This window comes from Photobacterium sp. GB-1 (assembly GCF_003026165.1).
GTDB lineage: Bacteria > Pseudomonadota > Gammaproteobacteria > Enterobacterales > Vibrionaceae > Photobacterium.
Map to the genome: position 1 here is coordinate 1 of NZ_PYOB01000003.1, position 57,671 is coordinate 57,671.

The 57,671-nt window shown below is 38.7% G+C and carries 51 protein-coding genes and 2 pseudogenes (1 of these 53 running past the window's edge); 28 read left to right on the plus strand and 25 right to left on the minus strand.

Annotated features, from left to right (window positions below; all coding sequences use genetic code 11):
- The first annotated feature begins 470 nt into the window (after positions 1 to 470).
- Positions 471 to 968, plus strand: a complete 498-nt coding sequence (locus C9J45_RS04280) for a DUF2867 domain-containing protein (RefSeq protein ID WP_107259724.1) — start codon at positions 471 to 473, stop codon at positions 966 to 968.
- A 108-nt stretch (positions 969 to 1,076) separates the two neighbouring features.
- Positions 1,077 to 1,427: a GlpM family protein gene (locus C9J45_RS04285; RefSeq protein ID WP_107291227.1), complete on the plus strand. Its 351-nt coding sequence runs from the start codon at positions 1,077 to 1,079 to the stop codon at positions 1,425 to 1,427.
- Between the two features lie 165 nt (positions 1,428 to 1,592).
- On the opposite strand, the gene C9J45_RS04290 is transcribed toward C9J45_RS04285, so the two are convergent.
- On the minus strand, positions 1,593 to 3,692 hold the full coding sequence (locus C9J45_RS04290) for a S9 family peptidase (RefSeq protein WP_107292192.1): 2,100 nt from the start codon (positions 3,690 to 3,692) through the stop codon (positions 1,593 to 1,595).
- Positions 3,693 to 4,168: 476 nt separating this feature from the next.
- Between C9J45_RS04290 and C9J45_RS04295 the strand changes: the two genes are divergently transcribed.
- Positions 4,169 to 4,699 carry a hypothetical protein gene (locus tag C9J45_RS04295; RefSeq protein WP_107292193.1) on the plus strand — a complete coding sequence of 177 codons (531 nt, stop codon included), beginning with the start codon at positions 4,169 to 4,171 and terminating at the stop codon, positions 4,697 to 4,699.
- Positions 4,700 to 4,748: 49 nt separating this feature from the next.
- On the opposite strand, the gene C9J45_RS04300 is transcribed toward C9J45_RS04295, so the two are convergent.
- The 4 genes from C9J45_RS04300 to C9J45_RS04315 form a co-directional block, all read right to left on the minus strand.
- Entirely contained in the window at positions 4,749 to 5,366 is a 618-nt protein-coding gene (locus tag C9J45_RS04300) for a TPM domain-containing protein (RefSeq protein ID WP_107291229.1), read from the minus strand.
- 2 nt (positions 5,367 to 5,368) lie between these two features.
- Entirely contained in the window at positions 5,369 to 6,127 is a 759-nt protein-coding gene (locus C9J45_RS04305; RefSeq protein ID WP_107261631.1) for a YgcG family protein, read from the minus strand.
- Positions 6,127 to 6,726 (minus strand): LemA family protein, encoded by a 600-nt coding sequence (locus tag C9J45_RS04310; RefSeq protein WP_107261633.1) that lies wholly within the window; start codon positions 6,724 to 6,726, stop codon positions 6,127 to 6,129. The genes C9J45_RS04305 and C9J45_RS04310 overlap by 1 nt, the downstream gene beginning before the upstream one ends.
- Positions 6,727 to 7,393: 667 nt before the next feature.
- Positions 7,394 to 7,597, minus strand: coding sequence for a hypothetical protein (locus C9J45_RS04315; protein ID WP_107206832.1), 204 nt, complete (start codon positions 7,595 to 7,597; stop codon positions 7,394 to 7,396).
- 516 nt (positions 7,598 to 8,113) lie between these two features.
- On the opposite strand from C9J45_RS04315, the gene C9J45_RS04320 reads away from it, so the two are divergent.
- The 4 genes and pseudogenes from C9J45_RS04320 to C9J45_RS04335 form a co-directional block, all read left to right on the plus strand.
- Positions 8,114 to 9,340, plus strand: a complete 1,227-nt coding sequence (locus tag C9J45_RS04320; RefSeq protein ID WP_107292194.1) for a hypothetical protein — start codon at positions 8,114 to 8,116, stop codon at positions 9,338 to 9,340.
- Positions 9,324 to 9,524, plus strand: a complete 201-nt coding sequence (locus tag C9J45_RS04325) for a hypothetical protein (RefSeq protein ID WP_107291231.1) — start codon at positions 9,324 to 9,326, stop codon at positions 9,522 to 9,524. The genes C9J45_RS04320 and C9J45_RS04325 overlap by 17 nt, the downstream gene beginning before the upstream one ends.
- 5 nt (positions 9,525 to 9,529) lie before the next feature.
- Positions 9,530 to 10,111 (plus strand): JmjC domain-containing protein, encoded by a 582-nt coding sequence (locus tag C9J45_RS04330; protein WP_146144318.1) that lies wholly within the window; start codon positions 9,530 to 9,532, stop codon positions 10,109 to 10,111.
- 546 nt (positions 10,112 to 10,657) lie between these two features.
- Positions 10,658 to 10,780, plus strand: a pseudogene (locus C9J45_RS04335) (ISAs1 family transposase); the annotation flags it as partial.
- Between the two features lie 775 nt (positions 10,781 to 11,555).
- On the opposite strand, the gene C9J45_RS04340 reads toward C9J45_RS04335, so the two are convergent.
- Positions 11,556 to 12,134 (minus strand): hypothetical protein, encoded by a 579-nt coding sequence (locus tag C9J45_RS04340; protein ID WP_107292196.1) that lies wholly within the window; start codon positions 12,132 to 12,134, stop codon positions 11,556 to 11,558.
- Positions 12,135 to 12,551: 417 nt separating this feature from the next.
- On the opposite strand from C9J45_RS04340, the gene C9J45_RS04345 reads away from it, so the two are divergent.
- The 9 genes from C9J45_RS04345 (at position 12,552) to nirD (ending at position 24,587) form a co-directional block, all read left to right on the plus strand.
- A complete protein-coding gene (locus C9J45_RS04345) occupies positions 12,552 to 13,589 on the plus strand; it encodes a potassium channel family protein (protein ID WP_107287808.1) in 1,038 nt (345 codons plus the stop codon).
- A gap of 247 nt (positions 13,590 to 13,836) precedes the next feature.
- Positions 13,837 to 16,536 (plus strand): nitrate reductase, encoded by a 2,700-nt coding sequence (locus tag C9J45_RS04350; RefSeq protein ID WP_107292197.1) that lies wholly within the window; start codon positions 13,837 to 13,839, stop codon positions 16,534 to 16,536.
- 15 nt (positions 16,537 to 16,551) lie between these two features.
- The gene (gene cobA, locus C9J45_RS04355) at positions 16,552 to 17,439 is read left to right on the plus strand and encodes a uroporphyrinogen-III C-methyltransferase (RefSeq protein ID WP_107292198.1); all 888 of its coding nucleotides are present in this window, start codon (positions 16,552 to 16,554) and stop codon (positions 17,437 to 17,439) included.
- Positions 17,440 to 17,562: 123 nt separating this feature from the next.
- Positions 17,563 to 18,138 (plus strand): ANTAR domain-containing response regulator, encoded by a 576-nt coding sequence (locus C9J45_RS04360; protein ID WP_107247251.1) that lies wholly within the window; start codon positions 17,563 to 17,565, stop codon positions 18,136 to 18,138.
- 255 nt (positions 18,139 to 18,393) lie between these two features.
- Positions 18,394 to 19,854 (plus strand): CmpA/NrtA family ABC transporter substrate-binding protein, encoded by a 1,461-nt coding sequence (locus C9J45_RS04365; protein ID WP_107292199.1) that lies wholly within the window; start codon positions 18,394 to 18,396, stop codon positions 19,852 to 19,854.
- A gap of 57 nt (positions 19,855 to 19,911) precedes the next feature.
- Positions 19,912 to 20,838 carry an ABC transporter permease gene (locus C9J45_RS04370; RefSeq protein WP_107206973.1) on the plus strand — a complete coding sequence of 309 codons (927 nt, stop codon included), beginning with the start codon at positions 19,912 to 19,914 and terminating at the stop codon, positions 20,836 to 20,838.
- A 21-nt stretch (positions 20,839 to 20,859) separates the two neighbouring features.
- A complete protein-coding gene (locus C9J45_RS04375; protein ID WP_107292200.1) occupies positions 20,860 to 21,693 on the plus strand; it encodes an ABC transporter ATP-binding protein in 834 nt (277 codons plus the stop codon).
- Between the two features lie 9 nt (positions 21,694 to 21,702).
- Entirely contained in the window at positions 21,703 to 24,219 is a 2,517-nt protein-coding gene (gene nirB / locus C9J45_RS04380; protein ID WP_107292201.1) for a nitrite reductase large subunit NirB, read from the plus strand.
- Positions 24,216 to 24,587: a nitrite reductase small subunit NirD gene (nirD, locus tag C9J45_RS04385; RefSeq protein ID WP_107206842.1), complete on the plus strand. Its 372-nt coding sequence runs from the start codon at positions 24,216 to 24,218 to the stop codon at positions 24,585 to 24,587. The genes nirB and nirD overlap by 4 nt, the downstream gene beginning before the upstream one ends.
- Positions 24,588 to 24,686: 99 nt before the next feature.
- Here nirD and C9J45_RS04390 read toward each other — a convergent pair whose 3' ends face one another.
- Positions 24,687 to 24,938 carry a DUF2999 family protein gene (locus C9J45_RS04390; RefSeq protein WP_005364493.1) on the minus strand — a complete coding sequence of 84 codons (252 nt, stop codon included), beginning with the start codon at positions 24,936 to 24,938 and terminating at the stop codon, positions 24,687 to 24,689.
- A gap of 246 nt (positions 24,939 to 25,184) precedes the next feature.
- Here C9J45_RS04390 and C9J45_RS04395 point away from each other — a divergent pair, with 246 nt between their 5' ends.
- Positions 25,185 to 25,598, plus strand: a complete 414-nt coding sequence (locus tag C9J45_RS04395; RefSeq protein ID WP_107247253.1) for a septal ring lytic transglycosylase RlpA family protein — start codon at positions 25,185 to 25,187, stop codon at positions 25,596 to 25,598.
- Between the two features lie 44 nt (positions 25,599 to 25,642).
- Complete coding sequence (locus tag C9J45_RS04400) at positions 25,643 to 26,401, plus strand: hypothetical protein (protein ID WP_107206844.1); 759 nt, start codon at positions 25,643 to 25,645, stop codon at positions 26,399 to 26,401.
- Between the two features lie 60 nt (positions 26,402 to 26,461).
- Here the strand turns inward: C9J45_RS04400 and C9J45_RS04405 are convergent, their stop codons facing one another.
- From C9J45_RS04405 to C9J45_RS04415, 3 genes are all read right to left on the minus strand, one after another.
- The gene (locus C9J45_RS04405; protein ID WP_107292202.1) at positions 26,462 to 27,253 is read right to left on the minus strand and encodes a DUF2076 family protein; all 792 of its coding nucleotides are present in this window, start codon (positions 27,251 to 27,253) and stop codon (positions 26,462 to 26,464) included.
- A gap of 344 nt (positions 27,254 to 27,597) precedes the next feature.
- Positions 27,598 to 28,299, minus strand: a complete 702-nt coding sequence (locus tag C9J45_RS04410) for an HAD family phosphatase (RefSeq protein ID WP_107206846.1) — start codon at positions 28,297 to 28,299, stop codon at positions 27,598 to 27,600.
- Between the two features lie 152 nt (positions 28,300 to 28,451).
- Entirely contained in the window at positions 28,452 to 28,778 is a 327-nt protein-coding gene (locus tag C9J45_RS04415) for a hypothetical protein (protein WP_233217629.1), read from the minus strand.
- Positions 28,779 to 29,002: 224 nt separating this feature from the next.
- On the opposite strand from C9J45_RS04415, the pseudogene C9J45_RS04420 reads away from it, so the two are divergent.
- Positions 29,003 to 30,741 (plus strand): annotated as a pseudogene (locus C9J45_RS04420) (amidohydrolase).
- Positions 30,742 to 30,815: 74 nt separating this feature from the next.
- Here the strand turns inward: C9J45_RS04420 and C9J45_RS04425 are convergent.
- Positions 30,816 to 31,307: a hypothetical protein gene (locus C9J45_RS04425; protein ID WP_107206848.1), complete on the minus strand. Its 492-nt coding sequence runs from the start codon at positions 31,305 to 31,307 to the stop codon at positions 30,816 to 30,818.
- 469 nt (positions 31,308 to 31,776) lie between these two features.
- Between C9J45_RS04425 and C9J45_RS04430 the strand changes: the two genes are divergently transcribed.
- Positions 31,777 to 32,052 (plus strand): PepSY domain-containing protein, encoded by a 276-nt coding sequence (locus tag C9J45_RS04430; protein WP_107206849.1) that lies wholly within the window; start codon positions 31,777 to 31,779, stop codon positions 32,050 to 32,052.
- Positions 32,053 to 32,109: 57 nt separating this feature from the next.
- Here C9J45_RS04430 and C9J45_RS04435 read toward each other — a convergent pair whose 3' ends face one another.
- From C9J45_RS04435 to C9J45_RS04450, 4 genes are all read right to left on the minus strand, one after another.
- Positions 32,110 to 32,295, minus strand: coding sequence for a hypothetical protein (locus C9J45_RS04435; RefSeq protein WP_045147560.1), 186 nt, complete (start codon positions 32,293 to 32,295; stop codon positions 32,110 to 32,112).
- 473 nt (positions 32,296 to 32,768) lie between these two features.
- Positions 32,769 to 34,010 carry a GGDEF domain-containing protein gene (locus C9J45_RS04440; RefSeq protein ID WP_107206850.1) on the minus strand — a complete coding sequence of 414 codons (1,242 nt, stop codon included), beginning with the start codon at positions 34,008 to 34,010 and terminating at the stop codon, positions 32,769 to 32,771.
- Positions 34,011 to 34,155: 145 nt separating this feature from the next.
- Entirely contained in the window at positions 34,156 to 34,731 is a 576-nt protein-coding gene (locus C9J45_RS04445) for a DUF1415 domain-containing protein (RefSeq protein WP_107292203.1), read from the minus strand.
- Positions 34,732 to 34,805: 74 nt separating this feature from the next.
- Entirely contained in the window at positions 34,806 to 36,830 is a 2,025-nt protein-coding gene (locus C9J45_RS04450; RefSeq protein ID WP_107292204.1) for an exoribonuclease II, read from the minus strand.
- Between the two features lie 739 nt (positions 36,831 to 37,569).
- On the opposite strand from C9J45_RS04450, the gene C9J45_RS04455 reads away from it, so the two are divergent.
- Positions 37,570 to 39,465, plus strand: a complete 1,896-nt coding sequence (locus C9J45_RS04455; RefSeq protein ID WP_107292205.1) for a DEAD/DEAH box helicase — start codon at positions 37,570 to 37,572, stop codon at positions 39,463 to 39,465.
- Between the two features lie 169 nt (positions 39,466 to 39,634).
- On the opposite strand, the gene C9J45_RS04460 is transcribed toward C9J45_RS04455, so the two are convergent.
- On the minus strand, positions 39,635 to 40,612 hold the full coding sequence (locus C9J45_RS04460; protein ID WP_107206854.1) for a GlxA family transcriptional regulator: 978 nt from the start codon (positions 40,610 to 40,612) through the stop codon (positions 39,635 to 39,637).
- Positions 40,613 to 40,768: 156 nt separating this feature from the next.
- Here C9J45_RS04460 and C9J45_RS04465 point away from each other — a divergent pair, with 156 nt between their 5' ends.
- Positions 40,769 to 42,619 carry a beta-ketoacyl synthase gene (locus C9J45_RS04465; RefSeq protein WP_107292206.1) on the plus strand — a complete coding sequence of 617 codons (1,851 nt, stop codon included), beginning with the start codon at positions 40,769 to 40,771 and terminating at the stop codon, positions 42,617 to 42,619.
- Positions 42,620 to 42,694: 75 nt separating this feature from the next.
- Positions 42,695 to 43,717: an HAD family phosphatase gene (locus C9J45_RS04470; protein WP_233217630.1), complete on the plus strand. Its 1,023-nt coding sequence runs from the start codon at positions 42,695 to 42,697 to the stop codon at positions 43,715 to 43,717.
- A gap of 73 nt (positions 43,718 to 43,790) precedes the next feature.
- Here the strand turns inward: C9J45_RS04470 and C9J45_RS04475 are convergent, their stop codons facing one another.
- Positions 43,791 to 45,089: a DEAD/DEAH box helicase gene (locus C9J45_RS04475; RefSeq protein ID WP_107247257.1), complete on the minus strand. Its 1,299-nt coding sequence runs from the start codon at positions 45,087 to 45,089 to the stop codon at positions 43,791 to 43,793.
- Between the two features lie 339 nt (positions 45,090 to 45,428).
- Complete coding sequence (locus C9J45_RS04480; RefSeq protein ID WP_045127646.1) at positions 45,429 to 47,075, minus strand: ABC-ATPase domain-containing protein; 1,647 nt, start codon at positions 47,073 to 47,075, stop codon at positions 45,429 to 45,431.
- Between the two features lie 210 nt (positions 47,076 to 47,285).
- Between C9J45_RS04480 and C9J45_RS04485 the strand changes: the two genes are divergently transcribed.
- Positions 47,286 to 47,624, plus strand: a complete 339-nt coding sequence (locus C9J45_RS04485; protein ID WP_107206857.1) for a gamma-glutamylcyclotransferase family protein — start codon at positions 47,286 to 47,288, stop codon at positions 47,622 to 47,624.
- 75 nt (positions 47,625 to 47,699) lie between these two features.
- On the opposite strand, the gene C9J45_RS04490 is transcribed toward C9J45_RS04485, so the two are convergent.
- Together C9J45_RS04490 and C9J45_RS04495 are read right to left on the minus strand one after the other, a co-directional pair.
- Positions 47,700 to 48,077, minus strand: a complete 378-nt coding sequence (locus C9J45_RS04490; protein ID WP_005364537.1) for a DUF2541 family protein — start codon at positions 48,075 to 48,077, stop codon at positions 47,700 to 47,702.
- A gap of 236 nt (positions 48,078 to 48,313) precedes the next feature.
- On the minus strand, positions 48,314 to 50,242 hold the full coding sequence (locus C9J45_RS04495; RefSeq protein ID WP_107292207.1) for a S9 family peptidase: 1,929 nt from the start codon (positions 50,240 to 50,242) through the stop codon (positions 48,314 to 48,316).
- A 147-nt stretch (positions 50,243 to 50,389) separates the two neighbouring features.
- Here C9J45_RS04495 and C9J45_RS04500 point away from each other — a divergent pair, with 147 nt between their 5' ends.
- The 3 genes from C9J45_RS04500 (at position 50,390) to C9J45_RS04510 (ending at position 52,859) form a co-directional block, all read left to right on the plus strand.
- The gene (locus C9J45_RS04500; RefSeq protein WP_107206859.1) at positions 50,390 to 50,857 is read left to right on the plus strand and encodes a GNAT family N-acetyltransferase; all 468 of its coding nucleotides are present in this window, start codon (positions 50,390 to 50,392) and stop codon (positions 50,855 to 50,857) included.
- 382 nt (positions 50,858 to 51,239) lie between these two features.
- Positions 51,240 to 52,136 carry a phosphotransferase gene (locus C9J45_RS04505; protein ID WP_107206860.1) on the plus strand — a complete coding sequence of 299 codons (897 nt, stop codon included), beginning with the start codon at positions 51,240 to 51,242 and terminating at the stop codon, positions 52,134 to 52,136.
- Between the two features lie 87 nt (positions 52,137 to 52,223).
- A complete protein-coding gene (locus tag C9J45_RS04510; protein WP_233217631.1) occupies positions 52,224 to 52,859 on the plus strand; it encodes a RimK/LysX family protein in 636 nt (211 codons plus the stop codon).
- Between the two features lie 53 nt (positions 52,860 to 52,912).
- On the opposite strand, the gene C9J45_RS04515 is transcribed toward C9J45_RS04510, so the two are convergent.
- Positions 52,913 to 53,725, minus strand: coding sequence for a DUF2797 domain-containing protein (locus C9J45_RS04515; protein ID WP_107292208.1), 813 nt, complete (start codon positions 53,723 to 53,725; stop codon positions 52,913 to 52,915).
- Positions 53,726 to 53,998: 273 nt separating this feature from the next.
- Here C9J45_RS04515 and C9J45_RS04520 point away from each other — a divergent pair, with 273 nt between their 5' ends.
- Entirely contained in the window at positions 53,999 to 54,364 is a 366-nt protein-coding gene (locus C9J45_RS04520) for a DUF3703 domain-containing protein (RefSeq protein ID WP_107291244.1), read from the plus strand.
- Positions 54,365 to 54,485: 121 nt separating this feature from the next.
- On the opposite strand, the gene C9J45_RS04525 is transcribed toward C9J45_RS04520, so the two are convergent.
- The 4 genes in view from C9J45_RS04525 to C9J45_RS04540 are tightly spaced (at most 17 nt apart) and all read right to left on the minus strand, a layout consistent with a single transcriptional unit that may run on beyond the window.
- Positions 54,486 to 55,343: a metal ABC transporter permease gene (locus tag C9J45_RS04525; protein WP_107292209.1), complete on the minus strand. Its 858-nt coding sequence runs from the start codon at positions 55,341 to 55,343 to the stop codon at positions 54,486 to 54,488.
- Entirely contained in the window at positions 55,336 to 56,226 is an 891-nt protein-coding gene (locus tag C9J45_RS04530) for a metal ABC transporter permease (protein ID WP_107292210.1), read from the minus strand. Before C9J45_RS04530 ends, C9J45_RS04525 begins: the two co-directional genes overlap by 8 nt.
- Before the next feature lie 17 nt (positions 56,227 to 56,243).
- Positions 56,244 to 57,101 (minus strand): manganese/iron ABC transporter ATP-binding protein, encoded by an 858-nt coding sequence (locus C9J45_RS04535; protein WP_107261663.1) that lies wholly within the window; start codon positions 57,099 to 57,101, stop codon positions 56,244 to 56,246.
- Positions 57,101 to 57,671, minus strand: partial view of a metal ABC transporter substrate-binding protein gene (locus C9J45_RS04540; RefSeq protein WP_107292211.1) — the 3' portion only. The gene runs 341 nt beyond the window's last position; 571 of the gene's 912 nt are visible here — the last part of the coding sequence; the start codon falls outside the window, past its right edge — the gene reads right to left on this strand; the stop codon is at positions 57,101 to 57,103. The genes C9J45_RS04535 and C9J45_RS04540 overlap by 1 nt, the downstream gene beginning before the upstream one ends.

The window sequence follows — 57,671 nt, forward strand, 5'->3', positions numbered from 1 at the left end:
GATATATTATTGGTTATTACAGCCAATTACGACCACATCAATATAATGGCGGATTAACACCGAATGAATCAGAACGATTATATTGGTTAACCTCTAAAACCGTGGCTAGTATTTGTTGACCACTACAGTTTGAATTCGAAATGAGTGATGAAGAGAGAGCTATACATTCATCCTGCTTGTAATATATGTGTAGGTAAATCATGACAGCACGAAAGTGTGGAGCAGTTAATACTTCATTAAAAGGTGCAGCAATCCAATATGACTTAAGAGTATTCCCATGCTGCCAAGAAAAAACAGTTTATTTAAGTGTTAGGACGGGATAAAAGGACCAAGGTGAACAAGTGTAATTACGATGATGTAGGCTAATTGTGAATATCATTTAGGAATGTGCGCTCGCACTACTAATCTAAAGTATCTGGAAATGGAATACATTGCTAATGTAGAGATACATTCATTAGGGAGAGCTTACAATGATCAAAGAAATCACTTTTCCGAGTTCAACAGGGATCTTAGGCAATGAAAAAGGACGATATTATCGTGATTCCTTTTCGGTCAATATTAGCCAACAGCACTTAAATGCCATTGATGTGTATTATGCTATTTTTGCCCATTTACCAAAGCCTGTGATTATTGCAATGAAAATAAGAAATAAGATCATGGGTTGGCTGGGGTTTTCAGCGGGCGCAACGGAAATGTCGTTACCGAAAGAACAAATAGCCACAGGTAAGCAAGCTGGTTTTCTTGTATTTGAGTCGGTATCGGAAGCGGAGGTAGTTGCAGCAGCTTATGATAAAAATATGGATATGTGGTTATCCGTGTTGAAGCTCTCTGAAAAAGAATATGCGGTTTCAACATTGGTGAATTTAAAAACACGATCTGGACGTTTATACATGGCGTTCATTAAACCTTTTCATAAGTTGGTGGCTAAGTTCTGTATTGCTCAAGCATTGCGTGCAAAGCGTATTTAAACAGTTAATAAGGTGTAACATTTTTCTATTAACTCTTGTTTAGAATTTTAAGGTAAATTGCTGCTATCTAATAAGTGATCACTGCGATCTGATAAAGGAAGATCATCGATGGTAGCGCTATTTTTCAAGTGTTTGTTAGGGGCTTTTGCCGTTTTGCTCATTGCGTTACTTTCTAAAAGTAAGAGCTTTTATATCTCCGGTTTAGTGCCTTTATTCCCCACCTTTGCCTTAATTGCCCACTATATTATTGGCACAGAGCGCACCATGGCAGATTTGCGTATGACGGCATTATTTGGACTGTATTCGCTAATCCCTTATGCGGCATATCTCATTGCTGTTTATTACTTTAGTTATAAATATGAATTAGTTTGGACACTATCATTGGCAGCATTAGTTTGGGCTTTCTTTGCTTGTTTGTTACTGATGGGGTGGACGAAGTTTAGCCCTGCATTGAGTTAGGTGAGAGGTAGTGAGTAGGGTGAGATAGGGAATCGTGACATGAACACTCAATCTTAAGCTTATTTACATTAATGCAAAGAATATGGCGTGTTCGGTGATTATTTCACTCGCGAACACGCCATAATATTAATGCGATGATACCTATTTGCTTAGATTAGTGACTTTTCATTTAGTCATTTTTTCGTTTAAAAGGTCGATGAAGAAAGCATATTCCAATGCATCTTCGTGGAGTGCTTTAAAACGACCTGATGCACCGCCGTGACCAGCTTCCATATCGGTTTTAAACAGTAAACGATTGTTGTCTGTCTTCATCTCACGCAGTTTTGCTACCCATTTCATTGGCTCAAAATATTGCACTTGTGAATCATGTAGCCCTGTTGTCACAAGCATGTTTGGGTAGTCGTGCTGACCCACATTATCGTATGGCGAGTAACTTAACATGTACTCGTAATACTCTTTCTGATTAGGGTTGCCCCATTCGTCATATTCGTTTGTCGTTAATGGAATAGACTCATCCAGCATGGTCGTTACCACATCAACAAATGGCACTTGCGCTGCAATACCGCAATATAATTCAGGCGCTTGGTTAGCAATAGCGCCCATTAACAAACCGCCTGCAGAGCCACCAACAGCAAAGATTTTATATTTCGCACCGTAACCTTGTTCGATAAGTGCTTTTGTTACATCAATAAAATCATTGAAGGTGTTTTGCTTGGTGAGTTTCTTTCCATCTTCATACCAAGGGCGACCTAGCATTTCAGAGCCGCGAATATGCGCGATAGCATAGACAAAACCACGATCAAGCAAGCTTAAACGTGATGATGAAAAACTAGGATCAATGGTTGAACCATAAGAACCGTAACCATATTGGTAAAGCGGATTGGTGCCATCTTTTTTAAATAAATCTTTACGGTAAACCAAAGAAACAGGTACCTGTTTACCGTCACGAGCGTTGATCATTAATCGCTCTGATTGATAGTTACTTGCTTCAAAATCGCCTAGTACTTCAGCCTGTTTTAAAAGGTCGAACTCACTGTTATCAAGGTTGATATCAAAGTGAGATGCTGGCGTTGTCATACTTGAATAGTAAAGGCGGAGCTTATTGGTATTAAGTTCTTTATTGCCATAGAAGAAAGCGGTGAATGCTTCATCATTAAAGTGTAATTCACGCTCTTCATTGGTATCTAATTGACGTACAGTCACATGGGTTAAACCATTTGAACGTTGCTGATATACAAGGTAGTTATCAAATAATTCGTAATCTTCTAGCATCACACCTTCAGCAGGTGCTATTACATCTTGCCATTTTGACTTATCACCGATTTGATCGGTATCAACTTTCATTAAGCGGAAGTTAACAGCCTTATAATTGGTCAACACGTAAAATTGCTGCCCAAGTTTCGAAATACTGTACTCTAAGCCTTCTTCACGCGCTAAGAATGGTTTTGCCGTAGCGTTTGGATCGTTAGCATCGATAATAGAAACAGCACTGGTTTCAGTGCTTGAATGCCAAATATACACCAATTCGTTATCTTTACTTTTACCTATCGAGGTATAAAACGTTTGATCTTTTTCTTCAAAAATCAACACGTCTTCAGTCTGGTTTGTACCTAATTGGTGACGGAATACTTGATACCCCAATAAGGTTTGCGGATCTTTCTTGATGTAATAAAACGCTTTGTTATCGTTCTGCCACGCAATAGATCCACTGGCGCCTGTGATTTCATCAGCAAGGTATTCACCCGTAGTCAGGTTTTTTACTTTGATGGTGTAAATACGACGGCTAACAGTATCTTCACCATAAGCCAGTAAATTTTCATCTTGGCTTACACTTAGGCTTGATACATTGTAATACTCGTGATTTTTAGCCAGTTCGTTAATATCAAGCAATACGGTTTTATTCGTTCCTGCAAAATCGTCTGCTCGAACTGAAACAGGATATTCATTATCACCCGTTACTTCGCTGGAATAGAAGTAATTGCCTTGTTTTACAGGGACTGAATTATCATCTTTTACAATACGGCCTTTAATTTCTTCAAATAGCTGCTGTTGTAATGCTTCTGTATGCGCCATTACAGCATCGGTGTAAGCATTTTCAGCGTTAAGATGCGCAATGATCTCAGGATCACAGCGTTTATCATCACGCATCCAATAGTAATTATCAGTACGTGTATCATTATGGATGGTCATTTCATGTGGTACTTTCTTTGCGACTGGCGCTTTAAATGAAGACGCATGAACCACGTTTGTTGTTTTTGTATTCACAATAATGTCCTTCCAAGTATTTTCTTTTCATTGAGCATAAAAGAAAATTTAAAATAGGATACAACGATTACCATAAGGTGTTGTATTTTTGTTATTTTTTAAGACAGATTTAGGCATGAATAAACGCGATAAGAATGCATTTATAGTTTTATTATGCTCTGCTTACATCCTATATCTTGGGGTATTTCTCTATTTTTCAATCCTTAGAATTAAAATCGAAGAATTAAGATAAAAAGTAATATCGTAGCTGCTATTTTTTCTTATATGAAACAGAGATAATTGTAATTGAAGATTTTAATTATATGGAAAAAAGCTAACGCATTGGTTTTATTGTAAATTTACAAGATAAACCATGTATTTTTTGATCATATAGTCAGTTGTGGTTCATAAAAACGAAATAACGTGATTTCACTCACGAAATGAGCTTTGCTAGAGACTAATATAAGAAATATAACTAATTGATAGTATGTCTTTTTATGAAGAGCACATGGATTATAGTTTTAGGAATTGTTGTTGGTGCTATCGTGATAGGCGGACAATCTTTTTACCCGTTGCTGACCTCACAAAATATTCTTAACGAACCAAGTGGTGAAGTTAGGTTAGGTGACGTTTACGATGAACAGTTAACGACGACAGTTACGATTACAGATGCAGATAATAAGATGCCCATCTTGAGGATCATGACGGACACAGATCAGATAACAACGGATGTGAAGCAAAAGCTGAGTCAAATGGTAAAAGAAGCCAATGAAACGCTACCTGCACATGAAAAAATGCGATTAGAAACGACCTATTTTGATACGAATGTGAACATTGAGCTAACCACAGAAGTGACCTACCATTCTCAATATCAAAATAAGATGAAGGTAACCATTGACGATATTGTGTTATCTCATCCTGCTGACGAGCAATACCACTTTGCTGAAGCGACAGATATGATAAATACCTCCGCGCAGAAAATGGATATGCTTTTTCATCAACAATATTCATTTTTCCATAAAGTATAGTGATAAAAAAAGGCGCTCAGTGAGCGCCTTTGGGGTGTGGTATTTGAGATTAACTAATCACGACTAAGCAATTAGGTAACTCATTTTTATTTTCAGTTAATGGATAAGCATTAGCCAGTAACTTGCTTGATTGCTCTAAGCACTGCAGAAAGCCTTCATAGGTTTTTCCTGCGCGAACATTGGTTGTGAAATCAGCAACAATAGAGCCCCATGCTTCATCACTGATTTGTTCACTAATACCGAAGTCCGTTAATATTTCAACGTAATGTTCGGCTTCACACACAAAAATCATCACGCCTAAATGCTGTTTGGTGCGATGAATACCATTGGCGAGAAATTGCTCTCTTGCCACAAGACTAGCACGACGATGTTTCACTGCTTTTGGCACCAGACGATATTTAATCGCAGGGATCCTAAATAACAAGGTAAACGCGATAAAGCCGACTAACTGACATAATAGAACGTCGTTTAACTCTAACCAAAAAGGTAAGAAATTGAGTAGGGCGGGAATAAATAACGCAATAATTGCAGCCCATAATGTCGGTACAAAATAATAGTCGTCGGCTTTAGTCGCCACAACAGTCATTAATTCAGCATCGGTTGTTTTTTCAATTTCACCAATTGCTTGGCTGATTGTTTCTAGTTGTTCATTAGTAAATAACTTCATATTTACCATCCTCCTGATGCGCCGCCGCCACCAAAGCCACCACCGCCGCCACTAAAACCTCCACCACTGCTGCCTCCGCCAAAGCCGCCACCATTTCCGCCAGAGCGAGGGGAATTTCCCGAACCAAAACCACCACTGGTGAATACATCACCATTACGACGATAATACTGTGAACGATGACTTCTACGTCGGCTAAAGGCGATAATTTGAATCACGATGACAAAGAGTATGAATAGGTAAAGATCATAAGACGGTTTTTCTTCTTGAACCACAGGCTTATATTCACCTTTAATTGCCCCAAGGATCGCTAATACGCCATTTTCAATCCCTTTGGCAAATTGGCCTGATTTAAACTCAGGTTTTATTTCGTGGTTGATAATACTAATAGCTGTCGCATCTGGCAGTGCGCCTTCTAAGCCATAACCGACTTCAATCCGGATTTTCTTGTCGTTATAGGCAACAATTAATAGCACACCGTTGTCATGCTCTTTATTGCCAATACCCCATTTACGACCGAGTTGATACCCGTAATCGGCAATAGGGATCCCATCTGTTGATGGAATGGTAACAACAACGACTTGGTTTGAAGATTGTTTCTCTTCATTCGCAAGCAGTTGCTCTAGTTGTTTGATTTGCGAAGCATTAAGGATATGCGCATCATCCACCACACGTCCCGTGAGTTTTGGGAAGGTGGGTTGTGCAAAGCAAACTTGGCTAACTAGCAACAAGAGTCCGGTAAAATACAGGACTTTTTTAATCATTAGAATGCTACCTTAGGTGCTACATCAGCATTGGGTGTCGTCGCTGAGAAGTTTGGTTTAACCGTTAAATCGCTATACATGATCCAATGCCAGAAACGACCTGGGAAAGTACGAATTTCTGTATTAAAGGCTTTAACGCTATTAATGTAATCACGACGAGCAACGGCAATACGGTTTTCTGTGCCTTCAAGTTGCGCTTGCAGTGTAATAAATTGCTCATTAGCTTTTAAATCAGGATAACGCTCAGACACAACCATTAAACGAGATAGCGCACTGCTTAATTGTCCTTGGGCTGCTTCATACTTTTTAAATGCTTCAGGGTTATCTATTGTTTCAGGAGTAACCTGCATTGAAGAGACTTTTGCACGCGCTTCTGTAACGGCAGTTAATGTGTCTTTTTCATGGCTAGCGTAGCCTTTCACCGTTGCGACAAGGTTCGGGATCAAATCAGCGCGACGTTGGTAATTATTTTCAACTTGTGCCCAGTCTGCATTTACTTGTTCATCGAGCATGGGAATTGTATTAATACCGCAGCCGGTCAGTTGGAGCAGTAAAGCCAAGCTAAATACCCATTTCAGTATTTTTGGAAAATTAAACATTCGTATCCCTTCTGTTATGTATGATTATATTTACGTTGTTTATTGATAATTGAACAATGCAAAATAATGGAGTTTATACATGTTAAGTATAAATAAAATTAAATAATTATCATCAATATGTCATTGTTATTTTTAGTATAAAAAATCAATAAGACGCAATTATTATGGCAAAAATAAAGAGTGTATTAGGTGGTTAGCACATCTAAATGTGTAATAACTATTTTGCTTGTTACTCGCTGGCTTTTTGGTGGCTGTAAGTAAAGAAGGTGTGTTTCCTTGGTAATCTCGGTTTCTTGCGAATTGAAGTTAAAGAGGAGAGATACAGCAACATTCGTCATGCTGAAGATGTCTTTCGACATTATGAATTAGTAATTCACAATGAATTACTAATTCATCTAACTCGGAATTGCCCCAAAACGTAGAGTAGATGCTCCTCACCAAACGACGATGTTCATATTGACCAACATTTTCTAATGTTAGAAGCTTATGAGTAGCCAGCTTAGTTGAAGATCAATATTGATAGTAATAGCAAGGTTATCTACAAAATCACATACCCAAACGGCAAGATCTATATCGGGAAGAATCTGACAAACAGTATCCATTTATCCTTGGTGCCGGTTTATTGAGTACGTCTTTGAACGTGGCTTTTACACTGGCGAATTATCTACTAATCATCTTTAGTGATATCTAAGCCCAGCAGCCCGAAATAAATGGTACCTCGTAAGCTTTGATAGAGGGTGTCATTATCACTGCTCAGTGCCACTGCCTCTTGAATCACTAAACATCGATCATCATCGATTGAATGCTGACTATCGTTGAGATAGACAATATGCTCTTTACGGATTGTTCTTTTAACTTCAAATGCGGTCAATGCTCTTCATAACTTGAAGTAACTTTTCTCGTCGGTAATCAATTAACATTGTTCTTCGTATGTTAAGTACTATTGTATGTTTTTCATCCGAAATAATTATAACCTTAACCATGCTGTTCAATAATTAACCACCCCATAATGAACTTTGCAAGAGCAGAACACTCACGAATAATATAACGTAATGATATTTAGTGCTTTCTGAACACAAAGTAAGCTAATTTCATGACGTGAATCACACTGCGTTATTAAAGTCGCTGCAATTGTTGTTATAGTCTGAAGTTACATTTTGTTGCCTATAGTTTCTCTAAGATTTAATTTATTTACAGTAAATTAAATTTCAATTACATTTTTTAACAATACTGAAGATTGAATATGCAAAACAAATCAAACCAAATGAACAAAAATTATGAATAATGATGACCCGAAGGAATTCATAGGTGCTGCCTTTATTTGTAAATCAGGCATTAGAGCTAAGGCTTGCGCTGAGCACATAAACTTGAAAACAGGAACTCACGAATGTTCTTTTATAAAATGAAGAAAAATGTGTATGCCTTTTTTTTGAGTAATATGATGCTTAGGATATCAGTCGATGCGATAATATTCTCATTTCTGTGGTTTTACTTATCTGATGATACTATATTAAGTGGTATTACATACATGGCATTTAGGACTTTTGAGATATATTTAATGCCATTTAGTTCATATTTACCCGATAAATTTGGAAGAAAAACGGTATATAACTATTGTTACATTTCCGCTTTTATTTGTTGCTTACTTGCGTTAACTGCCTTGATTGTTCTTGAATCAACTTTGCAAATGATTGTATCAGTAGTTACATGTTTATTGTTAGGTGGTGTAGTGAGTATACTCCCAACAAACACAACATCTTTACTGCATGACAGGTATGGTAGTAGGTCTAAAGTTGCATTCAGGGTTGGATCTATTTTTGCGTCTTATAAAATATTTCTATCTCCGATAATAGGAATGCTAACTACTATATCTTTTGGTAGCTTAAATACGGTCATAATAAGTACTGTTCTTCTAAGTATTGCTTTTTTTATAAAAGAGTATGCATTAATAAATATACCTAATGTAAAATCACTTGACAGGGTAAAGTTTAGCGATACTTTTACGAGTTTGTTCAACTCATTATCAATAAAATACGAAAAGGTCTTTATTCCCACCTTAGCTGTGATTAATTTACTTATGACTCCATTTTTCATGGTTTCATTACCACACAATGCTGCAAATGGAATTTATCCAATTCCTGAGTTTGTTGTTTTGTTAGATATGCTTTTCGGATTAGGGGTATTCATTGCTAACAAATTTATTTCAAACAAAATTCCTGATAAGCAAGCAATTCTTATTGGGTTATTTTTATTAGCTCTTATGCTGTCGTTTGGTTCTGGAGATAACGTTTATATGGCACCTGCAATGTTGTTTTTAGGGGGGCTTGGGCTACCATTAATTGTTATAAACATAACTACTATTCGTGTAAATAACATACCGAAAGACAAAAAGTCCATGTATCTATCATCATTGACTTTTTGGAGCCTATTTTTAAATCCAATTTCAATTCTAATTATATCTTATATGTATAAGTACGATTTAACTAATAACGTTCAAAACGTTTATTTCTGTATTTCATTTTCGATTCTTGCTTATTTTTTTTACAATGCTTTTACATTTTCCACTGATGTTATAAATCAAGTTAAAGGACAAGAGAATGAAAAAAATAATTGATATCCTTTTAAACAGAAATACTGATAGTCACGGCCTACCATCTAACCCTTGTATAATAAAAGGTGGTGGTAGTGAGTTTAAAAATATAATATCTGTAAATGATATAGATGACTTTATTTCAGTTGATGGAGCAAGGCTACCGTATATAGCAATATCTAACACAAAGAAAAATATAGTCAGCTGACTGATGTGCCTTTTCAACAAAGAGAACTTGGATATTTTGACTCCTCTATTATTTTACAGGAGTTTTTAAATGGTAGCTCTATAATCATGAAGCACATTGACCGTAGGTTTCCAGCTGTTGCGGCACTTAAAAACAAAGTTATCGAGGAATTGTTTCCTTACACCGTCCAAGCCAATGCGTATTTAGCACCGAGTGACACCCAAGGTGTTCAAATACATGCAGACCCACATGCAACCCTTTTAATACAGTGTTCGGGAAAGAAGAGATGGCTTGTTTGGGGGAGGGCTTTTGACGACACTCAAGAGTCTCTATTAGAATCTTTAGATTTAGACAAGAGAGTTAATGAGATAGCTAAAGGTCAACCTATTATTGATGAATTTGTTCATGAAGGTGATATTCTTTATATTCCTAAAGGTTATGTCCATACCCCATTTACTTCTGATACACACTCATTGCACTTAACTCTAGGTATTCAGACCAACTCCGAGAGTTCTTTGGCTTATACAGGAAAAAGTATACCAAATGACAATAATGTTAGCTATTCGTGCAAAGACTATATGCTCGCGCCATATTTTTTGCCTGAATGATTCACAAGCTAACAAGATACATTTAAATTATGTTGCGCCTTGTTCATAAACTTGGCTTTAATATCACGGAATAATATTCCTTCTAGCGTCACCTATAGACATTTTTAAAAAGCCAATCAAGACAGGAGTGGTAACTCTAATGCTGTTCACTTAAGGTGAGCGGCATTGTTTTTGCTAGAGTAGCGGCTTGGTTTCTTCTTCGCTACTATTTCTCGTCTATGTGTGGCGAACCGAGAACATTGAAGTAATCGCCATACAACCAAATCAGTTCACTTGCTTAAGAGTCGAATAAAACAATAACTAAAAAGTGAGGATAATAATATTGAATACTATAGATACGCGCAGAGAACCAGAACCTAACAAAACTTGTGAAAATAAAGGCAAGAAGGAATATAGCTCCGACAGTTTATTACTATCTTGCTTATAATTAATGGATTTTGGACTTTAATAATTGAAGAGTTTACACTTCAAAATAAAACGCTACTTTACTCCGTAAATATCGGTTTGGGTATGATACTTGTTGGGCTGTTGCTTTCTCGCTTGGTGTCATTTAATCGTGCTGCTTTGAACACGATAAAGCTAGATGAGAGTGACAAAGATAGCTTAGCTGCCAAACGTAGAAAATCAGGTTGGTCTGGCGAATATCGCTCAAAAATGATCTTTGGTTGATATTTAGCCAAAGTTGAATCCCGCCCTGTGGTAGGTATAACTACATGGACAAAGCGTTTAGCACGCTGTTTTTTACCGCGGGTATTGGGGCACTTCAGTTTCCAAAGCTACTGATGAAATCGCTACGATCTCACTTCTTTCTTACCTAATACTAGCTTTTAGTTTGGCTAAGAGTCGACATATTGAAAGACTGGAACGCTATAAAGGACGTATATATATGTCTTTATTGTATGGTTAAAAACTCCTGTGTTTCTGACTATCGCAGTGTTTTTAGTGTTAATTGCTACAGGCATGTTAACCCCAAACACGCTTGATGGTTTTTCATTAAAAGATCTGTTGGGCTTTTAGCACACACATAACAAGTAAGGATTAAGTGTTGCGTAGCCAACGTTAAATCCCAAGTGTTGAACAAGCCCGAGCCTCTGTATAAGTAAATTGTGCGATATGCTCTAGAGGGGGGCAGCCTTGATGCTTTTCTCAAGGCGAGTTCGGTGTTCGTAAGGCAGAGGGGGCGCTACATCATCTGGTGTGTCATGCATGCCATTTTTGCTATTTGCCATACCTATAGTTATTCATGACATTGCTAATGTAAGTTTTCGCGAAACTCATTTCTGTCCACAAACGAGCTAGCTTTCATAGCTAGCTCATTGTGATCACCGAACGACTCTGTCGCATCTTAACTACCCAACAGAAACGTAGCGATAAAACCCATTGTTATGATTAATAGTTAAGGCATCAAGCAACCCAATCGGGGGAACAATTGGGTTGCTTGATATTAGGCGTTTAACACCTTCTGATTGTTTGAGTGCCAATCAAAATAGGAGTTGTTACAACCATAGTTTCTTGCGGAGCCTTTTACAATTTTGATCGTATTATCTGATGACTCTGAAAACGTAAATGGCTTGGTTGATTCACTATACCAATGTTTATCACCTTGTTGAAAAGTCAGGCGAAAGTTCACAATTTGTAATGCATCGTTAATTTGATAAAAGCCCTGATCTTCGGTGGTGACTGAGGTCTGTATTTTTCTTGCTTTATCGTTATAAACAAAATCTGTGGTATGAATCTCGTAATGGTTACCTGTTCGCATAATGTTGAGTTTTCCATTTATTGCGATTTCAGCAGTATTGATATCAATCGGGCAATGAAAGTTTTTTCTTGTTGGTGTTTTATTAATACACTTTTTTGCCTGCTCTAGAATGGTTTGGTTTATATCAAGTTCTAAATTTGATTGCTGTGTTTTTTCTTGCTTAGAAAAATGCGCAATATTAGCCGTCGGTTGTTCGGATTTATTGTAATAAAAGCAGCAAATCGTAATTAGTGCTACTGCGCCTATAAGTCCATATTTCTTCATAATTATGTAATTGACTGTTGTTTTATTGCAGACGATAAACGAGGTGTCGAGGGCTGTAAATAGACTTGAACAAGGGCAAAGCGAGTATCACAAAGAAATGACAAACGTGAATCGAATATGAAGACGAAGATAGTCATTGTTAAGTTTTTGGCGAGGGGAAGAGAAACTAAGGCAGCGTAATTAACACTGAGATTAATATCCTTATGCTGATAAAAAAACAATATACAGTAACCGATAATAGAATTAGCGTTCTGTGAATAACTTGTGGTATTCAATGTTTTAATAATAGTGGTTTTTTGGTTATTTATTTCTTATGGTATGTGAGTGTTTTACAAATTAAGTACGGCTTTTAAATAATTACCTTTAACAAGCTACGCTTAAATCTGAGGGTTATATTTATTTGAGTGTGGGGTGAATATGGGGCTGTGGTTATACCTACAACGGATCACGGTAAAATATTTCTCTCAACTAACTGGGCGAAATATTGCAGTTATCACGGGTTTATACATCGCAATAAGTTGGTTACTACTGTTTCTTGTGGGTGAAAAACAATTAAGTCGTTCTTTCTCCACTTTCTTTTATTACTTAGTCGTAACCGCTTCTACTGTGGGCTACGGCGATCATTCTCCTGAAACCGCACTCGGTAAATGGGTGGCTGCGCTATTTATTATTCCGGGTGGTTTAGGGCTATTTGCGATTGTTGTTGGCCGGATAGCAACCTTGTTCGTGAGTGTTTGGCGACGTGGCATGTTAGGAAAAAGGAGTCTTGAAATGGAGCAGCATATTTTACTGTTGGGGTGGAATGAAAATCGAACGCTTAGCATGTTACGAATGTTACTACATGAAGAAGCAGGGCGTCGGACGATTGTGTTATGTACGCGTTCTGAAATCGAAAACCCTATGCCTGATAAGATAGAATTTGTCCGTGTCACTAGCTATACCAATGCCGAGGAAATGGCGCGTGCCAGTATAGATAAAGCCAGTTGTATTATTGTTGATGCGCTACATGATGACGTAACCTTAACTGCAGCATTATTTGCCGCAGGTCGTAATCCAAGTGCACATTTACTGGCTTATTTTGATGACGAGGGGCTGAGCGATTTATTAAAGCTTCATTGTCCTAATGCGGAATGTATTCCTTCGGTTGCGATTGAAATGATTGCTAAATCAGCGGTTGATCCGGGGTCGAGTGTGCTTCATCAAGAGCTATTAAGTACGGATAAAGGGATGACTCAATATGCGATTGATTACCCTTCAACACAACAACCAGCGACCTTTGCGTTATTGTTTGAGCATTTTAAATATCAGCACGATGCTATCCTTATTGCCTATGACGATGGTAAGGGGATTCAAGTCAATCCACCATTAAACCAATCTATTACTCCTGCTACTCGTCTATTTTATATTGCGGATGAACGTGTTGATGATATGACGTGGCCAGAGCCAGCATCTTGATGACTCATTGTTGTGCAACGACGCATTATGTTGGTGCTGTGGGTGATTACGGTAGAAATTAAAAAGTAAAGGGGTGGCAATTAACTCACTGTTATCTAATAGTAATTTCTTGTTTTTTTAGGTTGGCATACTCACTGCATTAATCTTATTGCACATTCACTATTTCGTTAAGCATTGGCGCTTATCTCTTCTCGGGATAAGCGTTTTTTTTATTTCAGTGGCAGTGCGATATTGTTAAGGGGAAGGGATGATTAGCCAAGGAATTAAATCAGCATGTCCATATTGCGGTGTTGGCTGTGGCGTTGTAACAAAGCAGTCTGAGATTATTGGTGATGTATCTCACCCAACAAATCGTGGTGCACTTTGTGTAAAAGGTTCGTCACTCGTAGCCAGTATGAGCCAACCTAATCGCTTGTTATATCCTCAAATTAAAGGAAAGGTTGTCGAGTGGGATCAGGCAACCAGTCAAATAGCTGAAACCATTAGCCGTGTGATAGCAGAATCCGGTCCTGAAGCCATTGGTATGTACTTATCTGGTCAGTTATTGACGGAAGATTATTATGTTGCCAACAAATTAATGAAAGGCTTTATTGGTAGTAGCCATGTCGATACAAACTCTCGGTTATGTATGGCTTCTGCTGTTGCTGCACATAACCGAGCATTCGGTGAAGATATTGTTGCTACCAATTATAGCGATTTAGACAACACCGACTTAATTGTGCTGGTGGGTTCTAATTTAGTGTGGACTCACCCCATTGTTTTTAAACGTATCCAACAAGCAAAAAAACAAAATCCATTATTAAAAATAGTGGTGATAGATCCACGTAAAACGGTAACAGCAGAGCAAGCGGATTTACATTTAGCATTGGCCAATGATACCGATATTGATATTTACAATGGGTTAATTCGTTACCTTATAGAGAACAACGCGGTTGATCGTGATTTTATTGCTCAGGTAACTGAAGGTTTTGATGCATTACAGCAAGAGGTAATGAAAGATAAATATTCATTGCTTGAAGTAAGTAAAAGTAGTGGCATTGCGATTGAGCAACTAGCAACATTTTACCAATGGATGAAGGAAGCGCCGCGTGCTGTGACGGTATTTTGCCAAGGGGTGAATCAAGCAAGTTGTGGTACAGATAAAGCCAATAGCATTATTAACAGCCATTTAGTTAGTGGAAAAATGGCAAAACAAGGTTGTGGTCCTTTTTCTATAACAGGCCAGCCTAATGCGATGGGAGGAAGAGAAGTGGGGGGGCTTGCTAATCAACTCGCCGTTCATCGTGGTTTTGATGATGATTCAATTTCGCAAGTTAAAGCATTTTGGCAAGCACCTAATATCGCAACAAAGGCAGGGCATAAAGCGGTCGACTTATTTAAAAGCGTAGAAAACGGTGATATCCGTGTGTTGTGGATCATGGCAACTAACCCAGTGATTTCGATGCCAGATAACGAGCAAGTACGCCGAGCATTAGAAAAGTGTGAATATGTGATTGTCTCTGATATTACCCCTGAATCAGATACAGCAGCGTATGCAGATTGCTTATTACCAGCAGCGGCATGGGGCGAAAAATCAGGTATGGTAACAAACTCAGAGCGTATGATGAGTCGACAGCGGGCATTTACCGCAATGCCAGGTGAGGTTAAAGCCGATTGGCAAATTATTTGTGATGTGGCGAAGCAGTTAGGTTTTAGCAAAGCGTTTGATTATCAATCAGAAGCCGATATTTTCCGTGAACATGCCGCCTTAAGTGGGATTAATAATAGTACTGATTTGTTATTTGATATTTCATGTTTAGCACTGCTTAGTGATGATGATTATCAAACGTGGCAACCGCAGCAATGGCCTCTCAATTCGACCAGTAATGGCGTATTTGAACAACACAATGACCTTCCTTTATTTTCGACTCCAACCAGAAAAGCCCAATTAGTCGTCACGCCTTCAGCAAGTGAAAACCCGTCGTCAAATGTGATGTTAGCGCAAGATGCCTCTCAATCGATCTTCTGGCTTAACACTGGTCGACAACGTGATCAATGGCATACCATGACACGAACTGGGCATGTTCCAGTATTGGCACAGTCTGAAGTCGAGCCGAGTCTTTATATTCATCCAACCAGTGCTAAACATGTTGGGTTAGTGGATGGTGACTTCGTTTGTATTGAATCGCTTGAGAGCTATCAAGATTTGAATAAACACCTTGCTCGGGTTGTTTTTGATTCGACACTTAGCCAGCAGCAAGTGTTTATGTCTATGCACTGGGCTGGGAAATACGGTGCAAAATCGGCTATCAATCAAAGTGTGATTGTGGCTTGTGATCCTATATCCGGTCAGCCTAGTTTTAAGTCCGCACAAGTAAAACTAACACCGATCTCAATGGAATTTCATGGCGTGTCATTAGGGGATATTCCGGCACAATTGGACTATGAATATGCCAGTTTCCAAACGTATCAGAATGAACATTATCAGCAGAAAGGGATCTGGCGATATGCAGGTAAGACTTGCTTAGACAAAACGGCGCTATTGCGATCTTTAGCTGGATCTAAACAGCAGTATTTATTAGTAGAACAAAAGTGGGGATTTGCCTTAGTGCAGTTAGCCAAGGTAATTAACCCTGATATTAAATTGAATACTACGGCGATCCATCTTTTTAGTGATCAGCCAATTAATGTTGATATGACGACACTGATTAACTGTGTTAATCAACCCTTTGTGATGACGGATGTGCTAGAAGCCTTAGGTTTTCAGCATAGTAAGCAAACGCTTGTCTGTAGTTGTTTCCAAATTACGGATCTGATGATTGAACAAGCCATTGTTACCAATAACATCACATCATTATCCGATCTTACTAAGCAATTAAAATGCGGTACTAATTGTGGTACTTGCCTACCTCAAGTTGAACGACATTTTTCAGAAAGTCAGCAACTTATTCCAACTGTTCAATTATAAATGAAGGATGAAATCATGGATGATTTTTCAACAATCAAACGAACCGCTAAACAAGTCTTAAAAAGTCGATTTCAGTCTCATGATGATCAGGGGTACAAAAAGGTACTGAGGCCACTTTCATCTGCAAGTCGTAAGCATGATAGCGGGTTTGTAAGTTTAGTGGGAGCTGGCCCGAGCGACCCTGATTTATTAACGATAAAAGCATTGCGCGCACTTGAGCATGCCGATGTTGTCGTTTATGACCGTTTAGTCAGCCAAGATATTATTGCGTTAGCCAACCCTGAAGCTATTCATATTTATGTAGGTAAGCGTTGTGGTAAACCGAGTTTATCGCAAGAGGAAATTAATCAGATATTGATATCAGAAGCACATAAAGGGCAGTACGTGGTGAGAATTAAAGGGGGCGATCCTTTGATCTTTGGGCGAGGGGGAGAGGAAGCGTTAGCCTTGGTGGATGCAAATATTAATTATGAGTTCATTCCAGGTATTACTGCCGCGATTGGTTGCGCGGCTTCTGCTGGTATTCCTCTTACTCATCGTGAAGTTTCGCGTTCCGTTACCTTAGTCACAGGACATGTAGCAACAGGGGCTTTTAATGCGTGGTCGCAACTTGTCGCGAATGGGCAAACCTTAGTGTTTTATATGGGACTAGAGAAGGCACAACAGATACAAAACCAATTGATTGAGGCCAAATTAAATGAAGAGACACCTGTTGCCGTGATCTGTCATGGCTGCTCTGTTAATCAAGCTGTCTATATTGAACAACTTAAAGGACTCGCGGCATTAGCAGAGGATCTTAAAGGCGAATCCCCCGCCTTGATCATCATCGGTGATGTGGTAGCACTACGTGAGCAATTACAGCGCACAGCAAGGCAATTAACTGAGCAAGTGTGTTTGCTTTAAGGGGCTGATTTTAATAAATAGGTTTATTTATAGTTTTGTTTTTAGAGTTGGCAGTCTAATTGCAGTGTACGTAATAGGAAAATAACCACTTGTATAGAAAGATGTTGTTATCAAGGAAAGATTATGCCAGTTATCCCTATTATTATTTGCAGCGACAGCCAAGAAGAACAAAGCAAAATAGCGCAGCGTGTTGCCATTGATCTCCGCGTTGTTATCGAGGTTAAGTTTAATCAATTAGCTGGGATGTTATCGCAATATCCTGACGCTACTATTGTGACTTCATGGCTACAGCCTTGTGCTGAATTAAAAGAGATCATTAAACTCACTTCTTTAAATAGTACGCCGCTTATTGTTTTTATTCGTAAATTTAATATTAATACTTTCAATATATTACCAGATCCTGAAGGGTATTTATTACTGCCATCAACGGTTGACTGCGAGTTTGAAACGTGGATTGGGCGAGCAAAACAAGTGCGTGATAAGCAAATAAAACTGACGCAGGAAATTGCAGATTTAGAGCAAAAAATCATGGATAAAAAATGGATCGATAAAGCGAAAGGCTTACTCCAAAAGCACCATGGTCTTAATGAGAATCAAGCTCATGACGCACTACGAAAAGCGGCGATGGATAATGGTTTGCCGATGGTGAAAATAGCGAGAAACTTAATCTCAACATTACAGAAAACCGAACAATATTAGCTTTATTTACTTTGTTATCTGTTACTTATCTGGTGCGACCTGCACCATATTAAGGCAAATATAAATAAAACTAATAATCGAAATATCGTAACTAGCTGTTTTTAATGTTTTTTACGATTTTAAAAAAATTGGCATAAATGATGGATTAATAAATGTGTAAGTTGTGCAAGCGCATCACTTACACAAAATTTTTGGTCGCACTTGAATAACCGACGAGAGCGATAAAAATCCATAGCTACCATGAAGGTACTTGGGATGGCACCGAAGCCACTGTTTCTTAACCGAAGCAGTGGCTTTTATTTTTTAAGTTGGGTAGGAAATATTATGGCTATAAAAGGACTCATGCAGCTCATCAAAAAATCGTACGGCGTCAGTTTATCTGCTTTGCTGTTTGGAGCGCTAACGGTCAATGCATCGCCATTGGTGTTAGGCGAGCCTGAGAAAGAAGAACTAAAACTAGGCTTTATTAAACTTACGGATATGGCACCGCTGGCTATTGCTTATGAGAAGGGCTATTTCGAAGACGAAGGCTTGTATGTCTCACTGGAAGCGCAAGCAAATTGGAAGGTGCTACTGGATCGCGTGATTGATGGTGAGTTAGATGGCGCGCATATGCTGGCTGGTCAACCTCTCGGTGCAACAATCGGTATTGGTACCAAAGCACCGATTATTACGGCATTTAGCATGGATCTAAATGGTAATGCGATCACTGTTTCCAATGAAGTATGGCAACAAATTAAGCCACAATTACCGGTTGATGAGAATGGAAAAGTTATCCATCCGATTAAAGCTGAAGCGTTAAAGCCTGTACTGGAACATTACAAAGATACCGGAAAGCCATTTCAAATGGGTATGGTTTTCCCGGTATCAACCCATAACTACGAATTACGTTATTGGTTAGCAGCCGCTGGGATCAATCCTGGGTTTTATGCCCCTGAAAAAGGCGATAACAGTGGGCAACGTGAGGCTGAAATCTTACTGAATGTCACGCCACCACCGCAAATGCCAGCCACGATGGAAGCAGGAACAATTCAAGGATATAGCGTTGGTGAACCTTGGAACCAACAAGCGGTAGCGAAAAAAATTGGGGTACCGATCATTGCAGATAATGATATTTGGAAGAATAACCCAGAGAAAGTCTTTGGTGTGACGGAATCATGGGCGAAAGAAAACCCTAATACGCATATTCGATTAGTTAAAGCCTTAATTCGTGCAGCGGCGTGGCTTGATCATAATGGTAATGAGAATCGTGCCGAGGCTTCAAAGATACTTGCTCGTAGTGAATATGTAGGGGCTGATGAAAAGGTAATAGCGAATAGCATGACAGGGAGCTTTGAATATGAGGCTGGTGATATTAGACCTGCACCCGATTTCAACGTGTTCTTTCGTTATAACGCGACTTACCCTTACTACAGTGATGCTGTTTGGTCATTAACCCAAATGCGTCGCTGGGGACAAATACCACAAGCAAAACCTGATAGCTGGTATATCGATATCGCCAAACAAGTTTATCGTCCTGATATTTATCGATTAGCAGTTAATGCCCTGATTTCAGATGGCCTTATGAAGCAATCAGATTTTTCAGACGTCGATAATGAAACGGGTTTCCGCCCTCCACATAGTCATTTCATTGACAATATTACCTATGACGGTCGTAGCCCGAATGCGTATCTCGAGCAATTTTCGATTGGCTTAAAAGGCGATCAGCAGATCTAAGGAGAGATCATGTCAGCAACGATTAGTTTTCTTAAACAATTACCCGAGCAAAAAGTCATGTTAAAACGCTCATCCGAATGGTTACTACCAGTATTAGGCGTCTTGTTTTTTGTTGTGATTTGGCACTTTTCGGCACTACAAGTGAAAACATCACTTGGTTCATTACCGGGACCGGTTCAAACCGCTGAACAATTTGTGTTACTGGTTGAAGATCATCTGCAAGAGGGAGAAAAAGAACAGGCTTTCTATGAGCGTCAGGAAGTACGTAATGCTAAAAAATTAGCCGCTGATCCTGATGCCAATATCAAAGTGCGTGCTTACACGGGTAAAGCGACATTCTTTGATCAAATAGTCACCAGTTTAGTGACTGTTGCTTGTGGCTTTATTTTAGCATCCGTTATTGCGATCCCATTGGGGTTAGTGCTGGGACTCAATCACAAGTTATACATGGCGTTTAACCCTATTATTCAATTATTAAAACCTGTTTCACCATTGGCATGGTTGCCGTTAGTGACCATGGTAGTAAGTGCAAGTTACGTAACGAAAGATCCGTTAGTCGCAAAATCCTTTCTTAATTCGATGCTTACCGTCACCTTATGCAGTTTATGGCCAACCTTAATTAATACGGCCGTTGGCGTAACGAATGTTGATAAAGATTTAGTCAATGTGAGTCGAGTATTGCGTTTATCTTATTGGCAGCATATTAGAACGATTGTTTTGCCCTCTGCCATTCCGATGATTTTTACCGGCTTAAGATTATCAATTGGTATCGCATGGATGGTACTTATTGCCGCAGAAATGCTCGCGCAAAATCCGGGATTAGGCAAGTTTGTATGGGACGAGTTTCAAAATGGCAGTGCAGCATCGTTAAGCCGAATTATGGTTGCGGTGGTGATGATTGGTTTTATTGGCTTAATGCTCGATCGATTAATGCTCATGATCCAAAAGCGTGTTTCATGGGATAAGCAGCAAGTGTTGCGATAAGGCGAAAAAAGGAGAAGTAAGATGCAAAAACCATTACTTGAGTTAACTCAATTAGGGATGCGTTACCCTGTCGCAACGGGCGAATTTGTTGCTTTGAAAGACGTTAATTTAACCGTCAATAAAGGAGAGTTTATTTCCTTAATTGGACATTCTGGTTGTGGTAAATCAACCGTGCTTGATTTAATCGCAGGTCTTCAGATGCCAACTGATGGTGGGGTTATTGTCAGTAATAAAGAAGTTGCAGGGCCGGGGCCAGATAGGGCGGTCGTCTTTCAGCATCACGCTTTATTACCGTGGTTAACGGTTTATCAAAATGTTGAGTTAGCGCTTAAACAGGTCGCGATACATCAAAAACAGAAAGTGAGTAAGACTTTGCTTAATCAGCAAGTGATGCACTATTTAGAGTTGGTGCAAATGACCCATGCCAGTGACAAAAAGCCTGATGAAATTTCTGGTGGTATGAAACAGCGGGTAGGGATTGCTCGTGCTTTAGCAATGCAGCCCAATGTTTTACTGATGGATGAGCCATTTGGTGCTTTAGACGCACTGACAAGAGCACATCTGCAAGATGCCTTAATGACAATTCAAGCTGAGCTTAATAATACCATTATTATGATCACCCACGATGTCGATGAAGCCGTGCTGTTATCTGATCGTATTGTGATGATGTCAAATGGTCCTGCAGCCACAATCGGTCAAGTATTAGCAGTTGATCTACCTCGTCCTAGAAATCGTGTTTCTCTCGCAAATAACGAACGGTATCAATATCTACGTCAGCAAGTTTTACAATTTTTATATGAGAAGCACTGCAAAGTTAAGCCAATGACTCAGCCAAGAACGCAAGAAGTCGCGTAAGGAGGCAATATGAACAACGGAATGGATAAACAACATCTTATTGTGATTGGTAACGGCATGGTGGGGCATCACTTTATCGATCAATTAGTCGATAAAGGCGGTTTAGCACACTATTGCATTACGGTTATTGGCGAAGAGTCGGTAGCGGCTTACGATCGGGTGCAATTATCAGCGATGTTTGCTGATAAATCTCAACAAGATCTTATGTTGGGTGATGTGTCGTGGTATCAAAACCAAGGTATAGATTTACGGTTAGGGCAACAAGTTGTTGAGATCAATCGCGCGCAGCAAACGGTAAATATTCGTGATGTGGTTACCTCTGAGCTGATTTGCTTAGATTATGACAAATTAGTGTTAGCGACAGGCTCAACACCATTTGTTCCGCCGATTAAAGGCAACGATCGTCAGAATTGCTTTGTTTATCGCACAATTGATGATCTTGCGGCGATAAAGAATGCCTGTTCACAAGCCAAAACTGGCGCTGTTATTGGCGGTGGGTTACTTGGGCTTGAAGCGGCAAATGCCTTACGTTTATTAGGGTTAGAAACCCATGTCGTAGAGTTTGCTCCTCGGCTAATGCCTGTTCAGTTAGATGATTTAGCCGGTGATTTACTGGCAAAGAAAATCACTGAATTAGGTGTTCATATCCACACCGATATGCGTACAGAAAAAATCACTGATGGGGAAACCGCGACTCATCGTTTATGGTTTGAAAATGATACGCCATTAGATGTCGATGTGATTGTTTTTTCAGCAGGGATAAGACCGCAAGACACCCTTGCTCGCCAATGTGAATTAGAGATCGGCGAACGTGGCGGTATTGTGATTGACGATACCTGCTTAACCAGTGATGCAAATATTTACGCGATTGGTGAATGTGCGTTATGGCAAGCTCGAATTTTTGGCCTCGTTGCACCAGGTTATAGCATGGCGCGTACAGTTGCTTCGCAATTAGTTAGCGAGACAGAGGCCAAGTTTGTTGGTGCGGATATGAGCACCAAATTGAAACTACTAGGCGTTGAAGTGGCTTCCATCGGTGATGCACAGATGCGCACTGAAGGGGCCAAGGAAGTTGTATTGCAAGACAGTGCTGGTGGACGTTATAAGAAGTTAGTTGTGAATGCTGACAGCACTAAAATTCTTGGCGCTATTTTAGTGGGTGATAGCAGCGATTATGACGCCTTATTACAATGTTATTTAAATCAGACGGTATTAACAGAGCACCCTGCACAACTGTTATTTGATACCTCAATGTTAGCGCCATCCACTGATGAAAATAGTGTGATTTGTTCATGTCATAACGTTACTCGAGGCGCATTAATTAGCCAAGTACAGCAGGGTTGTCACGAACTCGGTGAAATTAAACAAGTGACGAAAGCGGGTACAGGGTGTGGCGGCTGCAGCACGATGGTTAAACAGATTGTTGATGAACAATTAGCGAGCATGGGAATGGAAGTAAACAACCATGTTTGCCAGCACTTTTCTTATACTCGTCAAGAGCTTTTCCATTTATGCCAAGTGGAAAAAATTCAAGATTTTGAAACCTTACTCTCTACTCATGGGAAAGGGTTAGGCTGTGATATTTGTAAGCCAACAGCAGCATCAATCTTTGCTTCATTATGGAATGAGCATGTTCTCGAATCACCTTATCAACCACTGCAAGATTCTAACGATGCCTTTCTTGCAAATATTCAAAAGGATGGCAGCTATTCAGTAGTGCCTCGGGTTCCCGGTGGTGAAATTACCCCCGATAAATTAATCACCCTTGGTGAAGTGGCCAAAAAATACGATTTATATACCAAAATCACAGGTGGACAACGGGTTGATTTGTTTGGTGCACAACTATCACAATTGCCTGATATATGGGCTGAGTTGATTGAGGCGGGATTTGAAACGGGTCATGCCTATGGCAAATCATTACGAACCGTTAAATCTTGCGTGGGGTCAACGTGGTGCCGCTATGGGGTTGATGATTCAATGGCACTCTCGATTGAATTAGAAAATCGTTATAAAGGGTTACGCTCACCGCATAAATTGAAATTTGCTGTCTCAGGTTGTACCCGAGAATGTGCAGAAGCACAAAGTAAAGACATTGGTATTATTGCAACAGAGCAGGGCTGGAACCTTTATGTTGGCGGTAATGGTGGTATGCGTCCACGTCATGGTGATCTATTTGCTGTTGACTTAGATAAACCCACCTTGATTGCTTATATCGATAGAATTTTAATGTTTTATGTAAAAACAGCTGATCGTCTACAACGAACATCAGTATGGCTAGAAAATTTAGAAGGTGGGCTCGATTATCTTAAACAAGTGGTTATTGAAGATAAACTTGCTATCAACATCTCATTAGAAAAGCAAATGGAACATGTGATTAATAGTTATCAATGTGAATGGAAAACAACTTTATCATCAGAGCAAAAACTGCATCGTTTTCGTCAGTTTATTAATCTGAAAGATGAAGAAATATCCTTACCATATCAACGTATTAGAGGCCAGCGTATCCCTGTTAAGGAGGAATTATGAGTGATGTGACGGAAATACCTCAATCAATAAAATCAGATCTTCGTTGGGTTAAGATCTGCCATAAAGATGATTTAGTTCCTGACTCAGGTATTGCTGCCTTAGTTAATCAACAACAAATTGCGCTGTATTACTTACCTAAACAAAATAATGCAGTCTATGCCGTTGATAATTGGGATCCTATTGCCAAAGCTTATGTCATGAGTCGCGGTATTGTTGGTGATCAAGATGGTGTGTTATGTGTCGCCTCACCATTATTGAAACAACATTATGATCTGGCGACAGGAAAGTGCTTAGAAGTGCCAGAGCATATCCTTGGTACATGGAAAACCCGTTGGAACAATAACGAGTTATGGCTTTATACAGGCTAGTGAGCCTATCGTTATTGCAGTACGCTTTTGTCTAAATATAAAAATGCCGTTAGTAGGTAAACTATTAACGACATTTTTGATCTAGAAGTTAACGCACGGTTATTTATTCAATTGTGCTTTTGCTTCTTCAACTTTTGAAAAGTCTAAACCAAGCTCTTCTACTGCTTCTTTGATTAATGCTGGATTCTGCATTACCTGCGCCATCAATTGTTGCAGCTTATCTTGTGGTAAGCCTAACTGACTAATTGTTGTCATTGCTGCAAGAGGGTTTTGCGTCAATGTCTGAAAAATCTCATTAATTTGGGAATCGCTGATATTGTTCTCTTTCAACAGGGCAATAATTGGGTTCATCACATGACCTTTTAGGACTAAATACAATAGACAATTAGTTTAACACTAGCTTTTCGTTGTGAGTACTGAGAAATGATGCTTACTTGGAGGGGAAGAAGTATTGTTAATTACCCATAAAGAATAAGTGATTAAATTTGTTACTTATATATCTATGGGTTATAACTTTTACATAACCTTTACATACGGATTATCAAATAGTTATATGATAGCGTAAAATTGCTCTGATGCTTATAAATAGGATTAATGATGTTTGTACCGAAAATCGCTATTCGACACTGTATTTTATTATTTGTTTGTTTATTAACACTAGGAGGGTGTGCAAACTCAGGTAATACGACATCAACAAAACCTGTTTTGAGCTATAAGCACCATAGTGAATACGGTAAAGCATCGTATTACGCAAATAAATATCAAGGGCGCAAGACAGCAAGCGGGCAGCACTTTGATCAAAATAAACCAACAGCAGCACATAGAACATTACCTTTTGGTACCAAAGTTAAAGTAACTAATTTAGCAAATAGTAAAAGTGTTGTTGTGACAGTAAATGATCGCGGCCCATTCACCAAAGGGCGAGTAATAGATTTATCCCGTTCAGCTTTTAGTGCGATCGGAAATACAGCGTCAGGTGTACTTAAGGTAAAAGTTGAGACATTAAATTAACCTGTATTAGTTTATCGCCATGACGATGATTGAAAGGATATTAGATGATTTTAGAAACACTTCACCAGTCGGTACAAACCGTCTTTGCTAATAAAATACGGTTAGTAAAGGCATTACTCATTCCATTTATAGTGACGTATTTATTACGTTCATTAAAAGTATCAATGGCAGGTATTGAGATATATGAGGAAGCGATTATATTTGTCCTAAATATAGCAATTTTCCTAGTTTCTTCCATTATCTGTCTACGAACTCAGCAAATACTAGACAGCCATGGTACAGACGATACCCGCTTTTCTAATTGGAGAGGTATCAGTTTTGATGTCCAGCAGCGTCACTATACGGCTTATTTATTCCTACTATTTGGATTGTTATATGCTATCTGGGCTGTTTTTAAAGTAGATTATGATTGGGTAAATAACGGCGTACTGTATTGTATATTGTTACTATTAGGTTGTGCAGGTTGGGTGATTTTTTCTCGTCTATCTTTTGTTTTACCTGCTATTGCTGCGGGGAAAAAAGCGTCTTTTAAAGATGCACTAGAGCTGACTAAGCATAAAAGGTTATATGCCTTTGTGATTGCCGGACTGCTACCTGTAGCATTTTATATGTTGTTTATCGGTCTACCCATTTTCTTATTATTTGCTAACCCTAACTTTGCGATGAGCCTAAAATTTATTAATGTGTTTATCTGGGGAGTTATTGTTATTGCAATTCCATTTATTATTGCGGCAGTTGAAGCTACGGCTTATCGTGCTTTAATGGATAATTCAGAAGCAACCGAAATTTCTAGCGTAGAATAAATGCAAATCTTAGAGATATAAAAAGAGCGCTGATGCGCTCTTTTTTGTTTTTGTAATCGATTAGAGGTCGTCGTCGAAATCGCCAAAGCCACTGTCGTCGCCAAAGCCACTGTCGTCGCCAAAGCCACTGTCGCCACCACCAAAACCATTGTTAGCGAATGTATCATCGTCACCAAAGCCGCTGTCATCACCGCCAAAACCTGAATCGCCAAAACCTTGGTTATCATCAAAGCCTGAGTTACCAAATCCACCAGTGTAATCAGAGCTAAAGTTATTAGCGGTGTCGTCTAAGAAGCTGCTACCGCCTTGGTCGTCAAACGCTGGGTTTGCAACATCCGCCTCTGGTACAGCCTGATCTGCAGATGCTGTATCAGGTGCCGCATCTTGGGTTGTATCAGTTGTATCGGCTGCTGGCGCTGGATCGGCTGCTGCTGTATCTGCTGGCTGATCGTGATCAAATAGCATGTTACTAATTACGCTACCTGCAACCATACCTGCAGCAACACCTGCCGCTGTTTGCATAAACCCACCAAATGCACTTGGTTGGCGAGCAGGTGGTTGTGGTGGCTGAGGAGCAGGACGAGAGCCACCAAACATACGACTTAACGAGCCACGGTTTGATTCTTCTTTATAGTACTCAGCATTCTTTTCTAAATAGTCGTTCTTTTCTTTTAGCTGCTTTAATGCCATTTCTTGTACTAGAACAGCTTGAGTAAGTTTGTAAATAGCATCGGGCTGAGATGCTATTTCATCGGCAATGAATTTTTCAGCATCTGCATCTTTTTTGCTTTCTGGGCTTTGTTTGAGCTTAGTAGCAACACTTTGAATAAGATCTTTTTCTTGTGGAGTCATGGTTTTTACCTTCTCAATACCCTATGTGCAGGGATAGCTTAGTTGCATAGCTGACTCTGAAATAAAAAGAATCAACCTTGCTTTATAGGTTAGTTCGTTACTGCATTATTCACATTATTAACTTGAACAGTAGCTGAACATACTAGTACAAGTCTTAAATCTAAATAAAATGCCCAGATAATGTATTACGAAAGTTGTAACACATCTACTCTTCGCCACAAAAATAGGGACGATTATTGTTACTATCTGTAAATGAGGGCTGCAATGCGAAATATCAATACAGTTATAGTTTAGAACAGCATAAAATCAAAACTATGCTGTTGGTATGATGTGTATGTCTGTTGTTAGCGTAAGATATTATTATCGTGTCGCCAGTCCATAATTGTCCATTCATTCATTTGTGCGTGAAGCGCAAGAGAAGGATCCGGGTTAACAGCAAAAGGCTTTTGAACGAATTTAAGTAAAGGCAAGTCGTTGATGGAGTCACTATAGCCGTAATAGTGACGATAATATTGTGATTGTTCTGCTAGCCATGATTCAAGACGTGTAATTTTACCTTCGCGATAGCTGAGAACACCACATGTTTTCCCTGTATATACACCGTTAATCGTTTCTAAATTAATAGCGATGCAATGAGAGACGCCGAGTTTCTCCGCAATTGGTTTTACGAGATGTTCAGATGAAGCAGAGACAATTATGATTTCATCTCCGCGCTTTTTATGCCATTCAATTCGCTTAATGGCATCAGAATAAACGGCAGGTGAAATGTATTCTTCAATAAAACGTGTAACGAGAGCAGATATTTCTTGTTCTGTTTTTCCTACTAAAGGAGCCAATGTTTTATCCATATAGCTCTCCATATCAAGCTTACCTTTTTGGTAAGCTTGCATCATTTCAGCTTCTTGTTGCTCCAACGATGATGAAGCAAGTTGGTTGTTAACGAGAAATGTTGTCCAAAGGCTAGCTGAATCTGCTGCGATAAGTGTTTCATCAAGATCAAAAATGGCCAAACAAGGGCGAATGTTGCGCTCAAGATTAAGTGACAAATCTCATTCCTTACTAGTTAGTTATCACGATAAATTGCTGACTGAGGGTAGGGAGCTAGCGTGACATTTTTGTGTCGTAATCATGTAATTTTTACTAATTCATGATCACGACAGCTAAATGTAAACGGAAAGTATTGAGAGAGCAGATAAGATTAAGCGATGCTTTCTTGAATGAGCTGTTCATTTAGGTATTTACAACTGTGATGTTTGGTTGTTTGATCATCAAACTCTTTCTTGATGTTAAAAGGCGTTCCTTTTGCAAAGTGCCAAAAGTACTTTTCGAGCTCTTTATTAAACTGGCTCTCAGTACAACCGGTGACAGGTGAAAAAAAAGTAAAGGTTGTTATGTCGTCTTGGCCTGAATTAACAAAACTTCGCTCAAAGCCATTATACCCAAATGCTTTAACATTAGGGGTGGGTAAACCACCGGGTACTAAGTGCGCTGGAACTGTGATTGTTACGCTAGTCATGCTCATCATGTCATCTCCATTGCGTCTTGATGATAATTATACTCTACAGAAAAAGATTGTATTTCACTATAAAAATTACATTACTCAATTATTCCCATAACGTATTGATATATAAAGTGATGATGGGACAGTACTTTTTTTGTGACTAATATATCTATTTTTAATAAAGGAACAGTAATTACGGTTAAATTGTTTAAGTTAGATCTAGATAATTACACTAAATAAAGGGATTTATGAAATATTCAACACTTTCTTCTTCACTAATGCTGCTACTCGCATCTACATCATTTAGCGCTCATGCAAATGAAAATAAAGAATCTCAAACCACCATTTTCTATGGTGGTCCGGTTATCACTATGGAAAAGTCGCAACCAAGAGCAGAAGCGGTTGTGACGAGTAAGTATGGCAAAATTGTTTATGTTGGATCTGAACAAGAAGCATTGAAACAGTATCCAAACTCTAAAAAGTAGATTTGGACGATAAAGTGTTAATGCCCGGATTTATTGAACAACACTTACATCCTTTCTTAGCGGCGTTAACATTAAATATGCCAGTTATTGCGCCAGAAGAATGGCAGCTGCCTTCAAAAACATGGCCAGCAGTAACAAACCATGATGATTATATTGCAGCTTTAACATTACAAGAAAAAGCGTTAAAAGATCCGAATGAAGTGCTATGGACATGGGGATTTAACAATTTCTTCCATGGTGAAATATCTCGTCAAGAGTTAGATAAAATTTCTAAAACACGTCCAATTGGTGTGTGGCATCGTTCAGCACATGAGTTTTATGTTAATTCTGCATTTATCGAGAAATTTGGTCTTAATCAAACGGATATTGATAAGCTAGGTAAAGAAGTGGCTGATCAGGCGAATCTAGATGAAGGTCACTTCTTAGAAGGTGGGGCACTCATTTATTTATTGCCACGAATTGCATCTGAATTAGGTAATAAAGAGCGCTTTTCTGCCGGTTTAAAGCAAATGGTGACGATGCTGCATCAAAAAGGGGTTACCGCTTACAACGAGCCTGGTGCATTTATCCCTGATTATATGATCGATACATATCTTGAGATCCTAGGTGGTGAATCTACACCTATGTATTCATTCTTTACGCCAGAAAGTAAAACGCCATATTTTGCAAAGGGTAAAGAAGGTGTATTGAAAGAGGTTGAACGCATAACGACAATATTACCTGAAGATGGCAAAGTTCGTTTCTTTGATAAACAAGTTAAGTTGTTGTTTGATGGTGCGATTATCTCTCAGTTGATGAAGATGAAAGATGGCTATACCGATGGACATCATGGGGAATGGATTCAAACACCTGAAGATGTTGAAGCGATCACTAAAATCTTCTGGGAAAATGATTATCAAATCTTGGTGCATGTAAATGGCGATCTTGGCGTTGAGAAGCTAATTAAGATTTTAGAAAAGCGCCAGGCTGAATACCCACGTGAAGATCATCGTTTTACCATTATCCACTTTGCAAACTCTACAGATGAGCAAGTCGAGAAGCTAAAATCACTCGGGGCTATTATTAGTGTAAACCCTTATTATGTTACTGGTTTTAGCGAAAAGTTCGGAGAGGTTGGTTTAGGCGAAGAGCGTGCTCACTCAATGGTTCGCTTGGCAACGATAGAAAAACAAGAGATTCCGGTATCGCTTCACTCTGATGCACCAATGGCTCCTTCTGATCCACTGTTATTAGCTTGGAGTGCTGCAACACGTATAAGTAATGAAGGTAATGTTATTCGTCCAGACTTAGCACTATCTCGAGATGCTGCTTTGCGTGGTATAACAATTGAAGCAGCTTATTCTTGGGGTCAAGAAGAGACACTAGGCAGTATTAGAACAGGAAAAATAGCTAACTTTACTATTTTAGAGCAAGACCCGTATAAAGTAGAAATTAAGACTCTTAAAGATATCCCAATTTACGGTACGGTATTTGAAGGAAAACTGTTTCCAATTGATAAATAGTCGATTATAAACATGTAAAAAACGCCTATTAAAAGTGGTTCACTGGTAATAGGCGTTTTTGTTTATTGATTAAACTAGTCTTTAACCCACTGGTCATTGACTTTTTTCAACGAAACTTGTTCGGAGATCGTATCAACAACTTGGCCTGCTTTGAAATCGCCGTATTTCGCGCCGTAAGCAACAACCATCACTTCTGAAGATAGATTTTTCTTAAGGCTAGTTAATGCCGAACCTAAATCGTTTTTGGTTTGATCTGTGGCATTATTTTCTTTTGCTGGTTGCTCTGCAACTTTACGCATTGATTCTTTAAATTGCTCAAGACTCTTTGTTGCAACAAGGTCGTAAGTTACTTTTGCTTTGTAATCAGTTTTTGTATCAAGTAATACTTTATCAATCTTTAGGTTTTTAACTTCAAACGGAGTCGTGTCAGCTGTTATACCAAGATTTGGTTGCTCGTATTGGCTTGATTGTACAACATTACTGATTGTTGATTCGTCAACTTTTTCACTGCATCCGGTTAGTAATATTGATGATGCAATCGCTGCCGCTAAAACAAACTTTTTCATTGATAACGCTCTTTAAACGATAAAATATACTTTATTTTATACCCTTTGAATGAGTAAGGAGCAAGTCTGTACTAGCAAATCTTTCCTAATGCTAACAATTGTATGCGAAATTGATGGGTGTTTTTTTACATTGCAATATACATAAAAATATTTTTAATAAAGAATAAGATAGAAGTGATGTAAGAATGCAACATATGCACAAATAGAAGTAAGTCTAGCTTTTGTTGATTAAGATAAAGGACATTGACATTGCCTTACTCCATTACATAATTCTCTAAATCGAGAGTCTTATTGTTGATTAATTCGTTACACTGAAATTAAAACAGGCCAAGGAAGAGATAAAAATTATAGATGTAGGAAAATAGCATGGGAACCGTGGTGGTAGTGATACCTAATTTTATTTTGGTTAATCATAGCTTGTGTTGTTTAAAGCTATTGATAAATACTGCAGCTCAGATGGATGAAAAAGATGAAATTTAAGCTATTTGTACTATCAGTCAGTACTATGGGGTTGTTTTTTATATCAGCAGCTCATGCCGATCCGATAGAAAAGGCTTTAGACGTAATTAGTATCCCTAAGGCAATGCAAATTCTTGAAAAAGATGGCTATTATGATTTTCGAAAAATTAAGGTAGTTCGAGAATATAATGAGATAGAAGTCGATGCATTAAATAAAGACGGCCATCGTGTTGAGATAGAAATGGATCTCTATACCGGTAATATCATGCAAGCGCAGCTGGATTAGGCATTATAATAAAAACGGCGATGATTGATCATCGCCTGATATTAAATGACGACTTCTTTAGTCGTGATCATCATAATAAAAACGTCCCTCTAGCGAGTAAGGGTCATTTTGATCATATAAATTATGGTGTCCCCGCATTTTCTTTAATTGCTTCTCTAGGGCTCTGGCCTGATCAAAATGACCTTCTTGATAGGCAATAGATATTTTTTGTTCGATATCTTCAATTCTATCTTGGTTATTCATGTTCAGTCCTCCATCTATATCATTATCATATGCCGCGCTGAATAATTGCCAATTGTGATTGACCTTATAATTTTATACTAAAAATATATAACAATGGCTTAACAACCGGGTTTTTTGCAGTAATAAAATGAATCAAAGAAGTATAATGTTCATAAAAACAGTCATTTTATATCAATAAACGAGCTATTATTCTGTTTAGTTAAATAAAGTGGTCGATTGTAAAATTTGTGTGATATGTTTGATTTGTTGATAGTTTTATAAAGATAAAAACAAGCAGATTGTGAATAATCTGAGGCTATGAATAAAAAAGAGTCTGTGGATGTTCTCCAAAAATAGTATTGAATAAAGTTTGGCCGCTGATTATCAATACTGGTTGGTTGTTCTTTAGCTATATGAGTGCAAGTTTATAATGTATTAAGCCCGATGCATATCGGGCTTGTTTTTATATTACTAGCACGATGATATTATTTTGGCTACTGTGTACATTGCACACGATTCCTTCCAGCCTCTTTCGCTTTATATAATGCGTTATCAGCTTGTTTTAAAACATCTTCTGGTTCTTGTTCTAAATAGTTTTCTGCAACGCCAATACTGACTGTTACTTTGACTGATTTTGATGTTTTCTCTTGTCCACGAGCTTTAGATCCTGACCGATTGCTAGTAGGACGCTTGTCATGATCACGAATAATCATTTTATATTTTTCAATTTTTTCTCTTAATTCTTCAAGAAATGGCAAACATTCATCGATACTTTTTCCTTTGAATAAAATCGTGAACTCTTCCCCACCATAACGGTAGGCATTGCCACCACCATCAATGTCTTTCATAAGAGTAGCAACTAACTTGAGTACGTCGTCACCAGTATCATGGCCATATTTGTCATTAAATTTCTTAAAATGGTCAACATCGATCATCGCTAAGGTATAGGTTCTTCCTAAATGCTTAAGCTCATTATCTAACGCACGACGCCCCGGGATTTCTGTCAGCTGGTCAATGAAGGCTAATTCATGGCTACAACTGATGATGTTAATAAGTAGTAATATCGCGACAATACTGAAGGCAACACTAGAGATGAAAGAGTATTGGAAAAAGGTAAACGTAACAAAACTAAACAGCAAACAGATGAAGACGGCTTGATCTGAACTATGGTTTCGTTTCAAAAGTGTTGATGCGCTACTACATACCAAGGCGAGATTTAATAACAATATAACCAATGGTAATAGCGACAAGTTTCGATAAGTAAAAAGGTATGTATCCCACCAAGATGTAAGATCTGTAGCGTTAAAGTGTTTATATACTAAAGCAGCCCATCCTACTTGTAAGAGTAAAAATACAGAAAATAGTGCGCCAAATCGAGAAAATAAGCGCTTATCAGGCATGATATGCACTTGCAGAAGATTAAAGGGGAGTAAACCTGCAAGTAAGCTAAAAATGAGTTTAACGTTATCGTTTGTTAAAGGCGTTTGCAGGTAATGAATGATGATTAGATATGCAACTAACATAATTAGTGCAACATAACCGGTTCTGCCTTGATTAAATGGTTGGCTCAGAAAAATAACTATCGTAAATAGAATGTAGGGAATATTGACAAGAAGATCTTGATAGTTAGCCAAAGATACTGCGGAAAAAGGTAATGCTATTAACATTAAGATTGCTATCGTTAACGGGATTATTAACCGCATGCCTGCTGAACGAAAGTGTGAAAAAAGGAGCATTAATCTCAACCTTAAATAAATACGTTTGTTTATGAGCGAATACGAGCCTAATAATTATTCGTATTTATCATCTTCCATGAATATGTTAGCCATAGCGACTATTTTAGCTATATCGGCTAACACATCAATAACTTAAATTATCTATTTACTTTTTTAGGTAGGGAAAAAGTTGTTTAATTTGCTCTGGCGTTAAATTTTCAACACAGTCAATATTTCGTTCAGGGATCGCCTCAGGATCAGGGTAGTGCTTGAGTACCTTCTCCATACTTTCTTCACGGATCAAATGAAAAATAGGATAGGGCGAACGGTTTGTTAGGTTTTCAGCATCTTCAGGTTCTGTACCATAAAAGCAGTAATCTGGATGAAAACTAGCGATTTGATATATCCCACTTTTACCTAGTTGGACGACAAGTCCTTCGACTAAATCAAGAAATTGATTGTAGTCATCGAAATCTTCAAGTAAATAAGGTGCGACAACAAGTGTCGTTTCTAACTCTTGTGGTGGGGTTTCATCGAGTTCTTTAAGTTGTAAATAAATGGACTCAAGCAGATCGTTTTCTGTCTTGTCACTGCATACATGAATTTTAATTTGCTTGTTGCGTTGAGGTTTAGCAGCAAAAGGACAAAGGTTTAAACCAATCACAACATCATTGAGCCATTGCTGAACACTTTGCTCAATATCATTAAGCGCTTGATCATTTTCGGCGATTGTTGACTTCATAGACTGACTTTCCAATAGTTTTAGTTATAAAAAAGGCCAGCAAAGGCTGACCTTTTAAAGTGATAAAAGAAGATTTACGCTTTAACTTCTTCTTTATTCTCTTCAGCGATTGCTGACTCAGTATTCTCTGGCTTTTCGGGCGCAGGGAATTGTTTTACTGGTTTAGCAATAAGTTGACGAGTTGCGCTACGTATCTCAGCAAGTGTAACTTCAAAGCTATCGCCCAATTGATATTCTTTCACGCCATCAATGGTAATAATACCAAGTTCACCGCTACAGCTAATACGTTCTTTATTATCTAGAATTAATGAACTAGGAATAAATGCGGCAGCGCCATTTTCTAATAGGCGTACACGCATTCCAGCGCGATTAATATCGAATACTTCAGCATTAAAGACGGTAGCATTTTTAACGGCGTCTTTTAGCAGACGAACATATAGCCAATCTGAAACATCACGCTCTGCCATGCGGTGGCGACGACGATGTAAGGCAATTTCATCACCAACATTATCATCAGGGGTTTGGCTTGGCTCATTACCTGTGATTAGCGCTTTTAATAGGCGGTGGTTAATCATATCGCCATACTTACGGATAGGTGATGTCCAAGTTGCGTAGACATCTAAGCCCATTGCGTAGTGAGGAGCTGGCGTATTTGCCACTTCACTGTATGCTTGGAATTTACGTAAGCGATTATCTAAGTAAGTGCTATCAAGTGTATTTAACCAACGACGTAAAGCGCTAAACCCATTTAATTCAAGTAATTGCTCTTTTTCAAAAGGTGCATCAGCATTGGTTAAAAACTCCATTGCAGCATCTAACTTTTCAGGGTTAAAACCGCTATGAACGTTAAATACACCAGTGCCGAATTTTTCTTGTAGCGCACGACCAGCACAAATATTAGCTGTGATCATTGCCTCTTCAATCATACGATTTGCTGTACGACGCGCATCAGTATGAATAGCAACAACATCGTTATCTTCACTTAATTCAAAGCGGTAATCTGGACGGTCTGGGAATACAACAGCGTTCTCTTTACGCCATTTAGTACGTGCGTCAGCAAATGCTTGTAATGCACGAACTTGTTGTTCGATCTCAGCGTTTGGTGTCCAATTTTCACAATTACCATTTTCTAGGTAATCAGAAACGTTATCGTAAGATAGACGGCTTTGCGATTTTATCCATGCTGCGAAGAAAGTAATATTATCTTGGATAACACCATCTTTATCGACAGTTACTCGGCAACAGAGAGTGGGACGCTGCTCATTTTCAATTAATGAACAAAGCTCATCACTTAATTCACGAGGAAGCATTGGGATATTGCGACCCGGTAAATAAATGGTAAAACCACGCTCACGTGCTTCATCATCCATCTTATCGCCAACAGCGATGTAAGAGGTTGGATCTGCGATCGCAATAGTAATATCAAAGCTACCATCAGCATTTGCAACTGTGTAGATGGCATCATCCATATCTTTAGTTGATTCACCATCAATAGTAATGAAAGGTAAATCAGTGAGATCTTGGCGTTCAAGTGCTTCATCTAGCATAGTCCAGCTTTCTTGTGGTGCTGGTTCTGCATTGGGTAGTTCATGGCGTGCTAATGTAACCCACCATGGTGCAATTTTGTCATTACTGTCTGTGATTTTCTCTTTAATATCACAGAAGAATGTTTTGTTTTTGTCTGTAAGAGGGTGGCGGGTTAGCATTGCTACAACCCAATCGCCTTCTTTAAGCGTTTCAGGGTTCAAACCTTTAACTGCTTTGGCTTTAATGGCATCTTTAAGCTGAGGATGATCAGGCACAACGTGCAAGCGATCACGAATTAGCTTCACTCGACCAATAAAGCGTGTCATTGATTGTTCAATTAACTCTTGTGGTTCAGCTACTTCACGTTCCTTTTCTGTTCGAATAACAGCCATAACACGATCACCGTGCATAACGTTTTTCATATACAGAGGCGGAATAAAAAAGCTTTCTTTGTTATCGGTTTCTAGAAAGCCAAAGCCACGGTCAGTTGCTTTGATATAACCTTCCTTTTTAGGAAGTGTTTCTTGAATTTGCTTTTTAAGCTGTGCTAACAGCGGATTATCTTGAAACATTATACCTGGTCTCAGATTATTGACGTTGACACTATACTTTTTTGGGTTGATAAAACCAATATTTGAGCAGGATATTTTCATTAAATGTGCTTTTCATTAGTTGGGTTTAATAAAAGCAATGCATATTTTGCATAACAACGAAAAAATTTCAGGGAAAGGTTAATATTGGAAATGTAAAGGTATTAAAAATAAAGCACTGAGATTATAAAGGGGGGCTAATACGACCTTTATAATGTTTGAACTAATGATTGATACATAAGTCTTGAATTAATTGAAGAAGCAATGCGGATATAACATTATTTATCAGTGTATTATGTCTTTTGTTTTTAGAATGAAGTTAGTGCGCATTGATGAGTGTTAATTCATCATCTTTCAAATAAGAAAGATAAAAGAAAGCAATTTGAAACTCTATTTATAAGATAAGAATGTGTTGGCTATAAAGTGAGAGGTGATTAACCACTAAGGTTACTTTGCTCAATATATTTAATGTATTAACAGTAAGATAGATTAAATAATAACTGGCTTATGAATATTTATGTTTATCTGATGTGCTAATTGTTCAAGAAATAGTAACTTGAGACTTATTCTGTGACATTCCTCAATTTTTTCTGGCTTTTTATCAAGTATTGCCTCACAATACGCCCCCTATTAGTCGAGGCCCGTGCTTGAGGTTGCTGTTGCAGAACCCGTATGTAGCAAAGGGGCCCCGTTTTTAAGTCGTTCATATATTGGGATCCCAATGCAAGAAACTGTAACAGAATTTCGCCAACTAGACTTGGCCGACACGCTTCTATCTGCACTAGACAACATGGGCTTTGTAGCGCCAACGCCGATTCAGGCAGCGTCTATACCTCTACTACTAACTGGTACTGATGCTCTTGGTAAAGCGCAGACAGGTACTGGTAAAACAGCAGCATTCTCACTGCCTGTACTAAACAAAGTTGACTTATCTCAGCACAAACCACAAGCAATTGTTATGGCTCCAACGCGTGAGCTTGCAATTCAGGTTGCTGCAGAAATTAAAGTACTTGGTCAAAATATCAAAGGCCTAAAGGTTCTTGAAATTTACGGCGGTGCTTCAATCGTTGATCAAATGCGTGCACTTAAAAATGGTGCTCACATTATTGTTGGTACACCTGGTCGTGTTAAAGACCTTATCTCACGTAAGCAACTTCAACTAGACGAAGTACATACTTTTGTTCTTGATGAAGCTGATGAAATGTTGAAGATGGGCTTCGTTGACGATGTAACTTGGATCATGGAACAAGCACCAGAAACAGCACAGCGTGTGCTTTTCTCTGCAACTATGCCTCCAATCGTTAAAGAAATCGTTGAGCGTTTCCTACGTAACCCTGCACGCATTGACGTTGCTGGTGAAAACCGTACTGTTGCGAAAGTAGAGCAGCAGTTTTGGGTTGTTAAAGGCGTAGAGAAAGACGAAGCAATGAGTCGTCTACTTGAAACTGAAGATACTGATGCATCAATCGTATTCGTTCGTACTCGTCAAGATACTGAACGTCTAGCTGATTGGTTATCTTCTCGTGGCTTTAAAGCTGCGGCACTTCACGGTGATATTCCACAGTCGCTACGTGAGCGTACTGTTGATCACATCAAACGTGGTGTTATCGATATTCTAGTTGCAACTGACGTTGTAGCACGTGGTCTTGATGTTCCACGTATTACTCACGTATTTAACTACGATATCCCGTTCGATGTTGAATCTTATATTCACCGTATCGGTCGTACAGGTCGTGCAGGACGTACTGGTAAAGCGATTCTACTCGTTCGCACAAACCAAATTCGTATGCTTCGTACTATCGAGCGTGTTACTAAGTCTCGCATGGAAGAGATTCAACTTCCTCTACGTGATTTAGTTGCTGCATCTCGTTTAAACCGTTTAGGCGAAGAACTAGCAGCACAAAAAGAACAAACAAGTGTAGAAGCGTTTGTTGAACTTGTAGAAAAACTACAAGAATCAATCGATGTTGATGCAGCAACACTAGCAGCAATGCTTCTTCAGCGTCAGCAAGGTAACCGTCCTTTATTCTATAAAGGTCCAGACCCAATGATCGCTGCTATCGAGCGTGAATCACAACGCCGTGAGCGTCGTGGTAACGATCGTGACCGCGGTGAGCGTGGCGACCGTCGCGAGCGCGGTGAACGTCGTTCATACAACAATGCTGATTGGGATACTTACCAGTTACAAGTTGGTCGTGAGCAAGGTGTTCAAGTTAAAGACATCGTTGGCGCAATCGCAAACGAACTAGGCCTAAGCAAAGAGTTCATTGGTGCAATCAAACTTGCTCCAACGCATACTTTTGTTCAGCTTCCTAAGAAGATGACAGCAGAAGTAGCTTCTCAGCTTAAGAAACTACGCATTCGTCAAAATGATGTTAAAGCTGTAGTTGTTGAAGGCGAAGTTCTTCGTGAACACCGTCCTCGTAGCGGCAACCGTGATGGTAATCGTGACGGCAACCGTGGTGGCTACCGTGGTAACCGTGACGGTAATCGTGGTGGTGAACGTGGTGGTGAGCGTCGCTTTGACCGTAATCGTGGTAATGACACACGTGGTGGTTACCGTGGTAACCGTGATGGTGCACCTCGCACAGATCGCAAGCCTCGCACAGAAGCATAATTTATTCATTAAATTAGATTGCTAAATAAAAGCCGAGTTATTTAACTCGGCTTTTTTGTGTTTATCAATGTATGTTTGGATGAGATATATTGCCTTGCAGTTAATGTTATCTTGATGTGGTATACATTTATATATATTAAGAACTTTCAGTCTTTAGTTTTAAAATTACCTAAGCGTTATAAGCTTTAGCTCTTACCATTTTTCGGTATTGATTCGGAGTAACATCGAATTCTTTTTTAAAGATGGTTGAGAAATGATAGGAATCTTTATAACCCACTTGTTCTGAAACATCATTGATTGTCATTCCAAAATCGCGCAGAAGTTCTTTCGCGGTAACCATTCGGATCTTTTGAAGATATTGGTGAGGAGCAAGTCCTACCTGATCTTTGAATTTACGATTAAAAGTGCGTAAAGGTAATTGGCAATGTTCTGCCATATTTTTTGCGGTGATCGACTTGCTCATATTGAGTCTGATCCAGTCTTGCGCTAAAGCAATTGATTCATCAAATTGTACCTGCCCTCCAATTTCATAAAACGGTTGATGATCAGATTTACTGATCTCATGCCCGTAATGTGTCTCTATCGTTTTAGCAATTTTCTGACCAAAATTATTTGTTATAAAGTACAGCACCATTTCTGTTTGTGAGTTAATACTTTCGGTGCAATAAAGTCCATTGGCCGAGGTGATTGATGCCTGCCTATTGAGTTTTACCTTTGGATATAATTGAGAGAATTTATCGTGAAAATACCAGTGAGTTGTGGCTGCTTGGTGGTCTAATAAACCCGTTTCAGCAAGCCAGATAGCGCCAGTTCCTGTCGCAATAATTTTGGCTCCATTCTGGTATTGCTTAATAAGCCAATATGGAATTTCAGGATGTTTGGAGAGTGAAGCTAATGGGTTCCCCCACATAGGCGGCAATATAATGACATCAAATGACTCGTCATTTGCAAAGGTACAATCGGGTTGAATACGAATACCTGCAGTTAATTTGGGTGGTATTAGGCTAGGCGCTATCACTTTTATTTCAAATGGGCTCTCTTTTTGGCTTTTTCGGTCACGAAGGCTAGCAGCACTGGTGAGCATTTCAGCGCTTAGTGATATTCCTGTGATCAAAGCACGGTGATAGAGCACAAATCCAATTTTCATACTTTCCCTTGTGTGATCAGTATATTAGTTATGTTGCTTATTATTTTAATGCGTGGCACATATGGAAGTAATTTTGGCACATATATTAGGTGATAAACAATCTAATACTGTTATCCTGTTTTAAAACAGTGTTTAAATAAAAGTCAGGGATTTTAAATGGCAAAGTTACCGTTAATTGTAGGTTTAGGTGGCATCAATGCTGCTGGTCGTAGTTCAGGCTTTCATAGCTATAAATTGATGGTTGCTGATGTTCTTTCAGCTGATGTGATGGAATCAACATGGCAAGATCTTGCTTCTCGAATGGGATTGGAAGCTGATAATAAAGTGACTGCTGAAGTTATTGATGCGATTAAGGCAGGTACATTTGTTCGTCGTATCGATTCTTTTGATCCTGATAATTTACTGTATCAATACAAAGCTAATTTAAATACAGACAACGATAAGATCTGTTTTACTTTACGTAAGTCGAAGTTGCCGACCAAAATCCCTGATAATTGGGAAGTCGTAGAGGATGGGAGCAAAGTACATATCACGGTTAATGGTAACCTTGATGCATTGATTGAAGATCGTGTTGCTTTCCCTGTTACCAGTGGCGGAAATATTCCCGCGGGTTTCAATCCAGCTTCATTATACAACTCACGTTTTCATCCTCGTGGACTTAGCTTAACCATCTATGGAGCATCTGATGCATTAAATTCATTAGGCGTTGAGTGGGATGAGATTCTTAAACATATTAAACCCGATGAAGTGTCAGTTTATGCGGGTAGTGGTTTAGCGCAAATTGATGAGAATTCATTGGGTGGTATGCTTGCAGCTTCTCTCACAGGTAGGCGTGTTAGCTCTAAAATGATGGCGTTGTCATTGGCTGAAATGCCAGCTGATTTTATCAATGGTTACGTGATTAATAGTATTGGGACAACTGGTACAAACATGGGGGCTTGCGCGACGTTTTTGTATAACCTACGCCAAGGTATGTATGACATTCAGCATGGTAAATCAAAAGTAGTGATTGTCGGTAATGCTGAAGCACCGGTGATACCTGAAATTATGGAAGGGTTCCGTGTTATGGGCGCACTGGCAGAAGATGCCCAATTAAAAGCGCTTGATAGCAGTGATGAGGTAGATAACCGCCGTGCATGTCGTCCATTTTCTGCCAATGCTGGCTTCACGATGGCTGAATCAGCACAATTTGTTGTGTTAATGGATGATGAATTAGCATTAAAACTTGGTGCAAACATTTACGGGTCAGTGGCTGATGTCTTCGTTAATGCTGATGCTAATAAAAAGTCGATTTCGGCACCCGGTGTCGGTAACTATGTCACGGTTGCAAAAGCTGCAGCACTAGCCAAAGCGATTTTAGGCGAAGAAGGCGTTAAGCAAACATTTGTTCAAGCGCATGGTACAGGGACGCCTCAAAACCGTGTAACAGAAAGTCATATTCTCAATGAAGTGGCTAAAACGTTTAATATTGATAATTGGCCAGTAACCGCAATCAAATCTTATGTTGGGCATTCAATGAGTGCGGCGGCTGGGGATCAGTTAGTCGCATCACTTGGTGTATGGCAACACGGCTGGATCCCGGGAATTAAAACCATTGACCATATTGCAGATGATGTTCATCACTCAAACTTGAATATATTAATGGATCATCAATTTGCTGGAGAGATGGGGCAAGATTACAAAGCGGTAATATTAAATGCTAAAGGGTTTGGTGGTAATAATGCTTCAGGTCTTGTTTTATCACCTAAGCAAACACTGACCATGTTAACGGCAAAACATGGCCAGAATGTGATGGCTCGCTATTATCAGTCTAACCAAGCTATTTCCGATGTATCTTGTAGTAATGATAAAGCCGCTTGCTATGGGCAAGAAACCATTCGTTACCACTTTGGGGAAGCGGTGATGGATGAGAATTCAATCACCATGACACAAGATAGTCTACGTTTATCTGAATTTGAGCAAGCAATTGATTTGATCACGGGAAATCCATACTTAGATTATATCTAATAAGTATATTTTCTCGCATTTCTGAAAGGGTAAGTTATTATTTGACTTACCCTTTTTAATATATGGAACATCAGTGTGAATAAGAATAAAGCAATAGTAATAGGGCTTGTGGGTGTAGTGTTATCACTTTTTACCTTACCGGCTTTCAGTGTTGAATGTCAGCAGAATACGGCCTCGTTACCGTTATGGGCAAATAGCCAACCAAGAAGTGCACTTTTGAGTTTTGTTGAAAAAGTAACAACAGAAGGAAGTAAGGATTATGTAAAACCTATTGATCGTATTGCTGTGATTGATAATGACGGTACATTATGGTCAGAAAAGCCAATCTATACTCAGTTCTTATTTGCCTTTGATCAAATAAAAAAGAAGAGTGCTAATCACCCAGAGTGGAAAACTACCACACCTTATAGCTGGGTTTTAAATAACAATACTGATGCGATCTTTAAAAAAGGCTGGGCTGCATTGTTGCCTATTTTAGAAACTTCGCAATCAGAGATGACACCAGCGGAATATAGCAAAGATGTAATTAACTGGCTTAAAAATAATCAATCGCCACGTTTTAAACGCCCTTATACATCGTTGGTGTTTCAACCAATGATTGAACTGATTGATTACTTACAAGCTAATAAATTTGATGTCTTCATTGTAACGGGCGGAGGTAGCTCTTTCGTTAAACCATGGAGCGAAGCGATATACCATATTCCAGCACAAAATGTGATTGGTACCGCTTTTGGTTATACTTATAAAGATGGTCAATTAGAGAAAAACAGCAAGCTGATTTACATTAATGATGGCCCACAGAAAGCGATCAACATTGAAACGATTATCGGAAAACGTCCAATTTTAGCTATTGGTAATTCAACTGGTGACGAAGCAATGTTGAAATGGACGACCTCTCAAAAAGGTATAAGTCTTGGTATGCTGATCCACCACACTGATGCAAAGCGTGAGTGGAAGTATGGCGCAAACTCGTTTGAGGGTAAGTTTACACCAGCACTGATGGAAGCGGCGAAACAAAATAAATGGCAAGTCGTTGACATGAAGAATGATTGGTGTCAAATCTATCCAACGCAATCACAACAGCGTGTCTTGCCATAAATAAAAAAAGCCGAGCATAATGATATGCTCGGCTTTTTATCGTTCTATTTTGAATCAAACACTAACAAAAAACTTATTTTTTAAGTGTCGTGATCTTCGTAGCTTTGCTATTGATAGCGCGGCGTAAACGTGCACGACGTTCAGCAGCAGATTGATCTTGTGTCGGGTTATTCTTTCTCCCTTCACGTTGACTGAAAGCAGGCTTTGAGTGCATACGCTCTAGTAAGGCATCGCGGCTTTTTGGTTCATAGCCAATTAATTGAACACGGTGGATACGTTGACCGATCAAGCGCTCAATTTGCACTAGTGTTAGCTCTTCTTCACGGCTAACAAAAGAAATGGCATTACCTTTTTGTCCTGCACGGCCTGTACGACCAATACGGTGAACATAATCTTCTGCAAGGAAAGGCATGTCGTAGTTAACAACATACGGCAGGTTTTGAATATCAAGACCACGGGCAGCAACTTCTGTTGCAACCATTACACGTGCTTTGCCTTCTTTAAACTCTTCCAATGCACGACGACGCGCGCTCTGTGCTTTATCACCGTGACAAAGTACTGCTTTAATACCGTCTAGTTTAAGCTCTTTAACCAGTTGATTCGCTGTTTCTTTGTAATTGACGAAAACGAGTACTTGTTTCCAGTTCTTTTTGCCAATTAATTCAGACAGCATTTCACGCTTGCGATCTTCATCAACAGGGTAAACCACGTGAGAGACGGTATCAGCTGTACTATTCTCAGGGGTTACCGTAATACGTTGTGGTTTATGAAGAATATCAGCAGCCAGAGCATTCATTTGTGCTGAAGACGTTGCTGAGAACAACATGGTTTGAGGCTTGGTTCGGATATCATCAAGGATCACACGGATCGCACCGATGAAGCCCATATCTAACATACGGTCTGCTTCATCGAAAACAAGGAATTCAAGGTTTGCTAGTGAAACATTGTTTAGTTCCATATGCTCGATCAGACGGCCAGGTGTAGCAACAAGAATATCAACACCTTGTTCTAGGCGTTTTTCTTGTGACGACATTTTTTTACCGCCAAAAACAGCAGTACAAGTGATGCTAGTGTATTTAGTGTAGTCGCTGATGTTATTTGCAATTTGCTCTGCCAGTTCACGAGTCGGTGCCAAAATTAGAGCACGAACATTGAAGCGGCTTTTTGATTTTGGTTTTTCAATTAATTTTTGAATAATTGGCAGTGAAAAAGCGGCAGTTTTGCCTGTACCTGTTTGTGCTAGTGCAAGAATATCAGCACCGCGACGTGCTTGAGGGATAGCTTTTTGTTGCACTGGTGTGAGTTTTTCATAACCGATTTCAGTTAATGCTTTAACTAAATCTTGAGAAAAACCTTGTGATAAGAATGACATGCTTTGTTCCTAAACTGTCGGCTATAGCCGATTACATTCATAAACTCAGTTGCTTATGAATGTAATCATCTTGCCGTTAAAATGGTCGCATATTATAGTTGATTTTAGGTTAATTCGCTATCTTAACGTAATATGTTAGTGGTTTTGAGTTACGCCTTTTTCATTTGTATTATTTATCAATTGACTTGATTTAAGGTTACTATTTTAGCAAACCATTATCAGAAGATGGCTTTATTAATATGTCAGGTCTTAAAATAAGCCTAGATAATATTAAGCCCACATATAGCTTAATACGATATGTGGGCTTTTATCATTTATTGCTATTGAGATTTAAACTTATTACTTAAATTCAGCTTTGCGCATACGGTTCAGCACAGCCATTACCTCAATGACACGAGGTTTCGACATTTCGCCGTATTTAGGCATCATATCAGCCCAGTTATCATGCAGCATGTTAGCAAATGCACGCGCAGGGACTTTTTCCCAACCTTTAAGTTGTGCAAGTTGGAACCATAAGTAACCAATAGCAAGTAACTGACTAGGATGAGCCACTTGTTCTAACGCTTGCAAATCAACGTATTCACGACCAAAGCGTAACGATGTTTTATCTTTTACTTGAATACGGAATTTTCCTTCTTCAAGTAACGCTTGCAGCGCGCTACGGTTTATTTGGCGTGTACGAGGACGAACAATCACTTCTGTACCTTCAGCTTTACGTCGGGTAGGGTGAGAAGCAACAACTTCACGTGCTTTATCTGTTACATCTACTGCTTCATAGTTATGCATCTGAATAACAGTATCGGCCACATCTAAATAGTCACCAGAGCCACCCATAACAAGCATTACTGAGATATCATGCTGATCGCGAAGTAAAGCGATACGGTCAACAAGTGGCGTAATTGGCTCATCATCTTTACAAATCAGTGCCTGCATGCGCTCATCACGGATCATAAAGTTTGATGCAGAAGTATCTTCATCAATCAATAATGCTTCAGCGCCAGCTTCGATCGATTCTTGTAACCAAGAAGCTTGTGAGGTTGAACCTGATGCATTTTGGCTAGTAAAGGCTGTGGTATCTTTACCCATAGGTAAGTTGCTGATGTAAGGCGATAGATCAACATTATGAACGCAACGACCATCTTCAGCGCGTATCTTAGCGGCATTATAATTGGTTACGACGTACTCACGACCATCACCAGGGATATGATCGTAAACAGAACGCTCAATGGCACTTAATAACGTTGATTTACCATGAAAACCACCACCAACAATTAAAGTAATGCCCTCAGGAATACCCATACCACGGATTTTACCTTTGTGTGGCGCTTCAAGCTCTACTGCTAGGTTATCAGGGCTTGTAAAAGGTACAGCGTTCGGAAGTGGTAAATCACTGTTACCCGCAAGGCGAGGAAGAATACTTCCATCAGCAACAAAAGCTAAGAGTTTATGTTCTTTTAACTGTGCGCGAAGTGCTACTTGATCTTCTGCTGCTTCACAGTGGGCTTTTAACTCTTCCATTGGTAATTCGCGTGCAATCGTTGCACGGCGGATCATTTTTGGTAGGTGGAAAGTTAATAGATTCATTGTACGCTTAGCAATGATGGTACGACCGTCAGCCGGAAGGTTTACACGAAAACGTAATTCGATACCTTCGTCATCAAATACCACCGCTGTACGGTCAAGGATCACCTGTCCTGGCATATCAATAAGTACTGCATTATCTTGTTGCGATAAATCTGCAAAAAAGCGAGCAATAAAATCTCGTGCAGCACATTGATAGACTGAAGATTTTTCACGTAACCATTCTAGATCGGTGAGTGACCATGCTCGACGGGCACGTACACGAGAAGCCGGCGCAAACGGGTCCGATTGAACGGTATCAATATAAAAGTCGAAATCAACGAAGTGGTATTCACCGCGCATACTCGTATAGCTGCGGTAATTATGACGGTCAATTTTATGGAGTTTGGCTTCGAGTAATTGCATATCGCCTCGATATCGTTCGTTATGGTGCACAGCACCTAAAATCTAGTGTGTTCGGGGGCTGGATATTACACTAAAGTCTGATAGTTAGCATGTAAACTTTAAACGAGATCACAATAATTAGTGCTTTTTCATTATGGCTTTAAATATGTTTTGTCCTTAGGTTTATAGTTTAGTTAATAAGATGTGACTTATAGTGAGGACTCATTCTTCGTGCTTAATACATTATTCGTTTATGGCACTTTGGCGCCAGAACAATCTAATGCCTATGTGCTTTCTGATTTGAAAGGTTCTTGGAAAAAAGCGAGCGCAATTGGATTTATTTACCCAAACGGTAAAGGCGCGACATTAGGTTATCCTGCTTTTGTACCGCAATCAGAAGGGGAACGTGTTCAAGGCTTACTCTTTACGTCTGATGAATTGACAACGCATTGGCAGCGTATTGATGATTTCGAAGGCGAGGGGTATGACCGTGTAGTGATCACCGTTATGCTTGACGATGGCTCTGAACAATCGGCATTTGTGTATCGTTTAAGTCCAAGTGAAATGTAAGTCAGTCTGGCAAGATTATAGAGATATAAAAAACAAGATCGCTATTAATAGCGATCTTGTTTTAAATAAATTGGCTTATCGACGACCGAGAACTTTAATGCCAGCACTGCCATCTTCAGCACGGCCATGCACTTGAATATCTGTTACACAGCGCTCATAAGAGAATCGACGCCAATCTGTTTTTTCGTTTTTATCTAATTTGCGTTGAAACTGGAATACGCGCGAAGAGCCATTTTGAAATTTAAAGACGACTTTTGTTAAAAACACATCACGTTCAGCTTTAATCTGAATCGATTTAGTATTACGACAAAGTGGTACAGGGATCTTAGCGTGACTATTTTTAGCTTCAAGAAGAATAGTACGACCTAATGTAAATGTATCAGCTGAAGCTGTTGTTGAAAATGCCATCGTAGAAAGCATGATTGCAGCAGCCATTGTCGCTTTTAGTTTCATAAAGAAATCTCACAAGTAAAAACTGCATTGATTATAATGAGATAAATTCGAAATGGTTAAATAATGAGTTGTAAGTAACTGTAATTTAGTAATGCAGAACATATGTCAAATAGTTGGGTGTTTTTTGTTTTATTTTGGTTATATTGCCGTCACTTGAAAATCAGTTTGAGCAATAATGCATAAAAAGAAAAACGTGGTGCCATCTGAAAGGAGATGACACCGTTAATTATTAATAGTTAGCCAGCCGAGCGACCACCAATACATTGGCTTAAGAAATTATCAACTTTTCTCGCAAGTTTCCTTGCTTGTCTTGGTGCTCCATAATGGTGACCAACATTATTCATTTCCCAGTACTGTACATTTTTTCCTGCTTTCTTTGCCGCTTCAACAAAACGACGAGATTGCTCTGGGATCACAACAGCATCACTGTCACCTTGAATGACCAACAGAGGTGCATTCATATTATTAACGAAATTGATTGGCGATTGCTGTGCACGCTGTTGTTTCATCTCTGGATCGTTGAAATCACCAATATAGTTTACCCAAATATCTTCATATCGCTTCCATGGTTCAGGGAAGTTTTTTACCATCAGCTCAAGATCTGATATGCCGAAAATATCAACACCACAAGAAAACTTATCTGGAGTCAGTGTCATGCCGACTAAGGTTGCGTATCCACCATAACTAGCGCCCATAATTGCGACATTGTTCGGATCTGTTATTCCTTGTTTTACTGCCCAATTTACACCATCAATTAGGTCGTTATGCATAGCTTTAGAAAACTCACCATAGCCTGAAGATGTAAACGCATAGCCGTAACCTGTAGATCCCCTGAAATTAACTTGAATAACCGCATAGCCACGGTTGGCAAGTAATTGTGCCTCGTAAGAAAAGCCCCAGTAGTCGCGAGCATGTGGTCCACCGTGAACCAGTAATACCGTTGGAAGGTTATTGGCTTTAATACCCTTAGGTAGGGTGATATAACCGTTGAGGGTTAAACCATCTCGGCTCGTGAATTGAATGGGCTTTTGGCTGGCAAGAAACTGCGTGTAATTGTTTGATTTACTTTGTGATAAAAGTTCTTTCTTGTTGTTAGTTGTATCATATAGATAAATGTTATAGCCGTATTCATTATATTGCTTAACTGTGAATTTCTCATTTTTATTGTCAGTGCTAAAAATAAATATTCCATTTTTACCTTTTTGATAAAAAGTAGAGGCTAATTTTTTATAATTAGGGTTAAAAGTTATGATTTCTTGATAATTAGGATAACTGGCTGCTAATGCTGGAGCATGGTTATTGTCGTAGTAATATTTGTCTACATCAACAGTATCATTTGAATAAAGAGTATTAATGTCATTGGTTGCAAGATCTAGCTCAATAAGTTGAATCTTGTCTGAATTATTGTTAGCTAAAATAGTGAGGGTATTCTTGCTATGATTCATCTTAGCATTGGTAACCTTACCATTTTCACCTGCATCAAATAATAATTTATCAGTGCCGAATTGATATATTTTTCTGTTATCTTTTATATAAGCGAAAATTGAACCGCCTTTAACTCTGTCATCAATAATGAACCCATCTATTGTTAATTCTTTATCGACTTTAAATAATAATTTTTCTTTTTTTGTTTTAATATTTAAGCGGTATAAGTTGTACGCTTTAGCATTCCCACCGTTATGCCTTACAATAATATTTTCCGGATCGTTGCGTAATTTATCTACGACATGTATCTGGTTATCTTTATCATAAAAAGGGGTTAATTGCCGTGTTGGAAACTTCGTATCTAAAAAGAATATTTTAGATTTCATATCGTCAAAGTGAGGCACATAAATAAGGCGACGGCTATCAGGCATCCATTCGAAGAATGGAATCGAGCTGCTAAATTTACTAGTTTCACCGGTTTTTAAGTTCTTGAAGTGTAGCGCAGTATAAGGGTTACCATTGTTGTCGAAACTCTCTTTTAGCCAGGCCAATTTCTCACCATCAGGTGAGATTTTGTATGAGTGTGTACCGTTTGTTGCTGTAGTCAGAGCTTTAAAATCTAGCAAGATAGGTAGCTGTTGAGTTGTCAAAGACTGGTGCGTTGCTTCTTTGGGCTGTGCGCAACCAGAAATTAATAAAATCAGAGCAAAGCTTTGTATTATGAATATGATAAGTTTCATGATGTTCTCAATATAGCCAACTAAATATAAAAAGATAATAAATGCATTATTATGTCTTTATTGTGAATAATGAATGTTTTACATACTGTTTATAGTAAAATTGCGATCGGAATAGTGCTTATTTAAAATGCAGTGATAGGACTTAATATGCTTGTAATTTTGAGGTATACAGAGAAGGATCAAGAGGGTGTGAAAGCGGTGTCTTTATTTGAGGATCAAATTCTATTTGCCGCGACAGCAGATGACTTTTTAGAAAGTGAATCTGCAACAATGCATCTTTATGTGATTAAGTTGAACAGCCAAATAGTAGGTTTCTTTAAAATAGATATTGCTTACTCTCATGATGTGGATTTTTGCTCTGAAAATTGTATTGGTTTGCGAACCTTTGTTATAGACCAAAAATTACAAGGCAAGGGTATTGGTAAACAAGCATTAATGGTTTTATTTACTTATTTAGCGAAGAACTACTCAAATTATCAAAGGATTTATTTAACAGTAAATTGCAAAAATACAGTGGCAAAGCGTTGTTATGAAACGGCTGGCTTCACTTTTACAGGTGAGCGTTATCTAGGAGGTTTATTTGGGCCACAAGAAATCATGTATCATGATATTTAAGGTAGCCGAATAACGTTATTATTAATTGGTAGTATTTCACATTAGTCCTATTTGGAATAATAAGATGTAAGTCACATTCCTATGTGTATTGTTTTTATTTTTGCTTATATTTTGTGAGTTGGAGCACGCTTTTTATTTATTGCTAAAAAAGAGTTTTATTCGCTAATTTTTAGCTGGTTTACGGTTGCAAAGCTCTAAATAAAATCAAATGTAACCAAAAGTGAAATATTTTAAGCTTTATTTGTCGTATCTACTGGTCATATTGGCTGTTATGTTGCATTCTTAACCCATAATAAAGATTAAATATCCAATAAAAAAAGATAATTATACTTATTTGGTATTTATTGGTTACAGTTGCTAGATAAAATCCAAGGTACAAAATATGAATAGAGCCCAGCTAAAAAATATTGCTGAAAAATCGTTTTTCGCAATGTTCCGACAAAAAGCTGATGTATGTGATATTCAGGAAACCTTTTATGGTTGGGTTGTATTTCTTGCCACAGGGAAGGCAAAGATTGTTGTTAAATTTTCACGAGAAGTAGGTCGAATAAGTAAAGAAGTTGCGTGTTTACAGAAGTTACGTTGTATTGTGAGCTGTCCTGTACCGCAGATCTATTTATTTGGTCGTGAAGAAGGGTATGACTATATCGTGCTAGATTGGCTCGAAGGTCGACCTGCGAATGAATTACCCAATAATAAATTCGCGATAGAGACATTCCGTGAAGATTACACAGATATTTTACTCGCACTACATGAGCATAATCATCCACAAGGCTTTGAATTAAATAACGGAGGCTTTGACGGTGATTTTAATAATGCGTTCGATGACTGGATGAAAGATGTATATAGATACCTTTCTTGTTCAGTATCGCCATTTAGTTCAAAGATCAAAGATCAATATACTGAGCTATGGGAACGTCGTAGAGAAATATTAGCACCGATAGCTCATGAAGCGTCTTCTTTCGTACATGATGATTGTCATTTAGCGAATGTATTGTTTGATCCTAAGACGTTTAAAGTGGCGGGATTGCTTGATCCTTGTGATAGCGGTTTTAAACACCGTGAACTCGATGTGATCCATTTATTTGATGTGCGTGGTGATACGCATATCGCCGAACGCTATATTGAAAAACGTCAATTAGATGATGGCTTTAAAGCACGACGTTATTTCTTTAGTTTGTGGGATGATGCGAAACACAGTCGAAATATGGGTTGGTATGATGAAAACTGGTTAGCGAATAAGTTTAATAAGTTTGAAGCAGCCATGAGTATGCAATGAGTTTGAGGGAAATAGTTGCCTATTTCCCTTTGTAAGTATTATGTTTTGTAAGGTAGGGGTATAAAAGAAGAACGAAAAGGTTAACTTATGATGAATAAAGTAAGTCGAGTATCTGCGTTTGTTTTACTGTTAGTTAGTTATCAATCTGTGGCTGGTAATCATGTTACATCATCTAAGTTTCCTGTTTCTTTTATCCCAGATCTTTTGAGCCAGCCCTCTGATCTTTCTCTTCGTCATGCCAGTGATACTCAATTTAATGCTTCAAGAGATTTAATCCTTGCACATAACAGTACAAAATCAGCGAATTCATCAGTAAAGAAAGAAACTCAAGATGGGTTGTTTATTTTAGGACGGCATGAGTGGATCTTACTTGCGTCATCAACACAGTATTTTTCGGCTTATATTGATCCTCTATCAGAAAATTCACGCATTGGCGTAAGTGATTTAGTTGAATTTGAGCGTAATGGAAAAGATTGGGTTACGTTTAAACTGCTTGATAAAGAGTATAAATTTGCCATTCATGAAAAAGTTAAAGTACCGGACAAAAGCGATAAATCTTTACCTGTTGTAAAGTTAAGAACCAAGCTTGGTGACATTAATGAAGAAATTGAATATGTGCTAATCAATGGCGGTAGCGGTATTGTATTGGGTGAGAACTTTTTACGTGATCTTGCGGTACAAAATAGAAAATATGATTATATTCAGGGGAGAGTAAAGAAATAAAGCGAAGCTTAAACTCTCTATTCTTATCCGAGACACTTCGCTTTTATGATTAATTATGCTTCAGCAATTACTTCGTAGCTGGTGAATTTACGAATGTTGATCACGCCAGTATCAAAGATCAGATATTGACCTTTAATTCCTTGCAAAATACCTTCAACCACAGGCTCTTTATCAAAGTTGTGTGAGCTAATCTTGGTTGGGAAGGCATCAACAGGAAAATGAATATCAACAATATCGTTATCAAGATATTCAATCGCATCTTCACCATATTCTGCAGTGATTTCTGCAAGACGAGCTTTTACTTCTGGTAATAAAACCGAGGCTTTTTCTGTTAAATCTATCTCAGCATTATCACCTTTGAGCATTGCACGCCAGTTGGTTTTATCAGCGACAAGCTCTGCAATAGCCACTTCCACTAAACCTGAAATTTGACGTGTTTTTACTTTTAGTACAGCAAGTGCCTGTGTGGCACCTTGATCAATCCATCGTGTCGGTAGTTGGGTATGTCGAGTAATACCCACTTTTAAACCCGAAGTATTTGATAGGTAAACATAGTGCGGCACCATGCAATTTTCTTCACCCCATTGTGGCTCACGGCATGTACCTTTGTCGTAGTGACAAGTTTCAGGTTTCATAATGCACATATCGCATGACGCTAATTTTTTCATACAAGGGAAGCAATGACCTTGAGAGTAACTTTTCTTGGTTTTTTTGCCACACGACTGGCAAAAAATATTGCCTGTATGAGTCAATTTAAGTGACTTACCAATCAAAGGGTTTAAATGCAGTTGTTGATCGCCGACAGGGAGATGATAGTCAACAACGTCATTTAACGTTGACTTCATTTTACTTAATGTTCCTTGCATACATTGCTCAGTAGTTTGTTTTTATAGTGCGGTGATTTTAGCAGGTGAAAGAGGGAAGCGGCTATAAAAGCGCAACGGAAAAATATGAATTCCCTCTTCGACGTTTTAAATCGGAGAGACAATCAGCAAAACAATCAGTGTTTATGGGTGAAATATGTAAATGGCATAAAGTAAAAAGTGATCGTTACCAAAAGCGAAGCGATAAACACTGGTGTATTTATTTGTGTGTTCTAATGTTAGAAATAGATAGCAAGCATCATCATGGAGAGAGTTATGCTCAATCGATTTTCACAAAATATCTCTTATGCCGTAATAAAAGAATTATCTTTAGCAAGGAAAGCGAGACGTAATAATGATGTGGTATTAGAGTTCAGCCATTTAGAAAACGCTCACGTTTTGGGACAACATTCTACTTACTGGCATACTAGAATCCATTGTCATATGCTGTATTGGGCACGACGTAATGGTGATAGCCAAGAGCTAAGAGGGCAGTTATTAAGAGTCTTTGGCGCATTAACTAAAACAGCTGTGGGTCTTGTGCCTGAAGGAAATACAGGGGGAAGTAATGTAAGCCCTTTTAAACGCTTACCTATTTCAGCTTTACAGCAACAAAAAATTATTCGCGCGAAACAAATGTAATACAGTTAATACGTTCAATGAGAAAAGGGCGACGCTGAACGGTGAAATGATTCTGAGATCTATTGCGAATAATGGCTATCGGATTTGATAGCCATTATTGAATATAACAGCGTAGTAGGAATTATATTAAACTTACGGGCGTTTGTTTTATGACGGCTCGCTGTTTTATTGCATGATAAATAAATACCACAATAAAGTTTATTGTCAGTAATAATATAATTGTTGGTGCAGGAGCACTATCGATAAAGAAGCTAAGATAAACGCCTAAAAAGCAATTTATAATAGAAATGAATACCGATATTACCATCATGGTTTGAAAACGACGGCTAAGCATAAAGGCTGTTGCTCCTGGCGCAATCAGCATTGAAATCACGAGTATCATGCCAACGGCTTTGAGTGCGGTAACAATCGCGAATGAGAGTAGGGCAAGCAATCCGTAATGTAATACTTTGGTCGGAAGTCCAATTGCTTGTGCATGTTGATGATCGAAAATAAGTAAGAGTAAATCTTTACCTTTTATAATACACAGTGATCCAACAATGAGTGCAATTACGCCTGCTTCTGTAATATCACGCCAACTCGCCCCAAGAGGATCACCAAATAGAATATGGTCTAAGTGAATATCTGTGTGAATTTTCGTCATCATTACAATGCCGAGCGCAAACATAGCTGAAAAAACAACACCCATAATTGTATCTTCTTTAATTCTGCTATTTTCTCTTAAATACCCTGTGGTTAACGCACAAAACATTCCTGCGATAAAAGCACCAATTGTAAATGGAATTGATAAGATATAAGCAATAACAATCCCCGGTAAAACAGCATGGGAAATGGCATCACCCATTAAAGACCAACCTTTGAGAATTAAAAAACAAGAGAGTAATGCGGTTGGTATCGCGATAAAAAAAACAATCAGAAAAGCTTGCTGCATAAAAATAAATTCAAAAGGCGATAACAATGTCTCTATTAGATTAGCCATGTTGAACTCCTTTCGTTTGCTTAAAACGTTGTGCTTTTTTTAATGCTTGTTTGGTTTTTCTATACGTTGCTAATCGACCATATTTAGGCGCAAATATAAAAGCTAAACCAAAGAAAACAGTTTGTAATAACACGATGATCCCACCTGTTGCGCCATTGATAAAATAGCTAAGGTATGCACCAAGAAAAGCGCTGAACACACCAATAAATACACTGTAGATAATGACCATTGAGAAACGGTCAGACAGTAAATAAGCAGTTGCACCAGGTATTACAACCATAGCTATAACTAAAAAGGCGCCTACAGTTTGCAATGCGGCAACGGTTGAAGCACTTAAAATACTAAAAAATACAATTTTTAAAAATGTTGGTGATAACCCAATGGTTTTAGCATGGTTTTCATCAAAGAAAACAACCATGAAATCACGCCACTTTACACATAAAACGAAAAGAGAAAGGCAGCCAATGATGACGATTTGTAATGTATCTATAGGGGTTATTGCGAGAATATTTCCCATTACAATAGTTTGAATATTAACCGCACTAGGATAGAGCGAGACAAGAAATAAACCGAGCCCGAAGAAAGCAGTAAAAATTAAGCCAATAACAGCGTCTTCTTTTAATTTACTACGCTGGCTTAAAATTAACATACCAGCAGCCGCTAAACCGCCAGAAAAAAAGGCACCAAAAGAAAAGGGGAGGCCTATCATATAAGCGCCGGCAACACCGGGTACGATAGAATGTGATAGTGCATCACCAATAAGTGACCAGCCCTTCAGCATTAAATAACAGGAAAGAAAAGCACAAACGCCACCTATTAACGCACTAACCCACATGGCGTTGATCATATAGCTATATAAAAACGGCTCAAGTAATTGGTCCACGATTATCACTCCTTTTATTATTGACGGGAAAGGGAGCGAGATTGCTGTTCGCCATTTTCACCATACATAACAACAGGGCGTTCATGATCGGAAATAACCGATAATTTACGGCTATCGTCGTCTTCGTGAAGATCTTTCCCTGATAAAATGAAGTGGCGTAATACACCACCGAATGCGAGTTTTAAATTTTCAGGTGTGAAAATCTCGGTTGTTTCTCCTGACGCCAAAATGGTTTTGTTAATTAAAATTGTACGGTCACAAAAGTCAGGAATACTGCCAAGATTATGGGTAGAGACAAGCATGACTTTGCCTTCATTACGAAGTTCGCGTAACAATGCCATAATTTGATCTTCTGTTTGAACATCAACGCCTGTAAAGGGTTCATCGAGTAATATCACCTGACTTTCTTGCGCGAGTGCACGAGCAAGAAATACCCGTTTACGTTGCCCCCCAGAAAGTTCTCCGATTTGACGTTTACGAAAGTCAGTCATATTGACCCGCTCGAGAGCGATATTCACTTTTTCATGATCTATTTTTTTGGGGATACGCAACATATTCATATAACCATAACGCCCCATCATGACGACATCTTCAACCAGAACAGGGAAGTTCCAGTCTATATCTTCACTTTGCGGAACATAGGCTACCACATTACTTTTTAGCGCGTTTTTGACTGTCTTATTAAGGATTTTTACACTACCTTGGCTGGTGGATACAAATCCCATAATGGCTTTAAAAAGTGTGGACTTTCCGCTGCCATTCATCCCGACTAGGGCTGCGATAGAGCCTTGAGGAACGCTAAATGTGGCATTGTGCAGAGCAGTATGTCCGTTACGGTATGTAACCGTAATATTGTTTATATCTAATCCTATCATTATAAACTCAGCCCTTTAGCGATGGTTTGAGAGGTCACTTTAATTAGCTCTAGATAGGTAGGAACAGGACCGTTATTAGCACTCAACGAGTCAACATAAAGCACGCCTGCATAGTTAGCGCCTGTTTCTCTTGCGACTTGTTGAGCCGGTTTTGCTGAAACAGTACTTTCACTGAAAACCGCATGAATTTGATGTTGACGAACAGCATCGATAAGTTGACGAACTTGTTGAGGCGTGCCTTGGGCATCAGCATTAATAGGCCATAAATACAGTTCTTTTAGTCCAAAATCACGAGCAAGATAGCTAAAAGCCCCTTCACTGGTAACAAGCCAACGCCTATCTACCGGTATGGTATTAATCTGATTACGAATAGGTGCAATTGTTTGCTTAATTTCTTGGGTATATTGTTGAGCGTTTTTATTATAAATACCCGCATTTTTAGGATCATGCTTAACCAGTGCTTGGCGAATATTTTCAACATAAATAATACCGTTTTCAGGTGACATCCAAGCATGAGGGTTAGGTTTACCGTTATAAGGGCCCTGAGTAATACTTAACGGCGTGATATTT

Coding starts and splice junctions, on each gene's coding strand:
- C9J45_RS04505 (WP_107206860.1), top strand. CDS start 51,240: ATGAATAGAGCCCAGCTAAAAAATATTGCTGAAAAATCGTTTTTCGCA.
- C9J45_RS04520 (WP_107291244.1), top strand. CDS start 53,999: ATGCTCAATCGATTTTCACAAAATATCTCTTATGCCGTAATAAAAGAA.
- C9J45_RS04515 (WP_107292208.1), bottom strand. CDS start 53,725: ATGCAAGGAACATTAAGTAAAATGAAGTCAACGTTAAATGACGTTGTT.
- C9J45_RS04480 (WP_045127646.1), bottom strand. CDS start 47,075: ATGCAATTACTCGAAGCCAAACTCCATAAAATTGACCGTCATAATTAC.
- C9J45_RS04325 (WP_107291231.1), top strand. CDS start 9,324: ATGAAAAAAATAATTGATATCCTTTTAAACAGAAATACTGATAGTCAC.
- C9J45_RS04360 (WP_107247251.1), top strand. CDS start 17,563: ATGCCAGTTATCCCTATTATTATTTGCAGCGACAGCCAAGAAGAACAA.
- C9J45_RS04425 (WP_107206848.1), bottom strand. CDS start 31,307: ATGAAAAAGTTTGTTTTAGCGGCAGCGATTGCATCATCAATATTACTA.
- C9J45_RS04460 (WP_107206854.1), bottom strand. CDS start 40,612: ATGAAAATTGGATTTGTGCTCTATCACCGTGCTTTGATCACAGGAATA.
- cobA (WP_107292198.1), top strand. CDS start 16,552: ATGGATGATTTTTCAACAATCAAACGAACCGCTAAACAAGTCTTAAAA.
- C9J45_RS04320 (WP_107292194.1), top strand. CDS start 8,114: ATGTTCTTTTATAAAATGAAGAAAAATGTGTATGCCTTTTTTTTGAGT.
- C9J45_RS04465 (WP_107292206.1), top strand. CDS start 40,769: ATGGCAAAGTTACCGTTAATTGTAGGTTTAGGTGGCATCAATGCTGCT.
- C9J45_RS04455 (WP_107292205.1), top strand. CDS start 37,570: ATGCAAGAAACTGTAACAGAATTTCGCCAACTAGACTTGGCCGACACG.
- C9J45_RS04345 (WP_107287808.1), top strand. CDS start 12,552: ATGGGGCTGTGGTTATACCTACAACGGATCACGGTAAAATATTTCTCT.
- C9J45_RS04390 (WP_005364493.1), bottom strand. CDS start 24,938: ATGAACCCAATTATTGCCCTGTTGAAAGAGAACAATATCAGCGATTCC.
- C9J45_RS04300 (WP_107291229.1), bottom strand. CDS start 5,366: ATGAAGTTATTTACTAATGAACAACTAGAAACAATCAGCCAAGCAATT.
- C9J45_RS04350 (WP_107292197.1), top strand. CDS start 13,837: ATGATTAGCCAAGGAATTAAATCAGCATGTCCATATTGCGGTGTTGGC.
- C9J45_RS04430 (WP_107206849.1), top strand. CDS start 31,777: ATGAAATTTAAGCTATTTGTACTATCAGTCAGTACTATGGGGTTGTTT.
- C9J45_RS04375 (WP_107292200.1), top strand. CDS start 20,860: ATGCAAAAACCATTACTTGAGTTAACTCAATTAGGGATGCGTTACCCT.
- C9J45_RS04450 (WP_107292204.1), bottom strand. CDS start 36,830: ATGTTTCAAGATAATCCGCTGTTAGCACAGCTTAAAAAGCAAATTCAA.
- C9J45_RS04280 (WP_107259724.1), top strand. CDS start 471: ATGATCAAAGAAATCACTTTTCCGAGTTCAACAGGGATCTTAGGCAAT.
- nirD (WP_107206842.1), top strand. CDS start 24,216: ATGAGTGATGTGACGGAAATACCTCAATCAATAAAATCAGATCTTCGT.
- C9J45_RS04340 (WP_107292196.1), bottom strand. CDS start 12,134: ATGAAGAAATATGGACTTATAGGCGCAGTAGCACTAATTACGATTTGC.
- C9J45_RS04285 (WP_107291227.1), top strand. CDS start 1,077: ATGGTAGCGCTATTTTTCAAGTGTTTGTTAGGGGCTTTTGCCGTTTTG.
- C9J45_RS04415 (WP_233217629.1), bottom strand. CDS start 28,778: ATGATGAGCATGACTAGCGTAACAATCACAGTTCCAGCGCACTTAGTA.
- C9J45_RS04395 (WP_107247253.1), top strand. CDS start 25,185: ATGTTTGTACCGAAAATCGCTATTCGACACTGTATTTTATTATTTGTT.
- C9J45_RS04305 (WP_107261631.1), bottom strand. CDS start 6,127: ATGATTAAAAAAGTCCTGTATTTTACCGGACTCTTGTTGCTAGTTAGC.
- nirB (WP_107292201.1), top strand. CDS start 21,703: ATGAACAACGGAATGGATAAACAACATCTTATTGTGATTGGTAACGGC.
- C9J45_RS04495 (WP_107292207.1), bottom strand. CDS start 50,242: ATGAAACTTATCATATTCATAATACAAAGCTTTGCTCTGATTTTATTA.
- C9J45_RS04365 (WP_107292199.1), top strand. CDS start 18,394: ATGGCACCGAAGCCACTGTTTCTTAACCGAAGCAGTGGCTTTTATTTT.
- C9J45_RS04310 (WP_107261633.1), bottom strand. CDS start 6,726: ATGTTTAATTTTCCAAAAATACTGAAATGGGTATTTAGCTTGGCTTTA.
- C9J45_RS04295 (WP_107292193.1), top strand. CDS start 4,169: ATGAAGAGCACATGGATTATAGTTTTAGGAATTGTTGTTGGTGCTATC.
- C9J45_RS04440 (WP_107206850.1), bottom strand. CDS start 34,010: ATGCTCCTTTTTTCACACTTTCGTTCAGCAGGCATGCGGTTAATAATC.
- C9J45_RS04490 (WP_005364537.1), bottom strand. CDS start 48,077: ATGAAACTAAAAGCGACAATGGCTGCTGCAATCATGCTTTCTACGATG.
- C9J45_RS04500 (WP_107206859.1), top strand. CDS start 50,390: ATGCTTGTAATTTTGAGGTATACAGAGAAGGATCAAGAGGGTGTGAAA.
- C9J45_RS04535 (WP_107261663.1), bottom strand. CDS start 57,101: ATGATAGGATTAGATATAAACAATATTACGGTTACATACCGTAACGGA.
- C9J45_RS04510 (WP_233217631.1), top strand. CDS start 52,224: ATGATGAATAAAGTAAGTCGAGTATCTGCGTTTGTTTTACTGTTAGTT.
- C9J45_RS04525 (WP_107292209.1), bottom strand. CDS start 55,343: ATGGCTAATCTAATAGAGACATTGTTATCGCCTTTTGAATTTATTTTT.
- C9J45_RS04400 (WP_107206844.1), top strand. CDS start 25,643: ATGATTTTAGAAACACTTCACCAGTCGGTACAAACCGTCTTTGCTAAT.
- C9J45_RS04445 (WP_107292203.1), bottom strand. CDS start 34,731: ATGAAGTCAACAATCGCCGAAAATGATCAAGCGCTTAATGATATTGAG.
- C9J45_RS04405 (WP_107292202.1), bottom strand. CDS start 27,253: ATGACTCCACAAGAAAAAGATCTTATTCAAAGTGTTGCTACTAAGCTC.
- C9J45_RS04370 (WP_107206973.1), top strand. CDS start 19,912: ATGTTAAAACGCTCATCCGAATGGTTACTACCAGTATTAGGCGTCTTG.
- C9J45_RS04475 (WP_107247257.1), bottom strand. CDS start 45,089: ATGTCATTCTTATCACAAGGTTTTTCTCAAGATTTAGTTAAAGCATTA.
- C9J45_RS04435 (WP_045147560.1), bottom strand. CDS start 32,295: ATGAATAACCAAGATAGAATTGAAGATATCGAACAAAAAATATCTATT.